General features: G+C 50.5%; 45 protein-coding genes, 2 tRNA genes and 1 other RNA gene (1 of these 48 running past the window's edge). 12 read left to right on the plus strand and 36 right to left on the minus strand.

The genetic code is table 11. The features are described 5' to 3' along the window. Window positions 1-71 precede the first annotated feature (71 nt). From FD25_RS00705 to FD25_RS00735, 7 genes are all read right to left on the minus strand, one after another. Window positions 72-3,377, minus strand: coding sequence for a leucine-rich repeat domain-containing protein (locus FD25_RS00705; protein WP_057800679.1), 3,306 nt, complete (start codon window positions 3,375-3,377; stop codon window positions 72-74). 245 nt (window positions 3,378-3,622) lie between these two features. Beyond that, window positions 3,623-7,702: an immunoglobulin-like domain-containing protein gene (locus FD25_RS00710; protein WP_083484034.1), complete on the minus strand. Its 4,080-nt coding sequence runs from the start codon at window positions 7,700-7,702 to the stop codon at window positions 3,623-3,625. Between the two features lie 378 nt (window positions 7,703-8,080). Then, complete coding sequence (locus tag FD25_RS00715; RefSeq protein ID WP_057800681.1) at window positions 8,081-8,899, minus strand: class A sortase; 819 nt, start codon at window positions 8,897-8,899, stop codon at window positions 8,081-8,083. Between the two features lie 172 nt (window positions 8,900-9,071). After that, window positions 9,072-9,689, minus strand: a complete 618-nt coding sequence (locus FD25_RS00720) for an RloB family protein (RefSeq protein ID WP_057800682.1) — start codon at window positions 9,687-9,689, stop codon at window positions 9,072-9,074. Beyond that, window positions 9,682-11,007: an AAA family ATPase gene (locus FD25_RS00725; RefSeq protein WP_057800683.1), complete on the minus strand. Its 1,326-nt coding sequence runs from the start codon at window positions 11,005-11,007 to the stop codon at window positions 9,682-9,684. The genes FD25_RS00720 and FD25_RS00725 overlap by 8 nt, the downstream gene beginning before the upstream one ends. A 300-nt stretch (window positions 11,008-11,307) precedes the next feature. Further along, the gene (locus FD25_RS00730; protein ID WP_057800684.1) at window positions 11,308-16,341 is read right to left on the minus strand and encodes a phosphodiester glycosidase family protein; all 5,034 of its coding nucleotides are present in this window, start codon (window positions 16,339-16,341) and stop codon (window positions 11,308-11,310) included. A gap of 645 nt (window positions 16,342-16,986) precedes the next feature. Beyond that, a tRNA-Gln gene (locus tag FD25_RS00735) sits at window positions 16,987-17,058 on the minus strand. Window positions 17,059-17,228: 170 nt separating this feature from the next. Here FD25_RS00735 and FD25_RS00740 point away from each other — a divergent pair. After that, window positions 17,229-17,302, plus strand: a tRNA-Glu gene (locus tag FD25_RS00740). Window positions 17,303-17,472: 170 nt separating this feature from the next. Here FD25_RS00740 and FD25_RS00745 read toward each other — a convergent pair. The 7 genes from FD25_RS00745 to FD25_RS00775 all read right to left on the minus strand — a co-directional run bounded on the left by FD25_RS00745 (window position 17,473) and on the right by FD25_RS00775 (window position 31,494). Next, entirely contained in the window at window positions 17,473-21,084 is a 3,612-nt protein-coding gene (locus FD25_RS00745; RefSeq protein ID WP_057800685.1) for a mucin-binding protein, read from the minus strand. Between the two features lie 490 nt (window positions 21,085-21,574). Further along, the gene (locus FD25_RS00750) at window positions 21,575-24,673 is read right to left on the minus strand and encodes a mucin-binding protein (protein ID WP_057800686.1); all 3,099 of its coding nucleotides are present in this window, start codon (window positions 24,671-24,673) and stop codon (window positions 21,575-21,577) included. 509 nt (window positions 24,674-25,182) lie between these two features. Next, window positions 25,183-26,529: a glucose-6-phosphate isomerase gene (locus FD25_RS00755; protein ID WP_057800687.1), complete on the minus strand. Its 1,347-nt coding sequence runs from the start codon at window positions 26,527-26,529 to the stop codon at window positions 25,183-25,185. Between the two features lie 143 nt (window positions 26,530-26,672). Beyond that, the gene (locus tag FD25_RS00760; protein ID WP_057800688.1) at window positions 26,673-27,542 is read right to left on the minus strand and encodes a GRP family sugar transporter; all 870 of its coding nucleotides are present in this window, start codon (window positions 27,540-27,542) and stop codon (window positions 26,673-26,675) included. Between the two features lie 182 nt (window positions 27,543-27,724). Next, window positions 27,725-28,876, minus strand: a complete 1,152-nt coding sequence (locus tag FD25_RS00765; protein ID WP_057800689.1) for a class I SAM-dependent methyltransferase — start codon at window positions 28,874-28,876, stop codon at window positions 27,725-27,727. Between the two features lie 419 nt (window positions 28,877-29,295). Then, entirely contained in the window at window positions 29,296-30,762 is a 1,467-nt protein-coding gene (locus FD25_RS00770) for a sensor histidine kinase (protein WP_057800690.1), read from the minus strand. A gap of 3 nt (window positions 30,763-30,765) precedes the next feature. Continuing rightward, a complete protein-coding gene (locus FD25_RS00775; protein ID WP_057800691.1) occupies window positions 30,766-31,494 on the minus strand; it encodes a response regulator transcription factor in 729 nt (242 codons plus the stop codon). A 265-nt stretch (window positions 31,495-31,759) separates the two neighbouring features. Here FD25_RS00775 and ssrA point away from each other — a divergent pair. Beyond that, window positions 31,760-32,130: a transfer-messenger RNA gene (ssrA, locus tag FD25_RS13830) on the plus strand. A 308-nt stretch (window positions 32,131-32,438) separates the two neighbouring features. Here the strand turns inward: ssrA and FD25_RS00780 are convergent. The 6 genes from FD25_RS00780 to FD25_RS00810 all read right to left on the minus strand — a co-directional run bounded on the left by FD25_RS00780 (window position 32,439) and on the right by FD25_RS00810 (window position 36,141). Continuing rightward, window positions 32,439-33,107: a hypothetical protein gene (locus FD25_RS00780; protein WP_057800692.1), complete on the minus strand. Its 669-nt coding sequence runs from the start codon at window positions 33,105-33,107 to the stop codon at window positions 32,439-32,441. A gap of 15 nt (window positions 33,108-33,122) precedes the next feature. Continuing rightward, window positions 33,123-33,356 carry a hypothetical protein gene (locus tag FD25_RS00785; protein ID WP_057800693.1) on the minus strand — a complete coding sequence of 78 codons (234 nt, stop codon included), beginning with the start codon at window positions 33,354-33,356 and terminating at the stop codon, window positions 33,123-33,125. Further along, on the minus strand, window positions 33,356-33,730 hold the full coding sequence (locus tag FD25_RS00790) for a hypothetical protein (RefSeq protein WP_057800694.1): 375 nt from the start codon (window positions 33,728-33,730) through the stop codon (window positions 33,356-33,358). The genes FD25_RS00785 and FD25_RS00790 overlap by 1 nt, the downstream gene beginning before the upstream one ends. A gap of 252 nt (window positions 33,731-33,982) precedes the next feature. Next, window positions 33,983-34,114, minus strand: coding sequence for a hypothetical protein (locus tag FD25_RS14370; RefSeq protein WP_263862332.1), 132 nt, complete (start codon window positions 34,112-34,114; stop codon window positions 33,983-33,985). A gap of 534 nt (window positions 34,115-34,648) precedes the next feature. Beyond that, window positions 34,649-34,924: a helix-turn-helix domain-containing protein gene (locus FD25_RS00805; RefSeq protein WP_057800697.1), complete on the minus strand. Its 276-nt coding sequence runs from the start codon at window positions 34,922-34,924 to the stop codon at window positions 34,649-34,651. Between the two features lie 11 nt (window positions 34,925-34,935). Then, complete coding sequence (locus tag FD25_RS00810) at window positions 34,936-36,141, minus strand: hypothetical protein (RefSeq protein WP_057800698.1); 1,206 nt, start codon at window positions 36,139-36,141, stop codon at window positions 34,936-34,938. Between the two features lie 355 nt (window positions 36,142-36,496). On the opposite strand from FD25_RS00810, the gene FD25_RS00815 reads away from it, so the two are divergent. The 4 genes from FD25_RS00815 to FD25_RS00830 are packed head-to-tail and all read left to right on the plus strand — an operon-like array spanning window position 36,497 to window position 40,522. Then, a complete protein-coding gene (locus FD25_RS00815) occupies window positions 36,497-37,549 on the plus strand; it encodes an ABC transporter ATP-binding protein (RefSeq protein ID WP_057800699.1) in 1,053 nt (350 codons plus the stop codon). Continuing rightward, window positions 37,542-38,441 carry a carbohydrate ABC transporter permease gene (locus FD25_RS00820; RefSeq protein ID WP_057800700.1) on the plus strand — a complete coding sequence of 300 codons (900 nt, stop codon included), beginning with the start codon at window positions 37,542-37,544 and terminating at the stop codon, window positions 38,439-38,441. The genes FD25_RS00815 and FD25_RS00820 overlap by 8 nt, the downstream gene beginning before the upstream one ends. After that, the gene (locus FD25_RS00825) at window positions 38,438-39,256 is read left to right on the plus strand and encodes a carbohydrate ABC transporter permease (protein WP_057800701.1); all 819 of its coding nucleotides are present in this window, start codon (window positions 38,438-38,440) and stop codon (window positions 39,254-39,256) included. Before FD25_RS00820 ends, FD25_RS00825 begins: the two co-directional genes overlap by 4 nt. Before the next feature lie 9 nt (window positions 39,257-39,265). Beyond that, on the plus strand, window positions 39,266-40,522 hold the full coding sequence (locus tag FD25_RS00830; RefSeq protein WP_057800702.1) for an ABC transporter substrate-binding protein: 1,257 nt from the start codon (window positions 39,266-39,268) through the stop codon (window positions 40,520-40,522). Window positions 40,523-40,647: 125 nt separating this feature from the next. On the opposite strand, the gene FD25_RS00835 is transcribed toward FD25_RS00830, so the two are convergent. From FD25_RS00835 to FD25_RS00870, 9 genes are all read right to left on the minus strand, one after another. Beyond that, window positions 40,648-41,472, minus strand: coding sequence for a CAP domain-containing protein (locus tag FD25_RS00835; RefSeq protein ID WP_057800703.1), 825 nt, complete (start codon window positions 41,470-41,472; stop codon window positions 40,648-40,650). Window positions 41,473-41,637: 165 nt separating this feature from the next. Next, window positions 41,638-41,787 carry a hypothetical protein gene (locus FD25_RS13990; RefSeq protein ID WP_157050043.1) on the minus strand — a complete coding sequence of 50 codons (150 nt, stop codon included), beginning with the start codon at window positions 41,785-41,787 and terminating at the stop codon, window positions 41,638-41,640. 25 nt (window positions 41,788-41,812) lie between these two features. Next, window positions 41,813-42,253 (minus strand): hypothetical protein, encoded by a 441-nt coding sequence (locus FD25_RS00840; RefSeq protein ID WP_057800704.1) that lies wholly within the window; start codon window positions 42,251-42,253, stop codon window positions 41,813-41,815. Window positions 42,254-42,329: 76 nt separating this feature from the next. Next, window positions 42,330-43,028 (minus strand): hypothetical protein, encoded by a 699-nt coding sequence (locus tag FD25_RS00845; protein ID WP_057800705.1) that lies wholly within the window; start codon window positions 43,026-43,028, stop codon window positions 42,330-42,332. A 200-nt stretch (window positions 43,029-43,228) separates the two neighbouring features. Continuing rightward, the gene (locus tag FD25_RS00850) at window positions 43,229-44,179 is read right to left on the minus strand and encodes a helix-turn-helix transcriptional regulator (protein ID WP_225428530.1); all 951 of its coding nucleotides are present in this window, start codon (window positions 44,177-44,179) and stop codon (window positions 43,229-43,231) included. Between the two features lie 95 nt (window positions 44,180-44,274). After that, window positions 44,275-45,129 carry a metallophosphoesterase gene (locus FD25_RS00855; RefSeq protein WP_057800706.1) on the minus strand — a complete coding sequence of 285 codons (855 nt, stop codon included), beginning with the start codon at window positions 45,127-45,129 and terminating at the stop codon, window positions 44,275-44,277. Window positions 45,130-45,272: 143 nt separating this feature from the next. Next, on the minus strand, window positions 45,273-46,682 hold the full coding sequence (locus FD25_RS00860; RefSeq protein ID WP_057800707.1) for a DASS family sodium-coupled anion symporter: 1,410 nt from the start codon (window positions 46,680-46,682) through the stop codon (window positions 45,273-45,275). Between the two features lies 1 nt (window position 46,683). Then, window positions 46,684-47,202, minus strand: a complete 519-nt coding sequence (locus FD25_RS00865; RefSeq protein WP_057800708.1) for a LeuD/DmdB family oxidoreductase small subunit — start codon at window positions 47,200-47,202, stop codon at window positions 46,684-46,686. 2 nt (window positions 47,203-47,204) lie between these two features. Then, window positions 47,205-48,461, minus strand: coding sequence for a 3-isopropylmalate dehydratase large subunit (locus FD25_RS00870; protein WP_057800709.1), 1,257 nt, complete (start codon window positions 48,459-48,461; stop codon window positions 47,205-47,207). A gap of 112 nt (window positions 48,462-48,573) precedes the next feature. Between FD25_RS00870 and FD25_RS00875 the strand changes: the two genes are divergently transcribed. From FD25_RS00875 to FD25_RS14445, 3 genes are all read left to right on the plus strand, one after another. Continuing rightward, the gene (locus tag FD25_RS00875) at window positions 48,574-49,497 is read left to right on the plus strand and encodes a LysR family transcriptional regulator (protein ID WP_057800710.1); all 924 of its coding nucleotides are present in this window, start codon (window positions 48,574-48,576) and stop codon (window positions 49,495-49,497) included. Window positions 49,498-49,527: 30 nt separating this feature from the next. Then, on the plus strand, window positions 49,528-50,352 hold the full coding sequence (locus FD25_RS00880) for a glycosyltransferase family 8 protein (protein WP_057800711.1): 825 nt from the start codon (window positions 49,528-49,530) through the stop codon (window positions 50,350-50,352). 257 nt (window positions 50,353-50,609) lie between these two features. Next, window positions 50,610-51,209 (plus strand): LysM peptidoglycan-binding domain-containing C40 family peptidase, encoded by a 600-nt coding sequence (locus FD25_RS14445; protein ID WP_057800712.1) that lies wholly within the window; start codon window positions 50,610-50,612, stop codon window positions 51,207-51,209. 54 nt (window positions 51,210-51,263) lie between these two features. Here the strand turns inward: FD25_RS14445 and FD25_RS00890 are convergent, their stop codons facing one another. The 4 genes from FD25_RS00890 to FD25_RS00905 all read right to left on the minus strand — a co-directional run bounded on the left by FD25_RS00890 (window position 51,264) and on the right by FD25_RS00905 (window position 53,781). Continuing rightward, window positions 51,264-52,049 (minus strand): hypothetical protein, encoded by a 786-nt coding sequence (locus FD25_RS00890; protein WP_057800713.1) that lies wholly within the window; start codon window positions 52,047-52,049, stop codon window positions 51,264-51,266. Continuing rightward, window positions 52,036-52,755 carry an ATP-binding cassette domain-containing protein gene (locus FD25_RS00895; protein ID WP_057800714.1) on the minus strand — a complete coding sequence of 240 codons (720 nt, stop codon included), beginning with the start codon at window positions 52,753-52,755 and terminating at the stop codon, window positions 52,036-52,038. Before FD25_RS00895 ends, FD25_RS00890 begins: the two co-directional genes overlap by 14 nt. Further along, window positions 52,739-53,122, minus strand: a complete 384-nt coding sequence (locus tag FD25_RS00900) for a GntR family transcriptional regulator (RefSeq protein WP_057800715.1) — start codon at window positions 53,120-53,122, stop codon at window positions 52,739-52,741. The genes FD25_RS00895 and FD25_RS00900 overlap by 17 nt, the downstream gene beginning before the upstream one ends. Before the next feature lie 164 nt (window positions 53,123-53,286). Continuing rightward, window positions 53,287-53,781, minus strand: coding sequence for an alcohol dehydrogenase (locus FD25_RS00905; RefSeq protein WP_057800716.1), 495 nt, complete (start codon window positions 53,779-53,781; stop codon window positions 53,287-53,289). A 211-nt stretch (window positions 53,782-53,992) separates the two neighbouring features. Between FD25_RS00905 and FD25_RS00910 the strand changes: the two genes are divergently transcribed. Then, window positions 53,993-54,364 carry a DUF1304 domain-containing protein gene (locus FD25_RS00910; RefSeq protein WP_057800717.1) on the plus strand — a complete coding sequence of 124 codons (372 nt, stop codon included), beginning with the start codon at window positions 53,993-53,995 and terminating at the stop codon, window positions 54,362-54,364. Window positions 54,365-55,112: 748 nt separating this feature from the next. Here FD25_RS00910 and FD25_RS00915 read toward each other — a convergent pair. After that, complete coding sequence (locus FD25_RS00915) at window positions 55,113-55,295, minus strand: hypothetical protein (RefSeq protein WP_057800718.1); 183 nt, start codon at window positions 55,293-55,295, stop codon at window positions 55,113-55,115. 370 nt (window positions 55,296-55,665) lie between these two features. Between FD25_RS00915 and FD25_RS00920 the strand changes: the two genes are divergently transcribed. Then, window positions 55,666-56,124 carry an OsmC family protein gene (locus FD25_RS00920; RefSeq protein ID WP_057800719.1) on the plus strand — a complete coding sequence of 153 codons (459 nt, stop codon included), beginning with the start codon at window positions 55,666-55,668 and terminating at the stop codon, window positions 56,122-56,124. Between the two features lie 44 nt (window positions 56,125-56,168). On the opposite strand, the gene FD25_RS14205 is transcribed toward FD25_RS00920, so the two are convergent. Both FD25_RS14205 and FD25_RS00925 read right to left on the minus strand, forming a co-directional pair. After that, complete coding sequence (locus tag FD25_RS14205) at window positions 56,169-56,342, minus strand: hypothetical protein (protein WP_164480493.1); 174 nt, start codon at window positions 56,340-56,342, stop codon at window positions 56,169-56,171. 28 nt (window positions 56,343-56,370) lie between these two features. Then, window positions 56,371-56,823 (minus strand): MarR family winged helix-turn-helix transcriptional regulator, encoded by a 453-nt coding sequence (locus FD25_RS00925; protein WP_057800720.1) that lies wholly within the window; start codon window positions 56,821-56,823, stop codon window positions 56,371-56,373. 230 nt (window positions 56,824-57,053) lie between these two features. Between FD25_RS00925 and FD25_RS00930 the strand changes: the two genes are divergently transcribed. Then, window positions 57,054-57,671: the 5' portion of a LicD family protein gene (locus tag FD25_RS00930; protein WP_057800721.1), read on the plus strand. The gene runs 204 nt beyond the window's last position; 618 of the gene's 822 nt are visible here — the first part of the coding sequence; it begins with the start codon at window positions 57,054-57,056; its stop codon lies beyond the right edge, outside the window.

The following is a 57,671-nucleotide window of genomic DNA, read 5'->3' on the forward strand; positions in this document are numbered from 1 at the left end:
GATTTCTAGGACCAATTTTTAATTACTGGAATTTAGGGACTTATGTCCCAAACTCACTTTTTGGTTGGCGTTTAGTGGTGCCGGCGTAAGAAACCCATGGCGCCGAGACAGCTCGTTAAAAGGGCTAAGCCTAAAAATTGAAAGAAATTAGCGGACCTTTCGGCCGTCTGCGGTAACTTTGATTGGGGCTTAACCCGCTGGTGATGCTGAGTCGTAACAGAATTTAAGCTGTGCGGAGTCCGCTGACCAGGCCGTGGCTGATTAGGGGTGCTCGTTGGCCGCGTTGTGGTGGTTGGCACGATGTTACTGTTCTGATGACCGCCGATCGTTAACGGTGTCGACGTGGGCACAACGGTGAGAGACGTCGGTTGGTTAACAATCGGTTGCAGTCCCGGTGTGGGCCTCGTTGTGGTGAGGTCCGACTGAGCTGACGTGATGGGCCCTAGCGGCTGGGTCGGTTGGGGGTGCGAAACGGTCGGCAACTGAACTGACGGTGCGGGAACTGGGGTTGGTTGCGGCTGTGGTGTGGGCATCGGTTTAGGTGTTGGTTGCGGTACTGGTTTCGGTGCTGGTTTCGGTGCTGGTTTCGGTGCTGGTTTCGGTGCTGGTTTCGGTGCTGGTTGAGGAATAGGCGCATAGCTGACTCGTACCAAGATATCGTCACCATCCTGAGTCATCCCCATAGCCGGGACCTGCGTCAAATCCACAGTGGTCGTCGTAGTGGCAACCACCCGTTGTCCCACTAGTTGTGGATTCTGGACCGCCGGAAATTCAAAGATCTGATTGGGCGTCACCAGATGCCACCCCGGCGTCGTTGGTTGACCCATTGACGTAAGCACTGGTGTTGACACCGCATCATCGTGCTGATAATTGACCGCCTTTTGTGTGACTTGGTTGGTCACCGTGAGGAAAGTCATGGTCTGAGTAGCCGGGGCCGCTACGGGAAGCCCTTGGGCATTCACGTAAAAAATGTCTTCGTGTTTAACCGTCTGCTGTGTCGTATAGTTTGGAGCCACCAAGATTTCATAATTTTTAACCGGTGCCTGACTAGCCGCGAATACGATTTGTTTAGTGGGGTCCTGCACGACTCGGTAGTTTTGTTGACGGAGCGAATCTAAGTACGGCTTACTAGAAAATTGACTAGTGGCCCCCCACTTTCCCCGTAAACTTGGGTCTTGTGTATAATCCAGTAATTTTAAAATCTTTCCCGTTGCCACGTCCTTGATGGTCACCGTGGCACGGTTCACGGGCGTGTAAAGGAGCATAATTTCCTGCGTGAGTCCAATAAAGGGTATTTTTGCCAAATCTACTCTCGACCACTTTTGACCCTCTTCACGGGTAAATGCTGCCCGATAAACGTAATCCGGAAGATCCTTTTGATAAGCGGTAAAGGATTGGGTTGGGGCCGCAAATCCTTGAACGTGCTCACCCATTTCGGGAATCGTCGCCAACGCCCCGTCAGGATTGACACTGCCATATCGAATCAGCACGTCCCACGGTACGATGTCCTTATAGAACAGGATGGTGAGATTCTTTGACTCAGGTGTTAACGTCACTTGCATACCATAAAAACGATGCGCTTTCCCATTATTCGCCAAAACATCGCGATACTGACCGGTACCATCCATAATTAGGCCGAGTTGTTGCCAGCCCTTTGCCGGTTGGGCTTGCAACTGGTTAACCAGTTCGGGACCGCCTAGCGTAATGGTCTGGCCAACGAGGCCCGAAATAACCATCATCGGTCCCAAATTAACTTGTTGGCCCCCCGCCTGCAGTCCCTGCAGTTGAACGGTCACGGTTCCAACCCTTGCTGCCAATTGATAAGGTTGGACGATAATTCCGTTAAAATCGGTATTTTTGTCCGTCCAATGGGCCGTTAGCGTGCCATAGTACTGAGCCGAATCTGGGCGTAGCTGAAACCACGTTAACGTATCGGCATTGACGTTCCCCACATTACCGGTCGTGGAATAGGGACCCGCATAACTATCACTCGGATCAGAAAAGCCTAAAACGGGTAAAGTCTGTCCTTGTTGATCTTTAATCATCGATAACGTGGTCGTATACCCCAGCTGATCCGTCGTCAGTTCCTGCGGTAACACAATGGGAGCTAAAGTGATATGTTGAAGACCAACATTTACGCTATTAGCGCCTTTAAAGTGCAACTGATTATCCGTGGTCAATGGTGAAATATCCGCAATCTGATTATGGTCTAGCGAAACAAAGTTTAGGTGCTCTTTATGCGCTAATGCCGAAACATCGTTTATCGCAAAATTACTAATGTTGACACTGGTCAACTGCTGTAGATCCTTAAGCGCCCGAATATCCCATAAGTTGCCTCCTTGAAGGCTTCCATTCACGGCCGCGCTAACTCCTGGATCCGGAAAAAGATAAATCGTTTTTAAATTGACCGCATTTTGTAAACCTTCTAAGGTCGACATTGTGGACAGAGCCGCTCCATACTTAGTGAGGACTAACTTTTTATCTTCACCAACTTTTATGACATTAGCTTGTAGATTTTCATTCGATTCAAGATCAGTTAGCGTTGTCATCTGGGCTTTAGTAAAGTTCTGGCGAAAATCATCAAAACCAGTATCTTCGCCCGCATACGTCTTGGAAAAGTTATTTTTCCAAAGAAAGTACTGAAAAGCTTTATCTGGTAACCACTCATCAATGTATAACGGGTGCTGTCCATTTCCAAGCGTAGCACTAGGATCTTCGCCCTTTGCGTTGGCCGCAATCTGCGTCGCGTACGATTCTCCCCGCCAAACACCCTGTCCTATGACTTGGTACCGTGGATCATAGCCGTCCACGCGACGCAAATCGGTGTTTTCTCCTAAGGTGTCTAAATGTAAATCCGTGAGTTGCAGCTGTTTACCTTTGGAAACCCCTACCTTCTGCACAGTATTTGGTGCTTGTTGAACAACGTTAGTTAGTTGACCCCGATTGATTGGTGCCACTCCCGGTTGGACTGGCTTCACCTCAATTGGCGCTTTATTTGCAGATTGCTCCGGTGACTTTGTGATTGGTTGTGAAGCCTGTGAAGTTACCGCGACCGGATTCGTAACCGGCAAATGTGCGGTCGTCGAACTTGCTGGGGTCCTCTCCTGGGGCTGTTGCTGATGATTCTGCGCTTTATCAGCTGGCACCGGCGACGGCTTGGTTATCTGACGTTCAAGGGACGCCGCATTACTGGTTACCGGTGACTTTGTCTTTACGGTTCCGGTTTCCACGGTGGCGACCGTTTCAGGTCCTGGTTTAGGATCCGCCCGTGCCGTTGTCAAATTTGCGTTAAGCAACAATAAAGTTGTTCCAGCTAATGTCCCGGCCGTCACCCACTGTCGCTGCCGTCGTTTTTTAGTTTCTAGTTTCCGTTTCACAGCTAACACCCCTACTCCCTGCAAGATTAAACGTTCCACGACAACTATAGGTCGGAAAACCAGTTCATTCAACGTCAGCAACCATTTTTAGTATAAATTACATAATAAAACGAGCATTTCTTATTATCGTTGTAATATTCTTATTATTTCCCTATTCAACGCCTAAAATACGCCACTCAATCCAACAAATTTGTTGAATCGAATGACGTATTTAGGATTAACCAGATCGTCACAAAATCGGCTAATTATTGGTTATTCTTGTGACGTAACTTCTTCAAAATCAACAAGGTCAGGCCACTCACGACAGCTAAACTGCCCAGCGCTAACGTCGCAAGGGTCGCCCGTTGCCCCGTTTGCGGGAGTTCCCCGTAAGTTTTGATGGGGTGTTCAATGGCCTGTTTCCCCTTCTTGGCCAACTGTTGGACCTGTTCCTTAGCGTGCGTCACGGTCGTCGCCACCGCATCCTTCACCGAAATATTGACCGTCAGGGGTACCGTCCGGTCGACTAATCCGTTAAAGAGGCGGACCGAAACCTTGTAGGAGCCCGGACGGTCAAAGTGAATTTCCGATGGATCCAAGATCTGCGCCACAAACGGCGTCAGCGGGTTGTGCGGCAAAATGTCCAACTCACTAGTTAGGCGTTGAAGATTGGTATCCTCAAACGTCCGGTTCCCAGCAGCCGGTACCGGCGTGTAGTTGATGGTGTCTTGGCGCAGGTACGGCTTTAAACTTTCCACCCCACTCTTGGGCGTCTTACCGTCCGCATCGCCGATGGCAAAACTAATTTCCGTTTCACCAGTCATGTTGTGCTGATCGGTAATCGTAAAGTGGAAATTGTAGGTCGTCCCCTTCAGAAAGTTGGTATTGTTAAACAGGTTGGCGTCTTCCGCCGAAATCTTCAACAACTTGCTGTCGATGGCGCCACTGTCTTCCGCTTGGGCCGTCACGTGAGCTTGAATCTGCTTTAAAATCTCCTGCGCATTACCCGGCTTCAGAATCAGGAAGCCTTCTTTATTGCCGCCGTTGACCGTAATTTGTGGAATTGCGTGAGCGACCGTCACGGTAATATCCTTGGTCGTGGTGTTGCCCAGTTTGTTCGTCGCGCTATACGTGACCGTGTATTTGCCCGGGGTCTTGGTATTGATGGCCTTGATACCCGTGACCGTCACCTTGGCATCAATCTTATTTCCTGCTGAATCGGTGGCAACGGTGTTGGCCAAGGCCTGTTGTTCCGTATAGGGAGCCTGACCGTACGCTAGCGTCATGTCCGCCGGTCCCTGAATCAGAGGCATATCTTTCTCTACGGTCACTTTAAACGTCTTCTTCAACGTTGTATTGGGCACCGTCGCCGTTACCTCGTACGTGTTCGGCGTGGCCGGGTCAACCTTGCTAATATCGTATTTGATTTGTGCCGTCAGGTCGCCAGCCGTCGGATCCTTCGCCGTAAACTTACCGGCCGCAATTGCCTGGTAGACGTCCGTTCCCTGCACCATCGAAATGTCGTGCACGTTTAAGGCGGGTTCCCCGGCTTCCACGGTCACCTTTAGTTCTTGCTTAGTCACCTGACCGTTGGCGGTATAAATCAAGGTCACCGGATACACCCCGGCTTGATTGGTGTTAACCTGGCTCAAATCAATTTTGACCTGCTTGGTCACGTCGCCGGCCGTGGCATCCTTCGCACTGAAGTGTTGACGCACCTGGTCTTCCGTCAGACCCCGTCCCCGGTCAATCGTAAAGTCCTGCACCGTGAAGTCTGTCGTCCCCTTAGGCGCATTAACGTAGACCCAGACGGGTTTAGAAATCGTTTCGCCGACAACTTGAACCGTAAACGTGACCAGGTATTTACCGGCAACGTCAGGTTTAAACTGCGAGGTATCCACGCTAATCGGCGCGTCACTAGCCTTGCCCTCAACCGTGAGTTTGATGCCCGCTAGTTTCAAGAATTCCTGATCACTGGGTTTCGTAGTCGCCAAATCCAACTTAACGGAGTTCCCCGTCAAGGCGACCGCATCGGCCTGGGGCTTGGGCGTCTGCGGGGCCGCTACCACGTGCACGTCGCGGGCCACCGTTCCCGTCAAGCCCTGTGCGGAAACCAGGTAATGAATGACGTAATTGCCCGCCTTAGAGGTATCGGGAACCGCGTCAAGCGTTGAAATCTTTAAGTCCGTCACGGGATTTCCACTCGCGTCCGTCGCCTTAATGTCATCGGTCGCCGTGGGGAACTTATCGCCCACCTTTAGCGTCAGTGCCGGGGCCGTCAGGTTCAACTGCGCATCGCTCACGGTCACGGTAAAGGTCTTTTCCGTCTTTTCTTGGTTGGAATTCGTTACCGTTGCCGTCACCGTGTATTTCCCAGGTTTACTGGTATCGACGTTGCCGGTCGTCTTAAGCTGCTTGGACAAATCACCATCCAGTGCATCGTGCGCGGCCAATTTCAAAGCCGTTACGGGATCAAAGTCACTTCCGACCTTTACCGTCACGTCTTCCCCGGAAATCACGGGCTTAGGCGCCACAACCTCTAAACTAACATCCTTGGTGCCTTGCACGTGTAATGAGTTGTGCGTTTTAATGGTAACTTTGTAGGTCCCAACCTTGTCAAACTTCACCAAGTGATCGTCGAAACTGATGGGGTCCAGGTTCTTATCTTGCCAATCATCCAGCTTATCGCTGACCGTGGCGCCGTATTGCGCGTAGTCCGGGTGGGCGTTCCCCGGTGCAGCAGCCGGTACCGTTAACGTCTTTTGCTTCACGGTAATCAGTGGTGTATCGTAGTCCGCCCGACTCTTCACCTGGTTGCCACCTTCGACGTAGTTTTTCGCCAACTGATTGGTTACCAGATTCCCGTTCGGCGCTGGTAATACGGCTGGTAAGGAGCTGATGCCGTTAACGTAGGTGTTGTTCTTGTTCTCGATCCCCCGAATCACGTCGTCGTACTTATCCGTCTTAGTACTCCGTTGGCCGATCGCCCAGAAATTTTTCGAGCTCTTAAAGCCGATGATGGCGTTGTTATTAAAGATTGCCCCGGTGCTCGGCGTTTGGGTAAACGGTGCCCCCGTGTTGACCTTCAGATCTGTGGCTTTCCCGTCATTATCGCTTCCATCGTGGACCATCACATCGGTCGGTAAGCGGCCGGCGTTGAAGTTCATGGTCATGTCGACGATGCCCTGAGTATCGGGATTACTTTGCGTTTGACGGAAAACGTTATTGGAAATATTAATCCCGTTCGCGTTGGGGAAATGAATGATCCCGTTGTATTTTTCCAAGATCTGCTTGCCGTCCGGGGTCACCGGCAACATGCCTTTGCCACCACGGGCATCGTCCCCCGGCGTAATCGAGTTTTCATTGTAATTCCCCGTAAAGTTCACCGGTCCGATATACTGACCAGCATATTGGATATGTTGCCCGGTGGGGTTGGGGGCCTGGATGCCAATGGTCGGACTATCCATGATGTCCCCGGAACTGTAGACCGGTAAGAACCGCGAATGGGTGATGTCAACGTTCTTGCTAGGAAGTCCGTCCATGTAAAGGGACTCGTTAATGTGCCACTTCGGGTCCGGTAAGATGTGGGTCGCTCCCAGGTTCTGGTTTTTCTCATCCCCCGTATTGGGTTCCTTATGCACCACGGTTAAATTCTTATCCGAGTTGGTCGAAGACGACGTCAAGATGGTGTAATCGACCTGAATGGCTTCCTTTCGGGTGGTATTGGTTGCGTGATACCCCCGGAAAGTCGAATTGCTCACCTTGACCCCATCAACGCCCCCTAGATCCAGCGAATGTCCCGGAGCCGTTTCCGTTCGATCAAATTCACAATGATTGAAACTGATGTTTGTCGAATGGGTGATGGCCTGTAATTCTTGGAGACTGTTGTTGATGTCCGTCCGCCCATTAAACGTGATATTGTTCCAATGCACGTCGTTAACGTTTTTCGGCCCCCCGTACCCCTTAGCTTGAGTCGGATACCACCAGGTGGCCCGCTTATATTTGTATTGATTGCCATTGTCGGCGGTTGGCCACAGCGCGACCATGTGGCTATCGTTGGTCCAATCGCTGTCTTTAGACGCCACCCCGTTCAGGGTCAGATTACTGTGCATTTTGATGGCCCCACTAATCCCGAAGAAGCCCTTGGGAAATTGTAACGTGGTCATCTGATTGGGGTCTTGGTCGTCAATAATTTTCTGAATGGCTTGGGTATCGTCGGGGGCACTTTCCTTGGTCTCCCCGGTCTTAAATCCGTGTAGGCCCTCTTTAACCATGACCACCTTCCCCGGAGTGGCATCGGCCTTGGCCGGAACCGTGTTCAGTGCCGTTAGTCCCGTTAAATTCATGGCTAAGATGCTAGCGGCCAGTGTGGCGTGACACAGGCGCGTCAGTTTAATTTTAATAAGTCATTTCCCCTTTATGTGTTCGCATTAAGTCCCAGCAATTTCCCGTTAACTTTCTATGTACGCTGACTCCCCCAATCTCTCAGCGCTTGGTATATGCCAATTACAAAAGCTAGTTTACGGGATTTCTTACGAAAAATGGGCAACTTTACAGAGCTTGTACAACTCCCAAATCAAACATTTACGTCCTCACAAAGTGGTTAATAGAATGATTTAAACGGCAATAAATAATTATTCTCAGTATTTATTTTTCACTGGTTTCGTTCCCGCTAAAACCAGTAAAAGCCCCGCAACGTCTGCTGCGAGGCTTCCTTAAGTAGTTTAAACAATGGTGGTTCGGGTAACCGTCGAGACATCAAACGACCGCCTAATGTTGGCGGAAGCCGTGGCGTAGGCGTAATGGTGCAGGTACTTCCCCTGCACCACTTCCCGTGCGGAGCCCGTGGCGTTACACGTCACCAAGGTCACGATGGGGGTTCGGGGAATGTCTTGAATCGTTTGGACGTTACTTGGCCGTACCTGGCGATGATAATAATAACTGTGCCACGGCGCTTGGCGGTCACGGTGCGTCTGCGCCCGGTACACGTAAACTTGGTCGAGGTCCGTCAAATAAATCTTGGCCCCTTCCTTGATACGGGGCAGGTTACTGAACATATACCCCGGCTGATCCATGTTATGGGCCGCCATGGCGTAATTACCGGTGCCCATCCGCTCCCCTTGCTTTAAGGTCCCCGCTCCAATCTGTAGGTTGCGACTGGTCGCCCCCTTTAAGATGGGGAGTGACATCTGTAACGACGGTACCGCCACGCTCCCCAAGATCAGGTGTGCCGACAACTTCGGTCGCCGCAGATAATCAAGGGCGGAAATGCTGCGGACTGCGCCCTGTTGTTGGCGCCACTTGTGGTCACTAATCGCTCCGGGGCGGTCCTTTTGGGTGTTCTGGTGAATGGTCTTCGGCTCAGCTTGATACTTTTGGGGCTTATCAAACGTTCGCAAAATTCCCGCGTCGACCTGGGGGGCTATTTGGTCGCGGTAAACGATGGCCGTGAGTCCCCCACCAATTAATAATAAGATCCCGAGCCATCCCCAAAATTGCCGCGACCACCCGTTTTTACGTTTTTGCGGGGCCTGTGTTCCCATATAACGCCATCCCTTCAATCTTCGTTCTACTTTTAGCATACGGGGCTTCCGTTACAATTTTGCAAAAAGTATGTAAAGGTTTGATGTTGGGTTAACTATTTACCGCAAAAGCCCGCAAAACTGATGGTTATTTCAGTCTTGCGGGCTAAATATTAAACACTATTCATTCACTCTAAAATTGGTCAATTTCAAAAATGGCTTTAACGGCTTGATTAAAGTTAGTGTAAACCTGATTTTGTAAAATAACGTCACCATTTAATGGTTGGTTTCCTGTGAGTTGTTGACAATGGCGATCTGCGTACACAATCCGGTCTTCGTACTGAATCGTCAGGTCTTTTCCTTTATGCGCTGGATAATTTTGAATTTTCAATTGTTGTTCTAATTGATGATACAGCCATGCCTTTTGCCGCCAATTGTCCAGATTACCTTGCGCCGGAATGAAGTGCATGAGTAACCACGCCTCAATACACACGTTCGAGTAAATCATTCGAATATGTTGTCGTTGGGCCTGATGGTAACTAGCCAGTAGCAACTGCTTATCTTGATAATCATCATCAAAACAAACATAAAGATCACCCGCAAAGTTCTGATGGTTGTTTCGCCAAGAGCTGGCTTCTTCAACGAGTTTAACCGCCTTTTGCCCCGTTTTATTTTGAATCTTAACTTTAACGTTGCCACCATGATAGCGTTGCTTCAACATATTAAAGTAAAATTCTTCAGTATCGCCCTCCACAAAAATAACCTTTTCGTGTTTTAACTGTCGAAGTTGTCGCGGTTTTCGTCTACTCATGGCTGGTTGAATCCTTTCCGTCCTCAGACCGGGCTAAATCCGCCTGAAAACTTTCAAGATTAATGACCGGGATGGCGCCAAATTGTCCTTTGATGTACCGCTTAGAAAATGCAACATCCGAACGTGCCACTGATGTCCCATAATCAAATAAGGAGTAAAGATCACTCTCTCCGCGATAATTTTTTTCAGTGAAGTAAATCTGATCGGTTCGAATGTGAGCATCTAACAATTCCAGTTGGTGGGTCGCTAGGACAAACTGATTTTGATTCTTAGATGAATTGAACAGGTTAAGTAACCCCACCGCCATCTCATAGTGCAGGCCTTCTTCAAACTCATCAAAAATTAGTGTCTTCTGGTTATGTTGAATCTGAGAACTAATAATCGCTAACGCAATTAAAACAATGCGTTGCGTTCCCGTAGACTCAGCATTCAAAGGGATCTCAACGTTACCCACTCGTTCCCCTTGGTCGTTATAGCGTTTATGCACGGTGTACAAAGAACGTTGTTTAGCTTCTGCCTTCTGTGATAGCGGCTCCTCTAAGTTACCCGATAGTTGTAATAATTGAGTCAAAAATTTAGTGGTTTCGGGCGTTACCGCTGTTTCTCGGTACCCCAAGCCAATAATGTTCACATCGGACGCCCGCAAGAAGTCGTTAAGTTCCCTCTGCACGCGTTGATCATTAATAAAACCATTGTCAAACAAGCTAAAATCAACTTGCTGATTAAAAATGATTAAATCATTACGAAACCAGTTAAAGACTCGAACGGCTGGCGCATAGTTACTGGCCTGCAATGAGTAGAGCAGTAGTGCGTTCGGCCGTGTGGTCTTTAGCGCTTCGTCTTGACCATTCGGAGTTACCTGAATTTTAGTTCCCGTCCGTTCAAAAAGCACTTTTTGTTGAGCATTCGGTGTGGCTAGGTTACGCTCCCGTAGAACCTCATCAATAACCCGCTCCTGAGTGTAGGTCAACCGATAACTGTAGCTAAAGTCGTCCTTAACGAACGAAATCTCAAATTGAGTCGGCTGATGCGCTGCATCTTCGTTTAAGCGAAACGGATCATACGGCAACTGCTGACTAACGTCTTGGGTCGGCCGTAAAACCATTTGACGCATTAAGTTCAAGCCCTTGATCACTGTACTTTTACCGGAACCATTCGCCCCAAACATGGCCACACTTTTTAACACCTTATCCTTGGTATAGGGAATCTTTAGCGTATTCTCTCGGTCATACTTACGTAAGCGTTCCCCTGTCTCCATTGACAGTGTCGCTTCGTTTCGGTACGAGCGAAAATTCTTCAACGTAAAGCTAATCAGCATACCGTCTGCCTCCTCGTTTTCAAAGATAGATGTACATCAATCGACATATATATCGATTGATATACATCTATCTTAATCCGATTTAATCAACTTAACAACGGAAAAACGTTGTTAAAATAATTCAAATAAAGCTTTTTTCGATTCAAATCAATCCAAAAATCGATTTTTCGTTTTTTAAAAAGAAAATCTTTCCTAAACTCCATTATTAAAAATGTCATAAAACCCTTCAGGTTGATCTTAAACTCAACCTGAAGGGTTCCTTACTCTCAAACACTTATTCTTAAAATCCGTCCAAGTGCTTTATTTAACTAAATTATGGTTCGCTGTGACGTAGCCACCAGCGACGCGATAACGTAACGTACCATGCGCTGAGTAGTCCCAACCCTGAACCTTAAGCTGCTTATTGGCCGCAATGTCGTGTAACCGATGTTTTAATTCGGCTTCTTTGTAGAGCGTAACGCGATGCTTAGTCTTAATCGTCCGGGGCATCTTCAATTTTCCGGCTTGGACCTGTTGCTTGTTAGCCGTGATATACGCCCCATTCGTCAACTGGAAGACCAGTGACTGACCGCGATGGATCAGGCGCTTGACCCGTAAGACTTGACCTTGACGGTAATGATGCTTCACCTTACCAGTCAATTTAGCCGACTTGTACCCTGAAAGACCCTTCACATTAATGACCGTTACCCGTTTAACCAACTTCGTGTAGTCCGCATTTTGGACGTAACTCGAGCTGGCCGTAATGTACCCAGTTTGTTTGTACGTCTTGGACTTCCGGTTGACGTCGCGCACGTGGAACCGCAGTCGGCCATTCTTCGCCTTGACCGTTCCTAAGACCGCAAACTCTGGCTGGTGCATTTGGGGTTGTTTACTAAACGAATTCATCCGAGAACCCTTAGAGAAGTTTGGCTTCCGGTATAGTGCTAAGCCACGAACACCAATCACCTTGGCAGGTGTCTTTTTAGCCGTTGGTTTCGTCGCGCTTGGTGTCGTCGGCTGCGACGGTTCCGGCTTAGTCACATTTGGCTTGGAAGTTTCCGGTTTGCTTACGCCTGGCGCTGTGCTTCCCGAAGTTGAACCGCCCGGCGTCGAAGTCCCTGGTGTCGTTGAACCTGGATGTGTCGTTCCCGGAACGGTTACCGCATGCTTCATTGCCGTTAACTGAGCCGCGTCGACCTGGTCGCCCTTAGCATCGACCGTCAATAAGGACAGTTGATTACCATCGACTTTAACCGTTAAGAACGTCTTTTGCGCCTTATTGGCTTCAGTTTGAATCATATCCCAAACTTCGGGTTGGTTCGGCCGAATGTCGTACGTCTTGGCCCCAGTATGTCCGGCCGCGATATAGGTCGTCCCATGAGCGGCCTTCTTACCCCCAACTAGTGGGAACGTCCGACCATACGAGTGGTCGTGGCCACTAAAGACCACGTCAATTCCTAATTCGTCACAGACTGGTGGCAACATCTTGTTAAACATGGTGGACCGTGAGTCGGCCGGGTTTTTATTGTAAGCCGGTTGATGCGTTGTCACGACTCGCCACGTTTTATTTGAGGCCTGCATGTCTTGCTTCAACCAATCCATTTCTCGTTGCATTTCCTTGGGATCATCCGTCCAACCAATCGAGGCGATGTGCATGTTGCCGTAGTCGACCGAATACGTTCCCTTACGAACTGTCTTTGGCCCATTACCATTGGGAACTCCTAACATTTCAATGGACTTAGACCCGTCATCCCCCATATATTCATGGTTCCCCATCACGTGGAGCATATCCATCGAATCGTAGTAAGGGTGTTCATCAAAAATTCGAGCCGTGGCTTCCGCTTCAGTGTAGAGGGTTTGGTCATCGTTGAAGTCCCCCACGTGAATCCCAAAGGCCGGCTTATCCTGAGACTTTTCTACCCCATTCAAGAAGTTATCAAAGTCACTCAGCTGATCGTAGTTCCCCACCTGAGTATCACCAAAAACGTTAAACGAAAACTTGTTACTGTCCGTGAGTGTCGTAAAGTGTCGAACGTTTGACCAATTTGTACCATCTCCCACGCGATACGCGTAGGACGTCCCCGGTTTAAGCCCTATAGCATCAACCCGGTTAACCGTCACGGCACTGGTATCACTGTCGTAAGTGAACAGCGAATTCCGTCCACTCTGGTCCGTCTTAAAGGCTTTGTCTTTATTTACCGCATAGTCTTTGTCCGTGGCGATTTGCATCAACGATTGAATAGGATGGTCAACGGGCTTGGTCATCCAAGTAATCGTCTTCCGCGTTGTCGGATCTTGTGAGGCCCCCGTTAATAAGTGAGAAGGTACCGCACTGGTTTTATCCCCCGGAGCGTAAATAATAGTGGGCGTCAAAAAGCTGTGTGCCGCGCCGTTATCCGCACCAATTTTGATCTTCCCCGCTTGCGTTGGGAGCTTATCCGTTGGGACTTCTCCCTGAGCGTTCGTTTTACCTAACGCGATGGACTGACCATTAGCCGTTACTGCGGAAACGGCTACACCATTTGCCGGCTTACCCGCGGCATCTAAAATCGTGACCGTATTTTTCAGTCCCGCCACAAATGGCGTATGCTTCACCTGATAATCGGCCTGAGCCTTAACCGTGTATTCTTCCGATGCCGTGGTCAACGCCATATCAGTTGGCGCGGCATCCTTCAGCTCAACCGCACCACTAAGTAATTGATACGTTAACGGGGCATCGGCCGGTGTGTCTCGCGGAACGCTTAGGGTAACGGTCATCAGCGGCTTAGATTTATCCGTGCCCAGATCCTTTAACGTAAAGGTCGTAGTTCCGTCTTTTGACTCGGTCGCATACTCGTTTTGCTTGCTATCCGCAACTGCATAATCGACAGACTTGATGGCAAACCCCGGTGCCAATTTCATTTTAAAGACGGCCGACTTCAGTTTAGTTAAGTCATCAGCGGTAATGCTAAATTTAGCCGTGTCCCCTAATTTTACGGTTTTATCCAATTGATTCAGATGAATCCCCGTAGCTTGATTGGCTTTTACCGTAAAGTACGCTTCTTTTTCGGTCTTGTTACCAAATTTATCTACCGCCACGACTTTAACGTGGTGCGTCCCGTTCATGAATTTAAGGCCCTTGAGTGTAATTAAGCCATCTTTGTCCGGAATAAAGTGGTCCTTATCCGCTGAATAATCATGATCATCCACATAAACTTTACTATTGTCCCAGTCAATCCCCGACATATTCGGGTCATTCGAATCATCGTGCAGTTTAGTGGTGATTGTCACATTGTTATCCGTAAAGGTTTTCCCGGCCACGTCGATACTATCAACAATGGGATTCTTCAAGTCATCCTTGTTGACCCCGTAGACCGCCCGAATGTTATCGACGAAGATATGGCCTTTAGCGGCCGTTCCGCCACCCGGCATTCCCGTCTTAACGGACATCACTCGAATCGCCAATTTCGGATCAATTCTAATTGGATAAGCGACGCCATCTGGAAGTGGGGCCTCCACGTACTTCCAACCCGTCCAATCAATCCCCGTGGACGTATCTACAAAGTCCAACGGCATCGCGGCATTCGCCCCATCATGAATAGCCATCCGGATCCAATCGCCTTGAGATTCCGGCGTAGCGTAGACCCACATACCGATACTCTTAGGTGCGCTCGGCACATTAATGGCCTGTTCTTTCGGCCCGGCGTAAGAACCAGCCGTTTTGTTATGCAAAGATGAATCCGTAAAATCAAAATCAACTCGTAACGCTTTTTTCCCAAAACGGACTTCACCATCATCTTGGGTCACCGTTGACATGCTGCCACCTACCGCTGGCAGCGAAGTCGTTGAAACCCAATCATCCGCCCCATTTTCAAAATCAATAATGGTTTTGGGAAGTTGACCAACTTGAACATTTACTTGAGCTTCTAAACCACTAACACTGGGTAACGTCGCCTTAATGGTTCCGCCAGCGCTTCCCTTGACGCCTTGGAAGTCATCGTAACCCGACATCACCCCTAAGTTTGCTGGACAATCCCATTTAACATCATCAGCCTTCAAATGGACTTCTCGTTGTCCCACATAAGCGGCTAGATTCAGTGACTTCTTTTCTCCCGGGGCCAAACTCAGTTCCTTATTAGCAAAACTAAGCCGATCTGGCTGGGCCAAAGTAATGGTACTCTTACCCAACACCTTAGTCCCCTGCTTCAGGGTTACCGTGACGTCTCCAGTTTTACCATTAGAGGTAAAACGTCCGCTTTGATCAATTGATCCCAACGAGTCATCATCAACCGCCCAAGTGAGTCCCGAAGTCGGTAACTTAGCGTCATAACCGGCCGCGTCTACCCCGTTTGCCTTAAAATCAACCTTAGTCCCGGCTAAATAGGCTTGGTTCTTAGGTGAGACCTCGGCGCGAGACAGTTGATGGTCGGACTTCGCCTTCGTCACAATCAACCAACTCGTACTGATTTTTCGCTCCGAACGGTCGGATGGTCGGTTTTTCAGAGAAAGATCTTTCTCACCGGGCGTCCGGGATAGGTAAGTTGTTGAGCCTCCACCATCAAAGTTAATGGCCTCCACGGCCCCCTTAGCCTTCATCAGTTTTGCTAACTCAGGCAAACTCATTCCGTCTGAATACGGCGGTTGTTGCCCATCAACGGAAACAAAGAAAACCGTACCATCCGCCTTGATTCCGACGGCCGTACGTGCCGAATGTGGCGTGCCAGGAATCCCCGTAAAACTTTTATCGTCTTGGACCTGACCGTTCTTAACTAGCCGACCTAAACCACCTAATGCCTGTTCAAGGTCCCCCTTATGCTGGTCATAGTCGGTTTGATTCCCAATCATGGGTTTACCGGCTTTAGTAAGGCCAAAAAAACTTTCACCACTGTTGGCCTTAGGGGCGTGAATCTCTTTCCCGTCCTTGATAATGGCCCCTGAGGTTTCTCCAGAACTCATGTTAAAGAAATCGGCGTTCACGGCCGCTACCACTTGCTGACCATGTCCAATGGCCGCATTGGCTTCATCCCGGACGGTCTGCAGCCCATACTTATCCCCATCGTCGGGCAGTCCCGGTCGTAGAGTCGCCTCTTTACTAAAATCAACGGATACGGTATGAACAACATCTTGGTTGTTCTTATCGCCAATAAAAGTGGAACGATTATCCGTGATTCCTGGCGCTAGTTCGTTGGAAGAACTCTCAATTGGGTGGTCAGCCCCCTGTTCAGTTGCTTTCGCGGCGGTCTTAGTCGACATCGTCCGTTCTGCCGTCACGACTTGACGTTGGGTTGTCTGTGCTTGGGCAACCGGCGTCATCAATGGGGTTAAAACTAAGGCAATTGCCAAGGTAGCACCTAATTGCCGTCTTCTCTTCATCATAAAACCTAATCCCTCTCTGTTTATCGATCAAAATATTCAAACTCGTTTAATGTCACTACCAAAACAAAGCTTTCGATTATTTCCACGTTGATGTCGTAGTAACTTGAGTCATAGTTTACGGGATTTTAACCTAACTTTGGGCACATTTACAAAGTCTGTACAGAACAGGGAGAACCTTTACACGTTTATAAAGCTTATAATAACGAGTAATCACCACTAAGTGAAAATCGGTTTTCCAATAGTTAAACTGGAAAGCCGATTAATCTTACTATATTCACTGGGTATAATTCATAATAATTAACAACTTACTTTTTTCCAGCGGATACAACAATTCCTGTGGCTAAATGTTCTCAATCACTGGAGCCGAAGTATCTGCAAATTTTAACGGATTGAGATATATGTTATCTGTGGGTAAAGGGCCAACACCATTAATGAGTCAGCTAATTACAACCATCTGTAAAAATCCCCTAACTATCCCAGTTCCGCTAAAAACAGCCGTTTTGTCATATTTCTCCGTTTTTCTTCCCGTGGTGCACAAAATGGTGCACTTTCTTTGATTCTTATCACGCCAAATTGAGCATGCGGACAAACAAAAAGCCGTCAATTAAGGTTTTTACCCCATTGACGGCGACGATATTTCTATTATTGGGTATACTGGGATCGAACCAGTAAATTACGGATTCAGAGTCCGGTGCCTTACCATTTGGCGAATACCCAATGACCTGTGGTGTTGTGCGAAACAACTATTTAATAGTACCTTGTTTCCGAATTAGTGTCAACAGATTTTACCGAAAAATGCATATCTCCTCAGGCAAAGAATTTTTATACAGGAGTCGTTGACAATTTCCATCAAGAAGCGTAAATTAGATATTGCTAGTCAATGACATTGCCCGCTGGTCAAACTGGTTTAAGACGTCGCCCTCTCAAGGCGGAGTTACGGGTTCGAGCCCCGTGCGGGTGATCATATAGGCGCTAAACGTTGTGAACTCAACGTTTAGCGCCTTTTCGTTTAATCAAATTTAGGGTATAATTTTCGATTTCATAAATCATTATTATCTAATCGTATCAGTAAGCTTAATCAAATACTAAAAGGGCTTCCCGCTACTCACGAGAAACCCTTTATGGATTTATTTAATTCTTTTTTCGGCGTAGACCGACCCAGCCTAACAAACTTAACCCTAAAGCCCCTAACCAGGCCCACGGTGTGGTTTGCTCGTTGGTCTGTGGCAGAGCGGTGTCCGCTTGAGTGGCTCGCGCCGTTGGGGCCGTCCCATCGGCGGCCGTTCCGGTCACTGCCGCAGCATCCCCAGTTCCCCGGTTCGCCGCTGCACCATTAGCTTGCGCCGCTAAGCGCTGAGCCCGTAACTTTTGGGCCGCTGTCAATCCGGCAGCCGCATTACCACCGGTCACTAATTCCGGTTTAGCGGTACCATCATCGGGTTGTGCGCCCGTGTCCACGTCCGGTTTTCCGGGCTTAACTGGCTTGACCGGTTTAACCGGTGGGGTCACTGGTACCACGGCCCCCTTCTTAGTATAGGTCACCGTGGTCGTCACATCCGCACTCGTGGCCGTCACGCCGTTAATCGCCGCCACGGTCGCTTGATCCGGTGTGTATCCGGCAATGGTTGGTGACGTCTTGGCCGCAAAGCTGCCTTGACCGTCAATATTTTGCCACTCACTCCAGGTCGCTACACCGGTCACCTCATCGCGGATCCCGTAACGGGTAAACGTCAACCAGGCCGTATAATCCGGCGCCGCCGTGGTGCCATCGGCGTAAACGTAGTGAATCGTTTGGGTGACCCGTTTGCTATTGCTAATCGTCGTCATTCGATGCTTCAAGCGCACCGTAAACGTCTGAACCTCGGTCGTAAATTCGGCCCCCGTAGTCGGGTAATCATCACTGACCAACTCGTAACCTTGCTGCAAATAAGCTTGAATCGTTGCCGCGGTTCGGTAGTCACTGACCGTCCCGGCGTCACCCTTTAACGCTTCCGTGTGCAACGTTTGTCCCGTCGTTTCGTCCACGTAGGTCACCAGCACGTTCTGCGCGTCACGGGCAGTGTAGGTCACCGTCGTCGTGAAATCACCGCTCGTCGCCGTCACGTCATGAATGGCCGCGACTTCTGGTTGGTTAGCAATGTAGCCGGTCAATACTGGCGACGTCTTCGCCGCAAAGCTCCCCTGGCCGTCAATGTTCTGCCACTCGTCCCAAGTTTCCGTTCCGGTCACTTGGTCGCGAGTTCCCTCGCGCGTAAACGTTAACCAGGCCGTGTAATCCGGTGCCGCCGTAGTCCCGTCGGCGTAAACGTAGTGAATCGTTTGGGTCACACGCTTACTGTTGTTTAACGTCGTCATCCCGTGTTTTAGGCGCACGGTAAAGGCTTGCGCCTGATCCGTGAATTCAACGCCGGTGGCTGGGTAATCGTCGTTAACCAGCTCGTACCCTTGCTGCAGGTAAGCCTGAATGGTGGCCGCCGTCCGGTACTCACTGGTGGTGCCGTAAAGTCCCGTCAAGGTTTCGGTCTTGAGCGTGGCGCCCGTGGTCTCATCCACGTAGGTCACCGTTACGCTTTGAACGTCTTGGGCCGTGTACGTGACGGTAGTCGTCACATCATCACTGGCCGCGGTAATGCCGGTCACGGCGGGCACTTCTAATTGATCCGCGATGTAACCAGTTAACGTGGGCGAGGTCTGAGCCGCAAAGCCATCCTGACCCTCGATATTTTGCCACTCACCCCAAGTTTCTTCACCAGTCACTTGGTCACGGGTCCCTTCACGCGTAAACGTTAACCAGGCCGTATAATCCGGCGCCGCCGTGGTGCCATCGGCGTAGACGTAATGGATGGTTTGCGTGACTTGCTTACTGTTATTCAGGGCCGTAACCCCGTGCTTCAAGTGAATCGTAAAGGCTTGTGCTGCATCGGTAAACGTCACGCCATCAACCGGATAATCGTCAGTTACCAATTCGTAGCCTAAATCCGTATAACCCTTAATTGTGGTGGCCGTTCGGTAGTCACTAGTCGCCCCCACGTCCCCCGTTAAGTTTTCGCTCGTCAGGGTTTCCCCAGTGGTATCATCCACGTAAGTCACTGTAGCCGTAGAGGTGGCTTCGCCCACGGGTTGGTAAACTAAGGCGCCCGCTAAAAGATCAAAACTGCTCATCGGTTGACCCGTGCTATTTTCACGATAGGTCGTTCGGCCCGCGTCACCGTACGAGAATTGGCCGTAAATCAGTTGGCCGTTATACAGCTTAGGGTTGACCAATGTATACTTCCAGACGGTTTTGGTCTGGCCGTTAACGGTCTCGGTGACGGCGCGAGCGGCGGCCGTGACCAAGTTCCCACTATTATCATTTTGATAGTAGCGAATGTCGTACTTAAACGACTCCCCGTGAATTCCCGTAATGGGCGACGTAATTTCGATGGTATCGCCTAACTGGTACGCCACCTTATTGGTCGCCTGATAATATTGGAACCACCCCGTGACTTGGGAATCATTGTTGGCCGTAAGCCCCTTTAACGGGCTGTAATCCGTAATATTATTCCCGGAAAACCCAAGCATTTGTGAATCGGTTACGGTATTTTCTAAAATTGCTTGAACAAACGGCGCCAACAAGGCAAATTGACGATTGTTGAGACCATTCAGAGTCGGTGTGTACTTATCCGGTGAGGAAATTTCTATATTTTTAGTCCGACTAATGTCCGCCTGCATTAAATCCTGCAACTGTTCATCCGTAGCCGCTCCCCAATGACTCGAGTAGAGGTTAATCCCCCGCATCCGTAGACCGTTTAGGGGCGAAAAATCAATGGCTTGCAAATCAGCCGCCGTTTGTCCTAACTGAACATCTAGCGACACGCCCAAAACCGAATCGGGTAAGTTCTGCAGAACTTCTAACCCATTTAAGCTGTAAATCGGATCATAAGCCCGATCACTAGGCGATAACTGCGTGTACGCCTCGATACTAAAAACGTTTGCGATCTTATTAAAGTTTTTAATCATGTCTAAGTAAATGGCGTCCCCGTCATTCAACTTCAAAGTTTTCCGAACGGCTGCTAACAAGGCCGGATCATCAAACCGGTCGCTCAAGTCCTCATCGTCAGTAATCGCAGCAGCCGATGTCTTTTCAACTTCCGCTTTCGCAGACAATAACTGAACGGACTGCGCCTTAGCTGCCACCTTATCCGTTACCGGATCTTCAGTCTCCGTTGCTGGAGTTTCTGTAGTTGTCTCGGTCGTCGGTGACGGGTCTGACGCTGGCGCTTGATTTTTTTCCGGCGTCGATTCGGTTGCATCCGTTGAAGTCGAATCCTCGGACGCCGCCGACGGATTGGATTCAGCTTGATTAGATTCAGCCGGCGTCTCCGGGGCTGAGTTCGTCGGCTCTGTTGGCGTTTGGTCTTTCGTTGTGGTTGCGCCTGAAGCGTCGTTTTCCTCAGTGACGGTCGTATCCGCCGTACCGTTCTGCTCAGTTGCCACCGGTTCAGTGGTCGTTGGGTCAGCGGTCGTTGATGTTTGTTTCGTGCTGGTTGTATCCGGCACCGCAGCTGACTTTAAGCTGACTTGGGTTTGCGTTAAATTCGTGGTCGTTGTCGTGGTTTGTCCCGTTGTCTCCGTAGAAGTCGTGGTCGTATCCGCCTGCGCCGTCGTCCCTGCTAATACCATGCCTGTCAAAACGGCCGTAGCTAGGCTAGACGTAATCCACCACTTCCGTTTATTAACAGCGGTTACATTTTGTCGTGTCATCTAGTCCCTCCTCTAAAGTGGCCCCCGCCACCTTAAGTTACGCTGTGATTGATCGATTTAGTTAGGTTGTTAGTCAATTCAATATCTCTCAAAACAATTATACACTATAGCTTAACTCAAAACCATTTTTTGACTTAAGCAATTAATACTGTCATCTATCGGTTAGAATAGTCAATTTACGATTTTGTGAATGTCATCGTACCAGCTGTCATCACGTTAGTAAAGGATTTCCGGTTAGTTTTCACTTGATAATTGAGCAAGTGGCAATTTCGGAACACTTCCGCTGGTCGGTCTCCCATCGTTCGACCGTATCCGGACACTTTTCCGGGTGTGAGTAACACTCATCTAGTTTATGCCACCAAATAGCGAGATATTAAAAAAATAACCAACTAAATTAATTTTTAGCAATAATTCTAGTCTTACCCGTGTTAAGGGGATTAAAAAAAGAGTTTCCCCTACCTAATGGGTGGGGAAACTCCCTTGACGTTCCCTAGTCTTTCTTTCGCCGCAAACCAACCCAACCTAGTAGGGTCACCCCTAGAACGCCCAACCAGGCCCACGGCGTTGCCCGTTCGTTAGTCTGGGGTAACGTGGTGGCTTGTTGATCCGTCTGGGACGCTGCCGTGGTCGTCAACGCCGCAGCTGCCGCCGTTCCTCGCTTTGCCGCCGTACCGACCGCTTGAGCGGATCCCGGTTGTGCTAAGGACGCTTGTGCGGGTCTCGTTCGTGCAGGCGTTACTATTGCCGCCCCGTTACCGTTCGTTGCGGGTCCCGGTTTCGGGGTGACCACATCCGGTTTCGTTGCCCCGGGATCAACGTCTGGGTTCTCCGGCTCAACTGGCTTAACCGGCGGCGTCACTGGTGGTGTCACTGGTGGCACCACCGCTCCCTTTTGCGTATAGGTCACGGTGGTCGTCACATCCGCACTAGCGGCCGTGACCCCATTAATCGCCGCCACCATCGTTTGATCCGGCGTGTACCCAGCAATGGCTGGTGACGTCTTGGCCGCAAAGCTACTCTGACCGTCGATATTTTGCCACTCGCCCCAGGTTGCCACGCCAGTCACCTCATCGCGAGTCCCACTACGCGTAAACGTTAACCAAGCCGTATAATCCGGTGCCGCCGTCGTCCCATTGGCATAAACGTAGTGAATGGTTTGAGTCACCCGTTTACTGTTACCTACCGTTGTGACCCGGTGCTTCAGACGCACGGTGAAGGTCTGCACGTCGGCCGTAAATTCGGCCCCCGTGGCCGGGTAGTCATCACTGACCAGTTCGTAACCTTGTTTCAGGTAATCCTGAATGGTTGCCGCGGTCCGGTAATCACTCACCGTTCCCGCATCCCCCTTTAACGCCTCCGTATGCAACGTTTGCCCCGTGGTATCGTCCACGTAGGTAATCAGAATATTTTGCGCCTCCCGGGCGGTATAGGTCACCGTCGTCGTCAAGTCATCACTCGTAGCCGTAATGCCGTCAATCGCCGCAACTTCTGCTTGATCCGCCAAGTACCCGGTCAATACCGGTGAGTTCTTCGCCGCAAAGCGCCCTTGACCGTCAATGTTCTGCCACTCACCCCAGATTTCTTCCCCGGTCACTTGATCGCGGGTCCCCGCGCGCGTAAACGTCAACCAGGCCGTGTAATCCGGTGCTGCCGTGGTGCCATCGGCGTAAACGTAGTGAATCGTTTGGGTGACCCGTTTACTGTTGTTCAAAGTGGTGATGCCATGCTTCAGGTGAACGGTAAAGGCCTGAGCCGCACTGGTAAACGTCACACCGTCGCCTGGATAGTCATCCGTCACCAGCTCATACCCCAAGTCTGTATAGCCCTTAATCGTCGTAGCTGTACGGTAGGCACTGGTCGCCCCGACGTCTCCCGTTAAGTTCTCGGTCGTTAAGGTAGCTCCCGTTGTATCGTCCACGTAGGTCACCGTAGCCGTAGAGGTGGCTTCGCCGATTGGTTGATAAACGATGGCTCCCGCCATTAACTCAAAGTTCGGCATTGGTTGGCCTAAACTGTTTTCCGGATATGTGACGTACACGGCGTCATCATAGTAAAACTGGCCGTACACTAGTTGACCATTGTGTAGTTTCGGGTTAACTAATGTGTATTTCCAAACCGTTTTTTCCTGACCATTCTCCATGATCGTCGCTTCGTGGGGTTCCGCAATCACGAGGTCCCCGCTATCATCGTTTTGATAGTAACGTACCTGATACTTGATTGATTCGCCCAGAATTCCTTTCATTGGTGACGTGACCTCGACCGTATCACCCGGTTGATAAGCAATTTTATCCGTTGCCTGGTAGTACTGGTTTCTGCCTACCACTCGCGACGAAGTATTAGGTGACAGCGTATTTAACGCACTAAAATCCGTAATGCTGTTCCCCGAAAATGCCACTGTTTGTGATGCAGTCGTAGAATTTTCAAGGATCTTTTGAACGAAGGGTGCCAAAATCTCAAACTGGTGCGTCGTCATCCCGGTAAAATGGATTTTATTAATATTGGTTGCCGTGAATTCTAGATTCTGCATGGCATCCGTTTCATACTGAGTGATCGTCTCCAACTGATTATCCGTCACACTGCCCCAAAAATCAGTTTTCCAATCCAACCAATTAAGTTTAATACCCAATAATGGTGAAAAATCGATATTTTTGACATCCTCACCCGAGGTCCCCAGTTGCGTAAAGATGGTCACTCCTTGGCCCTTTTCTGGCAAATACTTAAGAATTTCCAATCCTTTAAAACTCGAAATTGGCTGATAATTACCGTTTGCAGTTGTGTCAATTCTTAGTGAGGACCATAGGCCAAAGTTCTTAATTGTGTCCAGATAGATGGCGTCCCCGTCCTTTAAGTTTAACGCCTTACGCACGGCCGCCAATAAGACCGGATCATCAAACCGATCACTCAAATCCTCATCGTCACTAATCTCGTCAGAATTAGGTGTCGCCGCTAACGCTGCAGGCACCGCCTTAGCCGCAGAAAGGCCTTTTTTCGTGTCTGCCTGAGTCGCTTTAGGTGTTGTGGTGGTAGGTTCATTAGTCGCCGGTGCTTCAACGACCGGAGTTGTTCCTGTCGATTCAGTCGTTGCGTCCTCATCTGATTCCGTTGCTGTGGGATTGGTTGGTGTCGAAGGTTGTGGCATCGTTGACGTTGGCTTTTCAGTCGCCGGTTGCTCCGTCTCAGTCGGTGATGCCTGATTTCCCGTGTCAGTTGCCGGTTGCGTTTCCGTACCAGCTGTTGGCGTTTCGGGAGCAACCGCACTCGTGTCATCAGCCGACGGGACAGTTTCAGGCGTTGCCGCCGTATCTTCTGCCTGCGTCGTCTGTTCCGAAGTCTGGGTGTCAGCCGTTGGCGTTACTGGAGCGGTTGCGTCCGCCTTCGCTTGCTCGCCGACTGTCCTCGTTGTGATGGTTGCCTGTTTGCTGTTAGCTGGCGTACTCGTGGATTGGCTAGTAGTCTCAACTGGTGTGGTGGTCGTCTCTGCCTGCGCCGTGGTACCCGTCAAGACCATCCCCGTTAAGACGGCCGTGGCTAGGCTCGACGTGATCCACCATTTGCGTTTATTGTTAGCGGTTACATCTTGTTGCATCATCCTAGTCCCTCCTTTAAGGTGGCCCCCGCCACCCTAAATATCACTGTGATTTAATTAAGACATTTAGCCAATTCACTATCTCTCAAATTAATTATACACTATAACATAATTCAAAACCATTTCCACGATAAGTGATTAACGCTATCATTCACCGGAATAAACGGTAAATTAACAATCTTGTGAAGTTATAGAATGTAGTTAATTCAGCGTTGTAACGGGAATCAGGACTAGTTTTCACTAGATAACTGAACTATTGAAGTTTTCGGAATGTTTTGACTGATTCATATCAAGACGTTCGGACGCTTCCTGACACTTATCTAGTTATGAGTAATTTTCGTTTGAATTATACCGCCAAACCACGAGATCATTAAAAATTGGCTACCTTATTCAAAAAATATTTTCGACCGTCCATTTACCAGGGAAGTTTCACCACCAAATCCCCTCGTAAACAACAAAAAGCGCCCCACAAAATTGTGAGACGCTTTTTCGTATTAAATTAATAATCAGATTTAAAGCCGGTCGTTTAATTGCTTACCGAGGTCTTCAAAACCAGGCTTGCCTAATAGGGCAAACATGTTAGTCTTGTAAGCTTCCACACCGGGTTGGTTGAATGGGTTGATCCCGTTTAAGTAACCGGAAATGGCAATGGCTACTTCGAAGAAGTAAATCAGGTAACCCAAGGTGTATTCCGTTTGGTCCGGAATGTGCACGCTCATGTTCGGCACACCACCATCGGTATGAGCTAAGGTAACCCCTTCAAAGGCCTTGGTGTTGGCAAAGCCCATGGTGCGGCCTTCCAGGTAACCTAAACCGTCTAAGTCGTCGGCTTCCTTCGGGATGTCCACGTCGTGTTCTGGTTGGTCGACCATCACAACGGTTTCCATCAGCTTACGTTGACCTTCTTGGATGTATTGGCCAAACGAGTGCAGGTCGGTACTGAAGTTGGCGGAAGATGGGTAGATCCCCTTACCGTCTTTCCCTTCGGATTCACCGGTCAATTGCTTCCACCATTCGGCGAAGGCGGCCAAGCGAGGTTCGTAGTTTTCCAATAGTTCAACCGTGTAACCCTTGCGGTACAAAATGTTCCGTAAGGCGGCGTATTGGTAAGCCTCGTTCTTAGTCAAATCTGGGTTCACGTAGGCGTCTTGGGCGTCGGCAGCCCCCTTCATTAACTGGTCGATGTCGGCACCGGATGCGGCGATTGGCAACAGACCCACTGGGCACAATACAGAGTAACGGCCACCCACACCATCGGGAATGACGAAGGTTTCGTAACCGGCAGCGTCGGCTTCGGTCTTCAAGGCACCCTTGGCCTTGTCGGTCGTGGCGTAGATCCGCTTGTTAGCTTCAGCTTGGCCGTACTTCTTGATCAACATGCCCTTGAAAATCCGGAAGGCAATTGACGGTTCCGTGGTGGTCCCAGACTTGGAGATTACGTTAACGGAGAAGTCCCGGTCGCCAATCAAATGAACTAAGTCGTGCACGTAGTCGGCACTGATGGAGTTCCCCACGAAGAAGACTTGAGGTCCCTTGCGTTGGTCGGCAGGTAAGGTGTTGAAGAAGGTGTCGTGTAAGAAGTCCACGGCCATCTTGGCACCTAAATAGGAGCCCCCAATTCCGATGACGATCAAGACTTCGGAGTCCTGACGAATCTTCTTAGCGGCGGCCTTGATCCGGTCGAATTCCGCCTTATCGTAATCATGAGGTAAGGTTAACCAATCCCGGAAGTCACTCCCGGCACCGGTACCTTGCCGCAATTCCGTATCCGCGGCGTTAACCATGGCTTGGATTTCTCCAAGTTCATTATCATTGACGAATGGTGCAAGTTTGGAACTATCAAAGGCGATATGTGCCATATTCAGATAACCTCACTTTGTATTTGTATTGACTAGTCCATTATAACGCTTTCACCCCGAAAGTAAATGGTCTAGTCCACGAATTTTATATAAATTTAACCATAAAAAAAGGCCGACAACGCCCGTCATCAGCCCATTCTAGCTTATTTCATTAAACCGAGAGTGACCCCACCAACGATGACTAAAAGTGAGCCAATCGTCGTGTAGACCATTTCACGGCCAGTCTTCTTTTCACCCAGTAACCAGATGCTCCCAAAGGTGGAAATCACGATCCCACATTGAGCTAACGAGTAACTGATGGCCAGTCCGACCTTCGGGATCGCCATGAACATAAAGAAGTTCCCAATGCCCCAGACTAACCCGGTGATGATGTTCTTCGCGGTCGCCGTATGCCAGACCTTCCGCCGGTTTTGTGGTGACAGCACGATAAAGATCAGGGCCCCTAAAATCATCCCTAAGGATTGCGGGAACAGGATCAGCTTGGAATCCAAGCCGGACAAGTTCACGATCACCGTGTAGAGGACGTAACCCACCGTCGAAATGGCGATGGCCGTCGCGCCCCGGCCGGCTTCGACCGGTTCACTACTGACGCTTTGCCGCTTGTCGCGTAACGACGTCAAGGCGGCCCCGGCGATCAACACGATCACCGCGATGGTCCCCATGGTCACCATACTGGTCGTCTTCCATTCATGGAAAAGCAACACCCCAGCTAGGGCCGTCCCGGCGAGTTGTAACCCCGTCGAAATGGGAACCGTCCGCGAAATCCCGATGAATTTCATCGATTGGAACTGTTGGAATTGTCCCACCGCCCAGCAAAGACCGGACGCAATCCCTACCAGCATCGCAAAGCCGGTCAGTTGCACGTGAAAATACATTAGTGAAAACAGACCGAACAAAACTGCCCCGGCCGTCATTCCCAAGGTTTGTTGGTAGGAGGTCCCACCTAACCGGCCACTAATCAGGCCGATACTGCCCCAGCAAATCGCTGGAATCAGTGCGAATAAAATTGCCATTTGTAAATACCCACTCTCGTTTCATTTATGCCGAATTCATTGAAAACGCTTTACTTTTAACGCACAATTAAGTGTAAAGGTTTCTTCACTAAATGTAAACTATTATCTTTCGAAAAAAGCGCGAAGAAACAGTGGTCTAACCGTTTCTTCGCGCTTGATTGTGAAATTTTCATTCGTTTTCATTAATTAACTGATAGCCGAATTCCCTTCAACACTTCGCTTTGACGGTCGGCATCGTTGGTCATGAAGTCGTCCGGTGAGTGGAACGTCGTGGAAACAGTTACATGACCGGTATATTTTTCAACCGCGTCATTTACCGTTGTCCGTAGCCGCTTTAATGAATAACTCGGTGCAGTCGTGGTGATAACGACGTCCGATCCACTAGTCGTGACCTGGAGGGCTTGTTGGATCAGTCCCTCTAAGTCCTGACTCAGATCGAACTTACGCTTCTTGCCACGAATAAAGGCCGGCGGATTGATGAAGACCGTGTCAAACGTCAACCCATGCTTGATGGCGTAGTCCAGGTAATTAGCAACGTCCATGGTCCGCATTTCGACAGCGGCCTGGTCGAAGTTGTTAGTCGCCAATTGGGCTTGCGTCAAAGTAGCCGCCCGGTTGTTCGGGTCGACCGTGACGGCTTCAATGGCCCCGCCCACCATCGCGGCGGTCACCACGCCGGTCTCGGCGCTAAAGAGGTTCAAGACCCGCCGTTGTTGGCTGTTGTCGTGCGCCCAGGCCCGCACATCACGGAATTCCAGGGCTAACTGTGGTCGCGCAACGCTCAAATCGACCGGGTAACTCACGCCGTCTTCAACGACCGTCACGGGCCCCTTCGGCAAAGCACCGGTAATCACTTGCGTCTTTTCTTGGCCGGGCGCAACGGATAAGATCGTCACGTCCTTGCCCATAACTTTCTGAAAACCGGCGTAGATCAACCGGGCTTGGCGCTTCAACGCCTGGTTTTGCCACCGGAAAACAAATAACTGTTCCGGATAGGCGTCGACGATCAACCCACCGAGACCGTCACCAACATCGTTAAAGAAGCGGTAAGCGCCCTGGGCGTTGATGGCCACGCGTTTGGCGTTAGCGGCCCGGAACTTGCTGGCAAAGAAGCGTTCGTCGATGGCGTCACTTTCGCGTAAGCTCAGCACGTAGCCGGCCCCACGGTGTTGTTTGGCAAAGTAAGCCGTGGCCACGAAATGGCCGTGGTTTTCCAGTTGGACCCAGGCGCCATCGTCGAAGTCTTGTTGGTTTTCTAAATCAGTTAAGGCAATCACGGGATAACCGTCCTCAAATTTACGAACGGACTTCCCGGTAACTTGTATACGTTTCAAATTTTTCCTCCTCATATGGGTGGTACTTTTGGTTTAAGAGAGTCATAGCTGTACGCGTAACGCTGATTGGGATAAAACTGATTCCCTCCCCGGCACTCAGGGGGAACACTTGGACCGCCCCGCTCGCCTCCAGACTGTACACTGGTGACGAGAAAGCATAATTGGCAAAGTTACTGATATGCTCAATGTAAGCTGGAGGGCCGGTCAAAAATGGGCTCAGGGGTGAAATTTATCTTGGCCAACGTTTTTCTGCTGGTCTAGATAAAAGTCGGTCTTCAAGACCTGGTCTACGGGCTTGAAGCCGTGCCCACCCCGTTCCAGCCCGTTTTTGACCGGCCCGGAAGCGTTAAGCCTCCTAGATTAGTCTTTTAAAACGAACTCTAGTCCTTAACACTCTCCACTATTCTAACATGCTCAGGTTAATCCGTCTTGGCCCGGTTGGCGTTGGTCTGGTGCTGATCCGGGAAAATCACGGTAAAGGTCGTCCCGACCCCTTCCTTACTGGTGACACTAATCTTCCCGTGATGCAATTGTACCAACTGGTGAACGATTGAGAGTCCTAAACCGGATTCCCCGTACTTGGTATTCTTCCGCGACGGATCGGCCTTGTAGTAACGTTCCCAGATGTTTTTGAGCTGTTCGTCACTCATCCCCATTCCGGTATCGGCGACCCGAATGATGGCCTCCTCGTACCCCCGTTGAGCCGAGATGGTCACTTGGCCGTCCTGGGTGAACTGAATGGCATTTTGGGTGATGTTAAACATAATCTGGACGAACCGGTCGTAATCCGCATAAACCGCCACGGAATCGGGCACCTCGAGTTCCAGCGTGTCGCCGGAATCCTCGGCCTTTTGTTTCAATTGCTCGACAATGTTGTGCAGCGCGTCGACCGCGTTAAACTCGTGCAGGTTCAACGTGATCTGGTTCGACCGAATCTTTTCGTAGTCCAGGTTTTCGTTGACCAGTCGAATTAACCGGCTGGTTTCGCTCCGCATCAGGTCGATACTTTCTTCCTTGCTCTCTTCGGGAATCGCGTCGTAGGCCAGGCCTTCCAGCAACCCGTTAATCGTGGTCAACGGCGTGCGCATTTCGTGCGACGCATTGGCCATGAATTCCCGGCGGCGTTGTTCCTGCCGTTGAATTTCCTCTTGCGATTCCTTCAGCGAATGGGTCATCCCGTTGAAGTCGTTGATCAAGTCGTCAATTTCGTCCCGGTTACGGCTGACCATTTGGACGTCGTAGTCGCCCAACGCCACTTGGTTGGTGGCTGCCCGCAACCGGTTGATCCGGTTGGTGTAGTAGCGCGCCAAAATATAGCTGGCCACGATGGCCACCAGAATCGACACGAATAACGCGCGAATCAGGTTGTGGTTGATTTGGTTGATGTTGGTGTTGATATCGGACACGAAGGCCCCCATCACCACCACCGCGACCAACTTGTGGTTGTAGAAGTACGGTTTCATGACCTCGGTCATCGCCGGCGTAATCCGCCCGTTCTTGTTACGTACGCGCCGGTCGACCACCTTATGGATGATCTGATTATCCTTTAGTTTGCGCCAATCCGTTTGATTAATGGATTGTTGATAAAGGTTGGCGGGAAACACGATTTTGTTGTCCGCACTGTAAATGGTGACGCTGACCGCTTGGTTCTGCAGCAATTGCTCACTGTTTTCCAGCGCGGTGGTGTCGAAATTGACCGTTTTCGGATTGTCGGCACTGATGCGCAGGGATTGCTCGATCAGGCTGTTCGAGTATTTTTCCAGCGAATTCCAGGTGTTACTGTACACCATCCGCCGGGTCATCTGGGTGTACGACACTCCCAAGAGGACCAGAATGATCGTGATGGCCGCAAAGAATCCCAGCATTTGTTGATACATTAGTTTCATTGGTTATTCGGCTCCACTATCGTCAAATTTATACCCCACGCCCCAGACCGTCTGAATGATCTGCGGGCCAACCTTTTCGATCTTTTGCCGCAACTTCTTGATGTGGGCGTCCACCGTCCGCTCGTCGCCATAGTACTCGTAATCCCAGACCAGCTGTAAGAGCTGCTCACGGGAGAACACTTGCCGCGGTTTTTGGGCCAGCGTCTTCAAGAGGTCGAACTCCTTAGGCGTCAGGTCCTCAATTTGCCGGCCGTTGAGGTAAGCTTCGCGGGTCTTGGTGTTGAGCTTGAAGTGTTCGGTGACCACGTCAAACGACTCGGTGTCGTCCAACGTCGGTTCTTCGCTGCCCTTAGACACGGGGCCCAGTTCGGCCCGGCGATGTAGGGCCTTGATGCGCGCAATCAACGTAATCGGGCTAAACGGCTTGGTAACGTAATCGTCGGCGCCCATTTCCAACCCCAAGACCTGATCGCTTTCCGAGTCCCGGGCGGTCAACATGATGATCGGCACCGTTGGCGACAACTTACGAATCTCGGCACTGACCTGCATCCCGTCCAAGCCGGGTAGGTTCAAGTCTAAAGTGACCATGTCCCAGTCGTTCGGACTGGCGGCGAACATTTCCACGGCTTCGTTGCCATCGTAGGCAAACTGTGCGTCCCACTTCTCTTTTTTAAAAAACATCGACATCATTTGTGAGACGGAATGGTTGTCTTCAATCATCAATAACTTCATATAATGGCGACCTCCAAAATGGTTCTAATTTGTGGCCGGCTAAAAGTTGGTGGGTTATATCATCCCGAGCTTACCCGGTGAATCAGACCGCACCATGATAGAATCGTGAAGTTTCTGTAACTTTTAGCGGCAGCCGAAACGTTGCGGCCTCGTAATTACCTATTATACTATACTGTCCGACCGGAATTTTCCTTAAATTAACCGCGATTGGGCGAAATATTTTGCAGGTGCCGCGGAGTATGGTAAACTTAATGAGTATCGTTTTGGGGCCGTTCTGGATTCGACTGGTATAGGTCGAGCCTTGGTTGCACTCCGTAGCGGCATCTACGTTAAAAGGTCCAGTTTATTATAACTGCAAAAAATAATAACAATTCTTACGCTTTAGCTGCTTAATAGGCGCTTAACGTAGATCCTCCTAGTCTTACCCGCGGGCTAGATCTGGGTCCTAAATTTAACGGGTTACGCTGACTGGCTTCCACCTGGAGCTGTTCAGAAGAGCTGAATCAGGTTAGCTCAACATGTTGGCCCTGACAGGCGGCAAGTTGTTGGGTGAAAATTTAAGTAGTCTGCCTATGAGTGTAGAGGCTGGGGTGGCGATATGCTAGGACGCGGGTTCGATCCCCGCCGGCTCCATATAAGACTTTTTGCGGGATGAGATGATCCCTAAAGCGCTGGTAAATCAGCGCTTTTATTTTGGTCTATTTTAATAGCCGGCGCAATATGGTAACCTTTTTGGTAGCCTTTTAGGAAAAAAATTACTTGCATTGGGGGCAGTAAACTCATCGTCTAATAAGTCGGTGAGTTTTTTTATCCCCCTCATGTGCGTAAATAGGACGTGCGTTTCATAAACCAACATACTCATTCCATGAAATAGCGTCTGATGCACCTATAGATGGAAATACAAAAAAGGATGTTCATATGAACATCCTTCATTGTCAATCATTTTATGAGCGAGTTGTCGGGTTATCTTGAGGTGTATAATTTTCCAACTGCCATTTCACATTAAACTTTTCATAGTATTGCTGCTTTGCTTTTTCAAAATCATTAATAGTTTTTACATCCACGGATTGTTCTGAAAAAGCTCTTTCTATCACCCGCACACCAGTATCTACATTTTTTACAATTGGATAACTCATTTCTTTTACCGCTGACTCTTTAACAGTTAGAAGCATATAGTTTTCAAGTAATGCTTTAGCCTCTTTTAATACATCGCCAGATAAAGCATCTAAAAAATACGCAGATTTTAGAGAAGCTGTAAAGTTACTTACAATATTCCCCTTAAAAGCTTCCGGCCTCTCTTCTATTGTCCAGGGAAGCAAGGCTCCTGATGTGTTAATCTGAATTTTAAAACTTGCTGCAATATTATCAATTAATTGTTCATTCAATTTTGTGTTATCCTCTAATGCCTTATTAAGTGAATCAATTCCATAGTCATTTCTAAAATCTGCCTTCATTTTTTTAATTTGATTTTCTGATAATCGCCATTGTAATAACCCAACGATTACCATCATTAATCCAATTAGAGCTAAAAACCAATTTAGCTCATTTTGTAAATCACTATGCTGCTGATTTATCAAGCCAAGCAATTCCTGTATGTAATCACTTTGTTTCATGGTCATCCATCTCCTCTATTTAAATAAGGCTACCATAGCGATAATGGATCCAATAACTGCAATAATAATTGTCAATCGGTCTTTAGAGTCAATAACCGCTTTATGAAGGGCAGTAACTCCTATTTTTATAAATTGAATCAAACAAATAACTGCAGAGTAAATTATTACACTAATCCAAAACTCAGCATTAACCCACATATTCCCAATACCCAAAAAAGAAACGCTGAACGCAATTACTGCAGCTATCATTATAAATGAATCTTTTTTTCTATAGAGCTTCTCGAAGTAATGAAGTACGAAATGCCCAATAAAAGCAACCCTCCCCCCGTACCAATAAGGCCTAAACAGTTTGCTCTGTAGCTGTTCAAAAGAATATAGTTTCTATTATCTTGAACTAAGAAAAGAATTCCCCAAAAAGCAAAAACAGCACCCATTGGAACCATCAAATACAATGCTCCTCTTTCGGTCCATTCATCAAAGATATTAATCTTTTTCTGTACCTGATTACTCGTCTTTCTTGCTTTGGTTATTAATTGGCGTTTTTCTTTTTCCGTTAACTTAGAATCTTCTTTTGACGCATTCTCTACTTCTTTAGTTAAGTCACTAATCTTTTTCTTTAACATAAGTATCTCCCATTTGCTATTTCGATTGTAAGCATAACAAAACCCCAGCAGAGACGCTAGGGTTTCTGAGTTCTATTCGATTTATATCTATACGGTTCTAGCTTTCCAACCACCGTCAAGCGCCACGCTCTGAACTCCTTAAATGGCATCTGGTAATGCTCGGCTACCACTGCATCCCCTATCACGCCGGAAATACTTTAATCGCAATAATTCTAGCTCATCATCATTTACGTACGAGAGACGGTAATACAGCTATTTCGTCTGTCTCATGGCATATTCATCCAAGAAACTAAAGTCATGTTCTGCTCGCCACCACAAGCGTACCATGAGACGCACGGTAAACCTGTTCGGCCAGTCACCAACAATCAAATCATCTTCCATCATGCCATCAACTCCAATAAATCAGGCATGTTGCTAACGCCTACCCGTCCGCTATCTTCTCCAGACTCAACGTGTACATCCTGCTCTAAGCCATAGCGCCATGCACATGCCTCTAGTATCTGTCCTATCTCGGCCAGGGTGTTCCGCTCTAGTTGGCTCTCTTCGGTATCATGGGATGAATACCCGGCCCACAGTTCCCCCTGTTCTTGCATTGCCAGACCGTTATAGTATCACTGAAAGTAACGCCGCTGATACTCCATCATTTCAATGTTTCGGCGCATACTCTGTTCGGCATTCACTAAGTTTTCTACCAGAATAGGCCCTGGTAAATCAGCGCTTTTATTTTGGCCTATTTTAATCGCTAGCAGTTTTAAGTTATGACTTAGCTTCTTCAGCCTAACCTCTGCTATACTCAAAGTACAAAAAAATTGTATCATTGGATTCACCAAAGCCCCCGACAATTCCAGTAGTCAGGGGCTTTTTTACGTTTATGTGTACGGGTGCGCCGCAACAATCTTGGGCCACCTTGACTAGGGCTCAAAGCTGATGCGCCACCATAAACTGGTCCGCCGCAGTCCGACTAATTCGCCGAATATTACCGACCACCACGACCGGTAACCCCTGGCGGATAAAGGCGGCTAAGGTCACGGGCGACACGTGCAGATATTGTGCCGCCTCCTTTTTAGTCATATAGGGGTTAAATTGCTGCCGTTTCCCGGCCACCTTAAAGGCCTTCAGGGCCATTTCCTGCATGACCGTCCCAATTTGTTGAATGGCTTCATCTGATAATTCTAAAGGAATTTTCATTGGCATGACCGTCTTCCTTAATCGTGACCCGCAGCCGATTGGTTACCCGCCGTTTCAAACGCCTGATACGCCGCCCCAAATCGGGCCATGAACTCCGCCAGCAGTTGCGGATCCTGCCGCATCACGGTCACCGGTTCGTCGTTCGCATCGTCTCGCAAGTGTTCCGGCACCCCGTCCGTTAACGGCCAGAAGTGGGCCACCGTAGCCGCCAAATCTGGGGCCGTTACGTGGTGGGTCACGTAAGCATCCCAGAAGCGTTTCATTTTAGCCGTCGCCGCCCGAAAATCCTGGTATTCCCGGTCGGCTTGACTCAAGTCATCCTTAAATCGTTGGATGTTTTGTTGCCGCTCCACAGATTCCGCCCCCGAGAAGGTGATTTCCCACAATAACCACGCCAGGCCTTCCCAGAAATAATCCACCGGTAAAGTCACGTCCATCCCCAATAACGCCGGGTACGAACACAGATATAGTCCCCCGTAATCCTGCCCGTCCGTATCATCGTGTAACTTTTCGGCCCAGGGACGATCGGCTTGTCGTGGTTGGTAGGTCACTACCAAATGTTTTTGGGTGGTCCATTCGGCCAAGTCGCTAAAACTCCGTAGTTCCGTGAGAACGTCCGTCAGAATGGCTCGGACTTTAGGCTCGTCGTACTCCTCGCCCAACTGGGTCGTTAGTTCCCCGACCATCGCCGAAAAGTTCAACGAATCATCCGTCGCCGGCAAAATGTCGGTCCACCGGTTGGTCGTCACGGGCCAGGCCCACAACGTTAATTGGTCGGCCGTTAGTTCCACGTGCTGGTTTAGATTTTCCTGATCGGATTTCGATAACGGATTCCAAACGACCGGGTAGTGGCGGTCCGTCGTAGCCGTGTGAATGATTAATTGCGTGACGTCCTGGTAAGCCATCAAGCGATCACGCCCGTCACTTTCCCGCGGCTTAGTCATCCCAAAGGTGTGGGCGTGAAAGTGAGTGCTGGCACGGTGAATCTGTAGACCAAAGCCCACTAGGTCCTGCGACGTTGTTGCCGTTTCCTCGGGGAGTAGCCACATCTCCGTGATGGCCGGCGCATCAATAGTCACGGATTCCACGTTTTCAAAAACCAATTCAACGGTCAGCGCCATCAGCGAGGACAAATTGACCGGTGTCGCCGCTTGCCGTAGCCGTTGCCAATAAACCCGGGTCGCCCCGGTTGAGATTTGCCGATGATAATTGTTCGGATTCATGATTTCCCTCCTTCAATCCTTTTCGTCCCCTATCATAGTCACCCCGACCAGTCAAAACTGGTTTAACGTCTTACAAATTTATTAATACAAAAGAAGACACATAATGTCCTTTCCCCATTAGAGAACACCGCCACAGTGTTTGGTCTTTCCGCACACGAAGCCTTGTCCCGTCACCCATCAACGCCCTTTAGGGGCCAGCACTTTGGGCTAACATTTAATTTTTCCGTTTTTAAAATTAATCACCGTCCATAACCATCACAGTCCATTCATCGTCATCTCACCATACCAACGGCATTTCAAATAGTTTATAATGAAGCGTAATTGTCACCATTCATTAACTAAAGGAGGGGTCCCCGTGCAAGTTCAGTTCACCGATATCACCTTACGTTACGCCCAACAAACCGTGCTTGACCGCCTCAATTTCACGGTGCAAGACGGCGAACTGGTGGCTTTACTGGGGCCCAGTGGCAGCGGGAAAACCACCTTACTCAACCTGTTAGCCGGCCTCCTAACCCCTAGTGCCGGGCACCTACTTTTTAACGGGACCGACGTGACCCATCAGGACCCGCGGCACCGTCACGTTGGGATGGTCTTTCAAGACTACGCCTTATATCCGCACCTCAGCGTCCTAGACAACATCGCCTTTCCCCTCAAGATGGCTCACGTCAACCGGGCTACCCGTTATGCTCAGGCCCAGAAATACGCCCAACTGGTCCACGTTGACGATCAATTAACCAAGTTTCCTCGGGCCCTATCCGGGGGGCAACAGCAGCGCGTCGCCCTAGCCCGGACCCTCATCAAGCAGCCCGCTTTACTGCTCCTCGACGAACCCTTGTCCAACCTCGACGCCGCTTTACGACTCGAACTACGCGATGAAATTCGCCGAATCCAACGGCTGACCGGGGTCACCACCCTGCTAGTTACTCACGACCAGGACGACGCCCTTAGAATCGCTGACCGGATCATTGTGTTAGCCAACGGGCGGATCCAACAAAGCGGGACGGGTGCGGCACTTTATCGCCACCCGCAAAACCAGTTCGTCGCCCAATTCATCGGCACCCCTCCCATTAACCTAATCGATGTGGCCGCCATCCGCCCCTTTATCCACGCGGAGATTCCCCCGGAGCGCCTCCAACAGGCGGCCACCTTCGGCATTCGAAGCGAGGCGCTCACTTTTACTACTACCAACCAACCCATTTTAGGTCAGCTCCCCATTACTCTCGAGCGTCAGCTTCAAATTGGCCGGGACCAGCAAACCCTCGTTCACTCTCCGATCGGTCGCCTGATCAGTTCCCAAGTTCCTTTAACTGGGACTCAATCCCCAACGACCCTGTTTTTACAGGCAGCCGGTAGCTTTCTATTTGCCGCCGACGGGCGTTGCCTCTGGGACGGTGATGCCGATGCTTAACGCTAAACCGACCCTCAAATCCACCCTCATCGCGCTTCTCTATCTGGCCCCCCTGCTCCTAATCGTGGGCGTCTTTACGCTATGGCCGTTAATCACCACGTTTCTGATGAGTGGCTACACCCACTACAACTACTTTACCAACCATGTCGGTGGTCTCGGAATGGTCAATTTTCAGTTTCTCTGGCACGACCCCGACTTTCACTTAGCCCTCCGTAACACCCTCTTTTTCGTGATTGGGGTGGTCCCCGCCACGGTGTTCCTCGCCCTCGGGGCCGCCCTATTATTAAATCGGCTCCCCCAACTAGCTACTTTTTTTCGCACGGTCTACTTTCTTCCGTTCGTCACCTCAACCGTGGCGATCTCGTTGGTCTGGAACTGGCTATTTCACCGGGACAACGGCCTGCTTAACGCGTTATTACGAACCCATGTTGACTGGCTCAACGACCCCCACTATGCGCTGGGCGCCCTGATCATCGTCTGTATCTGGCAAAATCTCGGTTTCAATATCATCCTGTTTCTCGCCGGTCTTAACCATCTCGATCCCCGCTACCAGGCAGCCGCCAACCTCGACGGCGCTTCGACCTGGCAACGACTAACCAACGTCACCTGGCCGTTACTCACGCCCATGACCGTGCTCATCACGGTCAACGCCATCATCACCAACTTCAAGGTCTTCAACCAGATCTACGCGTTGTTTCACGGAACCGCGGGGCCGGCTAACGCCGATATTACGCTGATGTACTACCTCTACCAGAAGTTTTACGTGGAGAATCAGTACCCCGTTGCCGCGGCCTGTGGCGTGGTATTGTTCGGGTTGATTCTTCTAATCACCGGCTTAGCGGCGCTTTACTTTCACCGGCACGCCTGGTGGCGAGGGGGCCAACGCGGATGAAATCAGTTAAACTCAGTCTGACCTACCTGGTCTTAACCTTGGGTGCGCTCACCATGTTACTGCCCTTTGTCTGGATGCTAGTCACCAGTTTACAACCGGCGGCGACCACGTTCACCGGACCGCAGCTACGCTTACCGCCCGCCTGGCAATGGCTCAACTACCCGCGAGCTTGGCACGCCGCGCCGTTTGCCAGATACTGCTTGAACTCTTTAGTCGTAACGCTCACCACCACGGTCGGCCAACTGGTGACCAGTATTCTGGCTGCTTTCGCCTTCACTCACCTGCGCTTCTACGGCCGCCGGATTCTCTTTAACGGCCTGATCGCCCTGATGATGGTTCCCGGGGAACTCTTATTAATTCCCAACTTTATCACCATGACTCGTCTGCACTGGGTGGACACCTATGCGGCCCTCATCATCCCCTGGCTGGCCAGCATCTTTGCCATGTTTACGTTGCGTCAGGCCTTTAACACCGCTTCGGCGACCACCTACTACGCCGCGCGTCTCGACGGGGCCAGCAACTGGCAGTATCTCTGGCAGATTCTGGTCCCCGCTAATCGTCCGACGATCACCGCAGTCGCCGTGTTACAGATTATTGGCTCCTGGAACGCCTTCATGTGGCCACTCATCATCACCAATTTCCCCCGCCTCCGAACCTTACCGGTGGGGCTAGTCACCTTTACTAGCGAGACGGGCACCGATTACCCGTTACTAATGGCCGCCACGGTCTTCGTCATCTTCCCACTACTGATCTTGTACCTGTTCTTACAAAAATACCTTATCGCCGGCATCACCCGAGCGAACTTGAAAGGATAATCCACCATTATGAAACGACTTCGCCAATTTCTCCTCTTAGGCCTGGGTCTGTTGACCGTGAGTACGCTAACGGCCTGCGCTCAATCTCACGCCACAACAACTAAGCCCGTCACCATCACCTTCTGGCACGGGATGACCGACCAACACCAGGTCACCCTTAACCACCTCATCAGTCAATTCAACCACTCGCAAACCCGCTATAAGGTCGTCGCCAGTGGTCAGGGAAATTTTGCCAACCTTCAACAAAAAATTACGGCGGCGGCTAAGTCCCAGACCCTGCCCACCATCGCCCAAACCGCCTACACCAACGTACCGACCTACGTCCAAGGAGGCTTCGTGACGCCGTTAACCCCCTACCTCAAGACTAGCGACCTAAAGGACGTCTACCCGGTCTTCTTGGATTCGGCCAGTTATCGGGGGAAGACCTACGCGTTTCCGTTCTCCAAATCGGCTCGGGTTTTGTTCTATAACCGCAAGCTATTAGCACAAACCGGACTGCGCATTCCTAAGACCTGGTCCGAACTCGCGCAGGACGGTGAAAAGGTTCAGGTACAGGGACTGACCGGCGTGGCCTTTGACCAAAGTTTCATGAGCGAACTCGACGACTTGATTCAACAGACCGGCACGCCGCTAGTCTCCGACAAGCTTAAGGTTAACGCCAACAGTCAGTCGGCCTTGCGCGCGACCCACGTCATCACCGATATGCTGAACGCCAAAACCGCCACGACTGCCGGGACGGACGGCTACGGCAGCACCCAGTTCTTTGCCGGGAAAACCCTCTTTTACTGCGGGTCATCGGCGGCCATCCCCATCGTCCAGGCCAGTGCGCCCAAGGGACTCAAGTGGGGCACGGCCCCACTGCCCAGTTATCGGGGGCGCCACGCCACGTCGATTGCCGGTAACGATCTAGTGCTGTTCAAGTCCGCTTCCACCGCGCAACGCAAGGTCGCCGCGGCCTTCATGAAATTTATGCTCGCCAAGCCACAGACCACCTATTGGGCGCAAAAGACCGGATATTTGCCGTTGACTAAGGCCGCCCAAAAGGACGCCAATTATCAGCACTACCTGGCCCAGCACCCAACCGCTAAGGCGGCCAATCAATCATTGCCCTTTGGGTTTCAAGACGTCGCTTTTCTGGGCTACCCGCAGTACCTCGTAGCCCTTAGCCAAGCGACCGACAAGATGGCCAGCCAGCACCAGTCCCCCAAAAAGGCTATGGGTACCTTACAAACCCAAACCGAAAAAATCATCCAGCAAAACCGTTAACGTTAAAATCGGCTTCACCCCACGTGATTAGTGTGGGGTGAAGCCGATTTATTTAGGCCTAATTACCAGGGGCTATGCTCAACTCCCCCGTGAACCAGCGTTTAGTCCGCTAGTGTTACCAGTCCTTAGTAGTCTTCGTTAATGGCGTTGTAGATGGTGTCGCCTTTTTGAGCCCAGCCAATCCCAATCTTAGTCGATTCCGGATACAATAGGTTGTCCCGGTGGCCCCAGTTAGAATCCGCATCATCGTACAGGTACTCATAAGACGCCCGTTTCCCAACACCCAGCGGATCATTACCACTTTCCATGTAGAGACATTCCGAAACGCCCGAAGTAATCCCGAATTGAGGGGCCCGGTCAAAGGCAATAAAGTTCCCCGCCTGGTCGTAATGGTCAATATCGCCGAGTTCCTTAGAATCGTTAGCTCGACTGGCCGCCAGTTGCATGAACTGACTATCGATCACTAACGGCGCCGCGTGCTTTTGGGCCCGGTACTTGTTTACCGCGGCCAAGAAATCTTGGTTCGCCTGGGCTTGCCAATCCGTCGTGACCGTTGACTTGGCCGGGGTGGTCGTGTTCGTCGCTGGGGTCGTTACCTTAGTCGCCGTCTTGGCTGGTTTAACCGGCGCCTTCTTCAGGTAACCGTGCCAGAGCCAGCCCTTAAACTTCTGATTGCTTATGTAGTAATACACCGCCGCGTGCCGGCCCTTTTGAATCTTCGCGTGCTTCGTGACGTAGAGGGTCGCGTGTTTAGTGGCCTTGGCCTGCGCACGAACCTTGGTCAGTTTAGTGGACGTATAGATTTTCCCCTTAGTCGCGTGGTACCCTCGCTTGGTGACCTTGGTGACTTTCAGCGTCCGTGTCTTGGCTTGTGTCGGCACGGGCGCTACCGTGGCAACCCCCAGGAAGGTCGTCAACCCGACCACGCCGACCAGTTTCATTAACTTCATAATGTTCCTCCGATCGTTTATGTTTGACTGAAATCGGTTTCAATCAACGCTATTGATTATACCCCGGTCCCCTGTCATAATTTGGCATCTAAACCGGTAAACCAAAAGCTTTTCAAAAAATTAGCCAACCAAATAATTTTCAGGTGACTAATCTGCTGTTAATCCTTAAAAATTTAAGAAGTAATCCCGCGCGGCGGTCAATTCGTCGCCCATCCGATTCACTAAAGACCGCTGCGACATCCCAATGTTTATGTCGAAAAGGGCCATGAGTGAACCCGTAACGAGGTCCAAGGCCAACCCGTTTCCCATACCCATGTGCTAACTCCCTTTCCTGTTGGGGTTAATCCGCCGCACGGGCAAGCGGCATGGTGTGGTAGTAAGTGTAGCCGTTAAGATTGACCAATGCCGCCGTTCGTTTGCCGTCCACTTTTTCGGTGGTCAGGTAGCTAAAATCATCGTACTTTTGTTTCGGGGTAAAGAAACCGAAAACGGCGTGGTTCTGCCGCTTATCGTGCCGAACGACCAGCTTTTTGCCCTTAAGTTGGTGGGCCAATTGCCACTTGCCATTGGTTTGTTGGTACCAGCGAACGGCGTGCTTCTGGATCACCATCTTCCCGGCCCAGGCCGTGCGCGAATACCAAGTACCCCGGGCCTTCACGGGCGTTGTTTTAGTGGTGTAACGGGTCTTAGCCTGGGCGGACTGGGACGAGTTTAGTGCGTAGCCGCCCCCGATGAGTCCGAGACTAACTAAAGCCAGCCACCAAATATTTTTGAATTTCATCTGAATACCTCCATTTCTGAGCGTACACGAAAGACACCATTTTTCGCGTAAAACGCTCAAATGATGTCTTGACGATTTAGAGATCGGCGATTAGGCCACCGAGGGTGTTACTGAAAGTTTCTAATGTACTAGAAGCATCGCTATCCCAATCATCGGAAATTTGCAGTGCATCCACCTTTTTTGCCATAGCCGCTAAATCGGCATTTTGTGTTTTACTAAAACGCCCCTTGTAGACATCGTAAATATTAAGAAGTCCGGCTTGGATTTTTCGCATATCCTCTGCATGCCAGTTATAGTCATTACCCACCAAAGCGTTACCTAAATCGCTATACGTATCCCGATTATTTACTATATCTTGCACTTTAGCACTACCACTCGACAGTGCCGCCCTGTTCGTCGCAATCAGATCATTTTTCATCTGTTTGGGCTTGTTGAACGGCGCCTTGCCGTTCGTTAAGTATTTGCTGTAAACCCAGCCTCGCTTGGCGCCGGACTTGATGTAGGTCACATAAGCCTTCTTACCGTGCTTCTTAACCACGGCCTTCTTGGTGGCGTACCAAGTCGTGTAGCGGTAATTCTTCAGTTTGTGGCTGACCTTGCTTAACTTCACCCCACTGTAGATGTTACCCTGTCGACCGTGAACCGCCTTAGACGCAATGTTCCGTGTCGATAACACCTTAGTCTTGCTAGCCGCATTCGCCGTTAAAGGTGCGCCGGCAACCGTCATGGTCAAGCCCATGGCGACCACTAAACCCGTTTTAACCAATTTTTGCATGAGTCAATTCCTCCCAAACTTTTTTCGACTGCCCCCTACCTTCCCCAATACAGCGAGAATGGTACCGGTGTCAATCACTGAGAACCATTATACAAAGTGGGCACGTCATAATTTGGCACCTAAACCGGTAAATCAAAAGTTTTTCAAAAAAATTAGCCACCCAAATCATTTTTGGATGACTAATTCGGTCATGATAACCGTTAAAAGTTTAAGTATTGATCCCGCGCGGCGGTTAATTCGTCACGCATTCGGTTCACCAGCGATGGCGGTGACACCACTTGCAGGTGGGCACCCTGACTGAGCAACCAAAACATCGCGCCGTCCACCTTAACGTAGGCTTCAATTAGGTAACTCCCATCCAGGTACGTCTCCAAGACCCGGGACCCCGGAAAGTGGTCCAGTACCGTTTGGAGATAGTTACGGTAGACGAAGCGAATCTGGGTCAGCGACCCGGAATCCAGCAGGTAGGTTTGCTGTCGGTGATCCTGAAGGGAGAAGCGCTTGGCGTAATCTAACTTCTCACCGATCTCTTTTTCCAGAATCTCCCCGATCCGATCCAGACGGTACAGCCAGTATCCCCCCCGCTCCTGACTCAGCATGGCCACGTAAAAGTAGTAATTTTCGAAGAACAGGGCCACGGGTTGGGCGTGATGGCGCAACGGTTTAGGTTCCGTGGCCCGACTACTCAGATAGGTAAACGTGAGTTTCTGGTTATTATTAATACAGTCGGCCACTTCTCGTAACCGGTGAAGCAACGGCTTGGGTCGCGACAAGGGCGTATAACTCCCCCGGGGAATCGTTAATTCTTTACGAACCACCGCCCGCATCGCCGGTGACAGACTGGCACTTAAGAAGTCTAACGTCGCGGCGAGTTCGGGAGAATTTAACGCCCGTGATCCCAGTAAAATGTTGCTGGCGGTCAGGACCATTTCGAGATCGGCGGTTTCACTTTGTCGAGCTAAGCGGTAAGTTCCCGGTCGTTCCTCAATCTCCCCGACACGGTATTCCGTCAGGGCCTGGCGGATATACGCAATGTCTCGCTGACAGGTCCGCAAACTGATTTGATACTGTTTTTTTAAGTCAGCCTGTTTCAGCGTTTCACCGCTCATCAACCGTACCATCATCTCGGCGACCCGTGCGTTGCTTTCCATCCCAGTTCCTCCTCGTCCAAGCATGATTAGGCCTTTATCATAGCACGTTTCCCAACAAAAAAGCCGTCAAGCCGGCTTTTCTACCCTCGTAAAATTTAAGCCATTCCGCCGCGCTGATTAACCATGGCCTCGCTTAACGGTTGGGTTCCAGAATAAAGGCGCTGCTTAACCGCCCGAACGGCCTGCACTAGTTGCCCACCGGGGGTTAACGTCAGAGCCAACACGCCGCCGTCATAGGCGTCCGTGTGACTCCCCGCATCAATTAGGTACCGGGGCACGTCATGGTCGTTCGCCTGTAACTTTAAGTAGCCGGCCTTCCCCGGTCCCTGCAGAGTTTGTACTGGCGTGTGGCCGGTGACCATCACCTTGCCCAAATCGTTAGGGTGCCACCCCAGATCTCGGTGCGCATCGTCGCGAAAGTAATAGTCACCGCGAATCCATAGGAGATCGTCACGACACTGATCGTTAACCGAACGGTGCCAATCGATGCCCGCATGAACGGCAAACAGGTGATCCGTCTCCCAGGTCAACGGACATTGGGCCAGAAATTCGGTGAATTGGCGTAGCGGCTCGTGGTTCAAGGCCGCACTGACTCGGTTTAAACGCGTCGAGTGAATCCCCAACTGCCGCCAGGTCTGCACCCCGTGGTTGATTTTCCAGGTCTGATAGGTCAGATCATCACGGCGAGCAGTCTGGAGCCAAAAGTCATCGTGATTGCCCAGTAAGGCCACGTCACCGTGCTGAGTCACCCGTTCTTTAATCAGCGTTAAGACGCCCAGTGGATCGCGCAAGACCGATTCCACGTGGTCACTGAACCGCCGGGTCGTGCGCCCGTCGATGTAATCACCTAAGAAGATCAGCCGACTAGCCGCCACTACCGGGTCGGTCAACAAAACTCGCAAGTCGCTCGCCGCCCCGTGAACGTCCCCAACAAACGTGAAATTTTCCATATCGTTTGGCCTCAATTCTTTCAATCCCAGTTCCTCAATAGGTCAATTCTACCTAGAAACTCGCGACCAACGCAATTCAGACGATTCGTAACCTTGGAAATCTCACTAAAAAAATCCGGCCGATTTAGCCGGACTTATCAATGTTACCAAATTCCAATGAGTTTCATCCAGCCCAGACCAACCCCCACCCAAATCACCAGGTAGTACAGTCCTAAAATGAAGTTCAACCGCCACCAATCATTCTGCTGAACGTACCCCGAACCGAAGAAGACGGAAGCCGGGCCATTGGCGTACTGCGTGGTAGACGCGTAAATGGCCGACGTCAAAGCTAGCAGTAAGGCCGCCAGAAGGTGCGGGACTCCGGCCGCTAACGCCACCCCTAACAGCGCGCTATACATCGCGGTCACGTGAGCCGCCTGGCTGGCAAACAAGTAGTGCGAGTAGAAGTAAACGACCACCAGAATCAGGAGAACGACGAGCCAATTCAGCCCACTTAACTGATGAGAAATCACGTGTGACAACCACGGAATGAACCCTAACTGATTCAACTGATTGGCCATGAAGATCAGAATCGAGAACCAGACCACCACGTTCCACGCCCCGGTTTCTTGCAAGACGTCCTGAGCGGTCAACACCCCCGTCAATAGGAGTAACGCGACCGCAATGAAGGCGACGACCGTGGCATCCAACCCCAACATTCCTGAGAAAATCCACAGTACTAGGGCCAGAACAAAGATGCCCATCATGAGTTTTTCGCGTAATTGCATGGGCCCCATCTTGGTCAGTTCGCGTTGGGCCCAGTCCCGGGCATCCGGGGTCTCCTTAATCTTCGGCGGATATAGCCGATAGATCAGGTACGGCACCGTGATCAAGCAGATTATGCCGGGTACCAAGGCCGCCAAGAACCAACCAAACCACGAAATCTTGATGCCAAACGACGCAGCCAAGCCTAACGCAATCAGATTGGGGGCCATCGCCGTCATAAACATGGCGCTGGTCACGGTGTTCGCGTGAAATTCCGTGAAGATGAGGTACGCTCCAATATCCCGTTCCGTGTGTTGCTTAGGCGTCGACCCAAAGGTTTCCGACAACGACTTTATGATCGGGTAAATAATTCCTCCAGCCCGCGCAGTATTACTGGGAGTGGCCGGGGCCGTGACCAGGTCGATCCCCTCAATGGCGTAGGCCAGCCCCAATGTCTTTTTCCCAAATAGTTTGACAAACCACAGCGCCCACCGTTGTCCCAAGCCGGTCTTCGAAAAGCCCCGCGAAATCATGTAGGCCATCGCAATCAACCAGACGGTCTTATTGCCAAACGCCTGAATGGCCGTCTCAATCGGGGCAATCCGCAAGACCAGTAATAGTGTCAGGCCGACGATAGCCACCCCGGCTAACGGTAAAGGTTGCGTGATACACGCCACAATGGTCGCTAAAAAGAGGGCTAACAGGTGCCAGGCCACTAACGAGATACCGGCTGGCCGGAGGGGGCTCGCCAACCAAATGACGATGCCCAGGATTACCGGTAGCGTGAACGCCTTATACTTAACGGCCATGTCAATCGCGCACCTTTCCCTGGCTCGTTAGTGCGCGCATTAGGGGTTTGATGCCCCCGTGAGAAAGAATATTCATGATGTACTCGTCAAGGGGTTCTACCGGGGCCGTCCAACCATTGGTCAGGTCCCTAAATTCACCGGCCTTCAAGTCTAGTTGCAACCGGTCTCCCGCCTGCACGTGGGCGTGGACGCCCGGACAGGTAATGACCGGGATTCCCAGGTTAATCGCGTTACGGAAGAAGATTCGCGCAAAGGATTCCGCCACCACGGCGCCCACCTGGTTTCCCTTCAAAGTAATTGCGGCGTGTTCGCGCGAGGACCCGCAACCAAAGTTGGTTCCGGCCACAATGAGGTCACCCGGCTGGGTTTCTTGGACGAAATCCGGATTGTCACTCCCCGCCATGGCATACTTCTTAATGTCGGCTTCCTCGGTGTATTCAATGAAGCGTGCCGGATAAATCTGGTCCGTATCAATGTTGTTGCCGAATACATGTGCTTGACCCGTTCTTAACGTTTCCATGATTAAGCCTCCACGTAGTCTCTGGGATCCGTAATCTGACCGGTCAACGCCGCCGTCGCGGTGGCTGCCGGTGACGCCAAATAAATCTGCCCTTTTAAACTGCCCATCCGTCCCGGAAAGTTCCGGTTCGACGTCGACATGCAGACCTCATCCGCCGCAATCAACCCTTGATGAATGCCAATGCAGGCCGCACACCCCGAAGGTGACAGGGTCGCTCCGGCATCCAGCAAGTCTTGAATATAGCCCCGAGCGATACATTCCCGGGTGACCTCACCACTGGCCGGGACGATGATTAACCGGGTATCCGGGGCAATGTGGTGGCCCTTTAAAATTTTGGCCGCAATCGCGAAGTCTTGCAGTCGACCGCCGGTACACGACCCGATGTAGGCCTGATCCACGTGGATTCCCTGATAATTGCTCAGGTCGTGGACGTTATCGACGTCGGCCGGTGCGGCCACTTGGGGCTCAATCTGACTAATATCGTAGGTGAGGTCTTCCTCATACTGATAATCGGCGTCGGTGGTGTACACGGGATAATCCGTGACCCCCTTTGACTTTAAGAAGGCCCGGGTGCGGTCATCCGGTTGGATATAGCTGGTAGCCGCCCCCATCTCGGTGGTCATGTTACACAGCGCTAGGCGTTCGGAAATGGTGAAATCCGTTAACGCCGGACCGGCGAACTCGATGGCCTTATAGATTCCGTGGTCGGCTTTGAGGTCCCCTAAGATATGTAAAATGACGTCCTTGGCGTAGACTCCCGGTTGCAGCCGGCCCGTTAAGTTGATCCGAATGACCTCCGGCACCTTGAACCACAACTTTCCGGTGATCAGAATCGTCGCAAGATCCGTCGCCCCGACCCCGGTCCCGAAAGCGCCTAATGCCCCGTGCATCGTTGAGTGGGAATCCGTGATCACCACGATTTCGCCGGGCTTGGCTAGTCCCCGGTCCACCACGACCTGGTGGCAGACCCCTTGATTGACGTCCATCAAATTAGCGATTCCCTGTTCGTGGGCAAACGCCCGAAACTTCTTATGGTCCTCAGCTTGGATCACGGTCGCGCACGGCGCGTAATGGTCGAAGAAGATTTGAACGTCATCCGGATGTTTAACTTTCTTCCCGCCCATCTCGTAAAATGACTTCACCGTTTGGTAATACAGGTCATTAATTCCAGCAACGTCGACGTCACAGTTCACAATCTGGCCCGCGTGAACCCGGTCGACCCCCGCCTTTACCGCGAGGAGTTTCTCAATTGCGTGCATGGTCTTCATCCTCCTAGTTCGTTGGTCACATCTTGATAATAGATTCACAATGGTATAAAATCTAATACAGATAATTTACTTTGCATAAATAATATTTATGGAGGATGCTGTCATGGACCAATTTCAAAGCTACTTCTACGAAATTTATCAGACCGGGAACCTCACCCAGGCCGCCAAAAACCTTTACCTTTCGCAGCCCGCCCTAAGTATTTCCCTAGCCAAGCTCGAACGACAGCTCGGGGTGACCCTGTTCGACCGGAGTCAAAAGCCGCTGGCCCTCACGGCGGAAGGCCACCTCTACTTACAAGCGGTGCTCAAGGTCCGCAACGCCGAAGCCGACTTCCAACACGAATTGGCCGATCTGCAAGGGCAGGCCACCGGAACGATTCGAATTGGATCGTCGCAATATTTTAATTCTTACTACCTTCCCACCACGTTACTAGCCTATGAGCACCGCTACCCACAGGTACAAGTTCACATTCTCGAACGCAATTCCGAATTGCTGAACCAGGAACTCTACGCCGGGAACGTCGACTTAATCATCCACTGCGGGCACATCGATACCCGTAAGGTGGTGGTCCAACCCGTCTTGACCGACCAGGTGGTTCTCGCGATTCCTAAATCCCTCATCACGGTCGCACAAGCCAACCAACTGACCCACTTCCTGCAAGGCGAGCCGCAACCGGCCGTCATCACCTGGTTAGAACGGCTGCCCTTCATCAGTGTTTCGGCCACCAACAACTTTCGGGAACGCATGGATTTGATTTGCGCGGCGCTAAGCTTTCATCCCCAGATCAAATACGAAATGTATCAATTAGAAACGGCCTTTCACCTGGCCGCCCACGGATTAGGCGCCACCTTCGTCACCGATGAGATTCGTCAAAGCATCGCCAACCACAATCTGTACTACTTTGACCTCGACCTGCCCCTAGCCCAACGAACCTTTTTCGCACTGACCCGGAAGCGCGGCTACTTGGATCAGCCCTTGCAAAACTTTCTGACCACCTTAATGGACCCACCTGCCCCCACCCTTTAAACTAGAAGTAACTTAACTTGGAGGTGTCCCATGGCGTTCAACTTACTCTTTGCGGTCGATGATCACTTTGTCGACCGCATGCTCACGACCCTGTATTCCCTACGGCAAAATACCACCACGACCGACCCCATTCACGTGTACGTGATTCAAGACCACCCGTTTGTCCATAGCGACCAAGTGATCCGCACCCTGACTCACTTAGACATGGCCTACCATCCCATCATCGTTGACGAGACGCTCTTCGCCGATGCACCGTTATCCGACCGCTACCCCAAATCGATCTATTACCGGTTACTGGCCAGCGACCTCTTACCCGCCACGGTCGATAAGATTCTTTACCTGGACGCCGACATCTTGGTCGTCAACGACTTCACCCCGTTCTACCAAACGGATCTCAGCCAAAACCTTTACGCAGCGGCCATGCACACCGACTTTTTCAACCTAACCGGAACCGTTAACCAGTACCGGCTGGCCACCAACACGCCGCACTATTTCAATTCCGGAGTCCTCCTCATCAACCTGAACCGGGCCCGTCAAGTCGTCGATGCGGCCAAGATTTTTGCCATTATTCGCGACCACCACGACGAACTCCTCTTGCCCGACCAGGACGTGCTCAACAAGCTCTACGCCGACGACACTCTGGCGGTGCCCGACGTCATCTACAACTACGATGTCCGCAAAAATCTCACCTATCAGGCCACCAGTCAGGGCAAATGGGACCTCAACTGGGTGATCCAAAACACCGTCTTCCTCCACTTCTGCGGCACCAAAAAGCCCTGGCTGCCCGGGGCCACGGACCGCTTCGCCTTTCTATATAAGCACTATCAACACCGGTTAGAATCTTCACTTACCTAACCATCGAAAACGACCACCGTTTAGCCGCTTAAGTGTTTGTCACAACCGACATCTTGGTCATCAAACCGTCAAAGTTTGTTATCGGGGCGCAACCACCGAGTAACCTCACTTTTCTATACTGGAACTTGTACGTTAGGTACCTACAAATTCTTGTTATGGAGTGATTCGTTATTAAAGCTTTCACCAAATCCATCTTACTCGGTTCCTTAAGTGCCGCCGCCCTACTGCTGGGCGGGGCCCAGGCCAGCGCCAGCACGGTGCGCGTTCAACCCGGCAACACCGTCTGGAGCCTGGCCCAGCAGCATCACGTGTCCGTCAACGCCATCGTCTCCGCCAACCAGCTGGCCAACGTCAACCGGATCTACGTGAACCAAAAATTAACGATTCCGGACGGCCAAACCGCCAGTGTGGCCACGACCAGCGGGGCGATCGCGCATCACACTACTACCGCCACTGGCGCTACTACTGCATCCACTAAAACCACGACCACCTCGACCACGACTACGGCCGCATCCACGGGCGGCGGTATCGCGACGGCCTTAAAGATTGCCAACAGCAACGTGCCCTACGTTTACGGCGGGTCGTCGATGAGTGGCTTCGACTGTTCTGGCCTGGTCCAATACGCCTTGGGGCTGAGTGCGCGGACCACGTACCAGCAAACTAAGCTGGGTACCCACCACTACGACGTGGCCAACGCCCCGGCCGGCGCCATTCTCTTCTGGGGCTCCGACAGTGCGCCGTACCACGACGCCATCTCACTGGGGAACGGTAAGTACGTCGCCGCCCAGAACGAATCCGACGGCATCGGCGTCTTCAATCAAAGTGTCTGGCAACCGAGCTACTACATCGTGCTCTAGACATAAAAAAGCGAAATTCCCATCAACGGGAATTTCGCTTTTTTCGACTCTAACTTAATATTTGGCTTCCACCCAGCGTTTCATCATGAAAATGTTCAACGCGGCCACCACCGCAATCGCTACAAACAGGCTTGCAAGGTCCAGCCAGATGCCCGTGGCGTTGAGCGTGATGTCGGAGACCGCCGTGAAATGGTTGTAAACTTGGCTTTCTAGCTGAGCCAACCAACTCATGAAGCGAATCGCGACCCAGGTCAACACCACCGCCAAGATTACCTTCACGATGCGCTGCTGCACGTTTGGCAGGAAGGCACTGATGGTGTTGGTCCCGAAATGGATCAGGTTGATGAACACCCAGATCCACAAGACGATGGCCACGGCCCAGAAGACCGACGTGGTACCGTATAACGCCACGTTACGGAGATCCGCCGCACTCATCTGGAAATTAACGTTGGTCTGGAACCAGTTGCGAATCGTCTTGCCGGTCATGGCCGTCCCAATCAACACCAAGACGACCTGAACCGCCCCCACGTAGATCAACGACACCAACGACGTAGCAAGGTTGGCAAGGTACAGTTTAGTATCGCTCGTCGGCAACAACCGGTACGTATCGCTGACCAGCATCTGTTCATTCTGGCGGGTCAACAGGACGAAGGCCACGAACCCGAAGACTAACCCCCAGCCCACCACCGTACTGATCATTTCTAAGTTGGCCAACCCCAATTGCCAAATCTGGTAGACCATCGTGATCACCACGGCAATCAGGTTAAAAAATAATAGCTGGTTCATGTTGCGGAACTTGGGCCGCCACATGATTCGAAAATCGTGACTAAAGCTCGTCATCGTGAATGTCCCCCTCATAAATGCTCTCGTAAAAGGCTTCAATACCCAGGCCAAACTCGCTGCGAATCTGGTCGCTACTCTTGTGGGCGCACACCGTGTGGTCCTTGATGATCACCACTTCGTCCAATAACGCCGCAATTTCCGAGACGTAGTGATCACTAATGACCATGGTCGCCGAATCCTGTTTCCACTGAATAATGCTGCTAATAATACGCTTGCGACTCATACTGTCGATTCCGTTAAACGGCTCGTCGAGAAGGTAAACCGCCGCCTCGCGTGAGAGCGTCAGCGCGATAATGAATTTCTCACGCGTTCCCTTCGACAGCGTCGCTAATTTCTGGTCGTCGTCGATTTGTAGAAACGTGATCAGATCCAAGTACTTTTTGGCCGAGAAATCCGGGTAGGCCAAAGCGTAAAAGTCACGAATTTGGCTCAGTTTGTCGGCCGGTCGAAACCCTTGGAGGGCCTCGCTAAAGCTAACGAAGGCCCGGCGTGGGGCCTCACGGGTTTCGCCGTGTACGGCAATGGTGCCCTTGGCGTTCTTCGCGACCCCTGCAATCAGCCGCATCAGCGTGGTCTTCCCGGCCCCGTTTTCACCCAACAGACCCACGATTTTTCCCGGGGCTAACTGGAGGTTCACGTCCGTTAAGATGGTTTTCGTGTTCTTACGATAATTTAACTGGGTAATCTCAATTGCGTTGGTCATCTGCGTCCCCCCGTTGTTGAATATAGGTTTTAATCTCAGCAATAATTTCCGCGTCGGTCAACTTTAACGCGTGTAATTGACCGTACAAGTCCTGAATATAAGTCGTCGTTAGTTGTTGTTTGAGCGTCGCAATCTTAGTCGCATCCTGGGTCACGAAGTTGCCGCGCCCCCGCTGCGGTGCGATGTAGCCCTCGTCGATCATTTCTCGTAAGGCACGTTGCACCGTGTTCACATTGACGGTTAAATCTACCGCCAGTTGGCGAACGGCCGGTAGCTTTTCGCCGAGCCCCAATTCACCGGCAACCATCCGATGATACAGGTAATTCTTGATCTGGTAATAAATTGGCACCTTATCATCAAATTGCATTTTCTTCACCCCACTAGTGTTATATCTTTCTATAACACTATAACACGAATTCTCCGAAAGGCAAATTAAAGTTCTCTAAGAGTGGTCTCTCAATTAGCAACCACCAAAAAAACCGACTCCCAAACGGAATCGGCTTAACTGGCTTCTATTCAATGTGCTGGTGCTTAACCCTCTGCCGAGACCTTCAAATCGATCTCGTTACTTTGGGCTAATTTTTGTTCGGCGGCTTTACGCGCCGCCACGGCGTCGTAAAAATCACTAAAGGTTTGGTTCAAAACGTAGTGGCCGTGGTAAAATAGGCGTGCCGCCCACTTGCCAGAGCGCTTGTCGAAGCTAACGCCGATCACGCCCGAAATGTTCCGAGAACTGAGCTTCGTCAGTGCCGCGACGTTAGACCCGTTAACCAGGGGTAAGTTCGTGGCGTTACCGATTTGCTTACGCGTCCGGGGATCCTGGGTCAGCCGGGCTTTGCTGATATCTCGTCGATAGCAGCCACAGCTGACCGTGATGCCGTGGCGCAGTCGGTAACTATCGACCGTCACCAGTTGCCCACAACTACATTTACATAACCACGTGGCGTTACCGTTCTTGGCAGTCCCGTCCCGGCGAATAACCGTCAGTCTGCCGAATTGTTGTCCACTTAAGTCTAGGAGTCTCATTAGTAATTCCTCCATTCTTATTTTCAGAAAGCTTAATCTACTGCAATCTACCCCGAAGGTTACTCGAGCTCCCCTGTAAAAAATATCCTTAATTAAATATTCTACACACCAAGCTAAAAACTAGCTTAAATTATCCGTTATTTATTCAAATTAATGGCTCCGGATATAAATAATTTTATCATCATTGCCGGACCGGAAAGAAGTAATTTGCATGACAATTTTAATTACTAGCCTAACCATTTTAGTTGCTGTCGAACATTTAGGCATCATGGCCCTCGAAATTTGGGGCTCCCCCGCCCAACAATCCAAGGCGTTCGGGATGCCTTTAAGCTTCGTCCAACAGCGCCCCGCCCAAACGGCTCTCGCCAACCAAGGGATCTATAACGGGATGTTAGGGGTGGTCATCCTGGCGAGCCAGTGGCTGTTGACGGGTACCGCGCAACACCTGACGACCGCCCTGCTGTTACTCTACATCGTGGTGGTCGCGTTGTTCGGCAGCCTGACCGTCAAGCGCACCATCTTCTGGTTACAGGGTTTTCCCGCCTTGTTCACCCTCTTGTTATTATTGGGGTGGTGGCTTTAAGATTTTCTTTAAAAAGGAGTTTACAGACACGGATTCTCACGTTATAATGTAGTCACATATTCAGGTGAGAGCCTGCCACGGTTTTGCGATTATTGGAGGAGTTAATTGACCTTTAGCCATTATTAACACCATTAAACCGTACACATACTTCTATTCTGCTGGTTGCGTTCGTTCGTAACTAGATTTTTTTGTACCATAATTTCATTAGCTCACCCATAAGATTACGAGGATCAACTTAAAGTCCGCTTAAAAATAGTCACGATTCACTAGCCAATAGGGCTGATGAATCGTGACTTTATTTTTTATAAATTATCCTTCTAGAAAGAGGATCACCCCCACACATGTGGGGAATACGGAGCCGTCTATGACGAATGGATTCAAGAGATGGAATCACCCCCACACGTGTGGGGAATACTAAAGAAATCCCGGTACTATTACCTTTTAAAATTCACTAACCACTATTTTTTATTAACTCAAGTTCAATTTCTAGTCTACCAAAGCATCTTAAAATTTCAATTTTGACACCCCCGGCAACTCATTTTTCGTCAAAAAAGGCGTTCCCGCACGAGAACGCCTCAACTCTTTTCTTCTACATCTGACTTGCAGAAATCCATACCACACCTAAGTGGTAAATTGCGACCAGCATGATTGCGATAAATAGCCAGCCACAGGTGTAATAAACATAATACATTCCTGGATGCTTCATGTCGTCGCCCCCTTTATCGGGACTCTTCACCTGACTAACCGGTTACCCAACCGGCACAACCGCTCGACGGGTCTGCGCCGCGAGCATAATGGCCTCCTGCTCAGCAATCGTTGCTGTGAATTGCCGCATGCGCTCCTCAGCAACAACTTGCGCGCCGTGTTTTTGCGCGCGCCACGTGAGCATTTGAAACTTACGCTTTTCTTCTGACAGCTGATTATCTAACATATGGCTCCCCCCAGATGCTTGCGCCAGTGTTCTAATTCCTGTCATCGTATATTATAAGCACATTTTTTTAAGCGGTCTACCCCTAAATTGAAATATTACAAAACTTTTACACGGCTTGCTGCTCCGGGCTTAATTTCCGGTATTTCGGTTAACTAACTATCAAATTAATTGTGATTTTTACTAATTGGTCTAGTAATAATGCGCAACCGGTTGTCATTCAATTCGGCGGCCGATAGTTCACACTATTTGTCAGCTAGAATCATTAATGGTTTAGCTTAGTAAAGGCTCGATCATTTTTAACGTTAATCAATTGTGTTTTAATTCTAACCGGCGTAGGCTAAGAGTAGACTATGAAAGGGGTTACTTCACCATGTCCATCGATCGTGAGAAATTCCCACCCTTATACCGTACCGTTGCCATTAATGACGACGGGTTGAACAGTCACTCCTACGTTCCCGGGGGGCTCGACGTGGTGACCAGTTCGCCCTTGTCTGAGACCCCGGGGGCGAACCCCGAGCAGTTCTTGGGGCTGGCTTTGAGTACCTGCCTCAACGCGACGCTCGAGGCCATCGAAAAGATGCGCCATTTACCGCACACCTCGCAGGTCCACACCATCGTCGAATACGCGCGAGACACCAAGGGGTTTCAATTCTACGTGACCGCGCAAATTCGCATTCCGGACGTTGACCGGCAAACGGCCATCGCCATGGCCGACTTAGCGGAGCGGCGTTGTCCCGTCGCCAAGCTCCTGGGCGGCAGTCCTAACGTGACCGTGGCACTGGTCGATCAATTCAGCGACGTCGAACCGGTAACCGTCAAGGCCAAGTAAAAAAGGGCCACGCCCAGCCGCTAAGCTGCGTGTGGTCCTTTTCATTAACGATGTGACAGATGACCCTTCAGCCGTTGCCACCATGACTTTGACTGTGCTTCGCCGTATACGTACGACTTGGGGTGGCGTCCCGGACGCTTATCCTCGTGGTCGTCATCCATGAAGACAATCTTGCGCCAGCGCTTGGCTTCTTCGTTACTCATGCGCTTTTTGCTCATTGACTTCAATCTCCTTTTGATTTCAAGGTTAATTATCTCGATTTTTTAGGCGGGTCACCTGGCTGAAGTTCCGAATAAAGTTCAGAAGTTCCTGGGCCTGGTCTTCGCCGTACATATCCAACCACCCCTGAAACCGGTGATCAATCCGTTGGCGGATTAACCGTTCGGCTTGTTCACCAGCCGGGGTGGCCAATAAATACAATCGGCGACGATCATTTTCGTCGGGTTGCTGGCGTAAATAGCCTTGCCGCAACAACACCCGAATCTGGCGCGAAATCGCACTGCGGGTCACCTGCCGTTGGCTGGCAATATCCATCAACGTCACATTTTTGTGCCGGGTGATTTCGCGCAAAATCAAATACTGTTCAAACGACAAATGAAACGCCTTGGCTGGCTCCGAAATAAATTCATCCAGATACTTTAACGAACTCATGTACACGTCGATGAAGGCGTCTAATAAGGGTTGTTCTTGTTCAGCCATGAATCCCCACCTACAATTCTCAAAATACGATTTTTATCTTAGCATTTACATTCCGCAAATACCAGTTTTTTTCGTGCGCGACCGGCAATAGCCTGAACTAAGTTATGGTAGAATAGAGAAATGTTTTAGGGCTTAGAAAGGAGGCCGTCGCGTACCCATTTTACCACCGGTGCCCTCAAAAATTTATTCAGAAAACTCGCGCCATTTCACGGGGCAGAAAGGATTTTTAGATGTCCGCTTTAATCAATCGAATTCACCACGTTGAGCTGGGGAACTTAGCCCAATTCACGCAACTCTGTGCGCAATTAGACCTGCCCTACCTGTTATTAGGTGGCTCGTTATTGGGGGCCATTCGTCATCGGGGGTTCATCCCCTGGGACGACGACGTGGACGTTGGGCTACTACGGGCCGACTACGACCGGCTTTTAGCCGCCGCTCCTGACCTGTTAGCCGACTCCCACTATTTTCTCCAAACACCCAACAGCGATCCGAACTACGCGCTAAGCTACGCCAAGTTACTTGACCGCAATACTTATATTGAAGAGAAGAACAACGTCAACAACGCCCGTAAAGGGGTGTTCATCGACATCTTTCCGCTCGACCGGATTTCCGACGAGCCCGCCCAGCAACGCGAACAGTTAGCTAAATTCCAGTGGTACAATACCCGAATTTTGCTCCAACTGCGGTATCATTTAGTTAATAACCCGTTGATGAAATTGCAAAGTCCCTTGGACGCCGATCAATTGGCCGATGTGCAGGCCTTAAAGGACGCGCGCGAGACGGTCATGACCCAATACCAGGCCCGCGCCGACCTCACGCAGGTAAAAAATCTGGCTTCCCAGTACGCC

This window comes from Levilactobacillus acidifarinae DSM 19394 = JCM 15949 (assembly GCF_001434835.1).
GTDB lineage: Bacteria > Bacillota > Bacilli > Lactobacillales > Lactobacillaceae > Levilactobacillus > Levilactobacillus acidifarinae.

Excerpts from the sequence above, each read along its gene's own strand:
- FD25_RS00710 (WP_083484034.1), bottom strand. The coding sequence starts at position 7,702 with ATGAATTTAACGGGACTAACGGCACTGAACACGGTTCCGGCCAAGGCC.
- FD25_RS00715 (WP_057800681.1), bottom strand. The coding sequence starts at position 8,899 with ATGGGAACACAGGCCCCGCAAAAACGTAAAAACGGGTGGTCGCGGCAA.
- FD25_RS00720 (WP_057800682.1), bottom strand. The coding sequence starts at position 9,689 with ATGAGTAGACGAAAACCGCGACAACTTCGACAGTTAAAACACGAAAAG.
- FD25_RS00725 (WP_057800683.1), bottom strand. The coding sequence starts at position 11,007 with ATGCTGATTAGCTTTACGTTGAAGAATTTTCGCTCGTACCGAAACGAA.
- FD25_RS00730 (WP_057800684.1), bottom strand. The coding sequence starts at position 16,341 with ATGATGAAGAGAAGACGGCAATTAGGTGCTACCTTGGCAATTGCCTTA.
- FD25_RS00745 (WP_057800685.1), bottom strand. The coding sequence starts at position 21,084 with ATGACACGACAAAATGTAACCGCTGTTAATAAACGGAAGTGGTGGATT.
- FD25_RS00750 (WP_057800686.1), bottom strand. The coding sequence starts at position 24,673 with ATGATGCAACAAGATGTAACCGCTAACAATAAACGCAAATGGTGGATC.
- FD25_RS00755 (WP_057800687.1), bottom strand. The coding sequence starts at position 26,529 with ATGGCACATATCGCCTTTGATAGTTCCAAACTTGCACCATTCGTCAAT.
- FD25_RS00760 (WP_057800688.1), bottom strand. The coding sequence starts at position 27,542 with ATGGCAATTTTATTCGCACTGATTCCAGCGATTTGCTGGGGCAGTATC.
- FD25_RS00770 (WP_057800690.1), bottom strand. The coding sequence starts at position 30,762 with ATGAAACTAATGTATCAACAAATGCTGGGATTCTTTGCGGCCATCACG.
- FD25_RS00775 (WP_057800691.1), bottom strand. The coding sequence starts at position 31,494 with ATGAAGTTATTGATGATTGAAGACAACCATTCCGTCTCACAAATGATG.
- FD25_RS00780 (WP_057800692.1), bottom strand. The coding sequence starts at position 33,107 with ATGAAACAAAGTGATTACATACAGGAATTGCTTGGCTTGATAAATCAG.
- FD25_RS00785 (WP_057800693.1), bottom strand. The coding sequence starts at position 33,356 with ATGATAGCTGCAGTAATTGCGTTCAGCGTTTCTTTTTTGGGTATTGGG.
- FD25_RS00790 (WP_057800694.1), bottom strand. The coding sequence starts at position 33,730 with ATGTTAAAGAAAAAGATTAGTGACTTAACTAAAGAAGTAGAGAATGCG.
- FD25_RS14370 (WP_263862332.1), bottom strand. The coding sequence starts at position 34,114 with ATGATGGAAGATGATTTGATTGTTGGTGACTGGCCGAACAGGTTTACC.
- FD25_RS00805 (WP_057800697.1), bottom strand. The coding sequence starts at position 34,924 with ATGCCAATGAAAATTCCTTTAGAATTATCAGATGAAGCCATTCAACAA.
- FD25_RS00810 (WP_057800698.1), bottom strand. The coding sequence starts at position 36,141 with ATGAATCCGAACAATTATCATCGGCAAATCTCAACCGGGGCGACCCGG.
- FD25_RS00820 (WP_057800700.1), top strand. The coding sequence starts at position 37,542 with ATGCTTAACGCTAAACCGACCCTCAAATCCACCCTCATCGCGCTTCTC.
- FD25_RS00825 (WP_057800701.1), top strand. The coding sequence starts at position 38,438 with ATGAAATCAGTTAAACTCAGTCTGACCTACCTGGTCTTAACCTTGGGT.
- FD25_RS00830 (WP_057800702.1), top strand. The coding sequence starts at position 39,266 with ATGAAACGACTTCGCCAATTTCTCCTCTTAGGCCTGGGTCTGTTGACC.
- FD25_RS00835 (WP_057800703.1), bottom strand. The coding sequence starts at position 41,472 with ATGAAGTTAATGAAACTGGTCGGCGTGGTCGGGTTGACGACCTTCCTG.
- FD25_RS13990 (WP_157050043.1), bottom strand. The coding sequence starts at position 41,787 with ATGGGTATGGGAAACGGGTTGGCCTTGGACCTCGTTACGGGTTCACTC.
- FD25_RS00840 (WP_057800704.1), bottom strand. The coding sequence starts at position 42,253 with ATGAAATTCAAAAATATTTGGTGGCTGGCTTTAGTTAGTCTCGGACTC.
- FD25_RS00845 (WP_057800705.1), bottom strand. The coding sequence starts at position 43,028 with ATGCAAAAATTGGTTAAAACGGGTTTAGTGGTCGCCATGGGCTTGACC.
- FD25_RS00850 (WP_225428530.1), bottom strand. The coding sequence starts at position 44,179 with ATGGAAAGCAACGCACGGGTCGCCGAGATGATGGTACGGTTGATGAGC.
- FD25_RS00855 (WP_057800706.1), bottom strand. The coding sequence starts at position 45,129 with ATGGAAAATTTCACGTTTGTTGGGGACGTTCACGGGGCGGCGAGCGAC.
- FD25_RS00860 (WP_057800707.1), bottom strand. The coding sequence starts at position 46,682 with ATGGCCGTTAAGTATAAGGCGTTCACGCTACCGGTAATCCTGGGCATC.
- FD25_RS00865 (WP_057800708.1), bottom strand. The coding sequence starts at position 47,202 with ATGGAAACGTTAAGAACGGGTCAAGCACATGTATTCGGCAACAACATT.
- FD25_RS00870 (WP_057800709.1), bottom strand. The coding sequence starts at position 48,461 with ATGCACGCAATTGAGAAACTCCTCGCGGTAAAGGCGGGGGTCGACCGG.
- FD25_RS00875 (WP_057800710.1), top strand. The coding sequence starts at position 48,574 with ATGGACCAATTTCAAAGCTACTTCTACGAAATTTATCAGACCGGGAAC.
- FD25_RS00880 (WP_057800711.1), top strand. The coding sequence starts at position 49,528 with ATGGCGTTCAACTTACTCTTTGCGGTCGATGATCACTTTGTCGACCGC.
- FD25_RS00890 (WP_057800713.1), bottom strand. The coding sequence starts at position 52,049 with ATGACGAGCTTTAGTCACGATTTTCGAATCATGTGGCGGCCCAAGTTC.
- FD25_RS00895 (WP_057800714.1), bottom strand. The coding sequence starts at position 52,755 with ATGACCAACGCAATTGAGATTACCCAGTTAAATTATCGTAAGAACACG.
- FD25_RS00900 (WP_057800715.1), bottom strand. The coding sequence starts at position 53,122 with ATGCAATTTGATGATAAGGTGCCAATTTATTACCAGATCAAGAATTAC.
- FD25_RS00905 (WP_057800716.1), bottom strand. The coding sequence starts at position 53,781 with ATGAGACTCCTAGACTTAAGTGGACAACAATTCGGCAGACTGACGGTT.
- FD25_RS00910 (WP_057800717.1), top strand. The coding sequence starts at position 53,993 with ATGACAATTTTAATTACTAGCCTAACCATTTTAGTTGCTGTCGAACAT.
- FD25_RS00915 (WP_057800718.1), bottom strand. The coding sequence starts at position 55,295 with ATGTTAGATAATCAGCTGTCAGAAGAAAAGCGTAAGTTTCAAATGCTC.
- FD25_RS00920 (WP_057800719.1), top strand. The coding sequence starts at position 55,666 with ATGTCCATCGATCGTGAGAAATTCCCACCCTTATACCGTACCGTTGCC.
- FD25_RS14205 (WP_164480493.1), bottom strand. The coding sequence starts at position 56,342 with ATGAGCAAAAAGCGCATGAGTAACGAAGAAGCCAAGCGCTGGCGCAAG.
- FD25_RS00925 (WP_057800720.1), bottom strand. The coding sequence starts at position 56,823 with ATGGCTGAACAAGAACAACCCTTATTAGACGCCTTCATCGACGTGTAC.